The organism is Collinsella sp. WCA1-178-WT-3 (M1) (assembly GCF_009696325.1).
Classification (GTDB): Bacteria; Actinomycetota; Coriobacteriia; order Coriobacteriales; family Coriobacteriaceae; genus Collinsella.
Map to the genome: position 1 here is coordinate 1 of NZ_VUME01000006.1, position 57,671 is coordinate 57,671.

General features: G+C 59.9%; 52 protein-coding genes and 1 riboswitch (1 of these 53 running past the window's edge). Of the genes, 22 read left to right on the forward strand and 30 right to left on the reverse strand.

Annotation, left to right across the window (positions count from 1 at the left end):
• Positions 1-722 (reverse strand): arginine deiminase family protein (locus FYJ40_RS05000; protein WP_229770675.1); only part of this gene is annotated, 722 nt, incomplete at its 3' end.
• Positions 723-1,273: 551 nt separating this feature from the next.
• Between FYJ40_RS05000 and ppk1 the strand changes: the two genes are divergently transcribed.
• The 5 genes from ppk1 to FYJ40_RS05025 all read left to right on the forward strand — a co-directional run bounded on the left by ppk1 (position 1,274) and on the right by FYJ40_RS05025 (position 7,495).
• On the forward strand, positions 1,274-3,682 hold the full coding sequence (gene ppk1 / locus FYJ40_RS05005; RefSeq protein ID WP_154517247.1) for a polyphosphate kinase 1: 2,409 nt from the start codon (positions 1,274-1,276) through the stop codon (positions 3,680-3,682).
• 86 nt (positions 3,683-3,768) lie between these two features.
• A complete protein-coding gene (gene rlmD / locus FYJ40_RS05010) occupies positions 3,769-5,097 on the forward strand; it encodes a 23S rRNA (uracil(1939)-C(5))-methyltransferase RlmD (protein WP_154517250.1) in 1,329 nt (442 codons plus the stop codon).
• 175 nt (positions 5,098-5,272) lie between these two features.
• Entirely contained in the window at positions 5,273-5,815 is a 543-nt protein-coding gene (locus FYJ40_RS05015; protein WP_154517253.1) for a DJ-1 family glyoxalase III, read from the forward strand.
• On the forward strand, positions 5,812-6,393 hold the full coding sequence (locus tag FYJ40_RS05020) for a nucleoside triphosphate pyrophosphatase (RefSeq protein WP_154517256.1): 582 nt from the start codon (positions 5,812-5,814) through the stop codon (positions 6,391-6,393). The genes FYJ40_RS05015 and FYJ40_RS05020 overlap by 4 nt, the downstream gene beginning before the upstream one ends.
• 100 nt (positions 6,394-6,493) lie before the next feature.
• Positions 6,494-7,495, forward strand: coding sequence for a P1 family peptidase (locus FYJ40_RS05025; RefSeq protein ID WP_154517259.1), 1,002 nt, complete (start codon positions 6,494-6,496; stop codon positions 7,493-7,495).
• Positions 7,496-7,859: 364 nt separating this feature from the next.
• Here FYJ40_RS05025 and FYJ40_RS05030 read toward each other — a convergent pair whose 3' ends face one another.
• Both FYJ40_RS05030 and glf read right to left on the reverse strand, forming a co-directional pair.
• Positions 7,860-8,891: a glycosyltransferase family A protein gene (locus FYJ40_RS05030; protein ID WP_154517262.1), complete on the reverse strand. Its 1,032-nt coding sequence runs from the start codon at positions 8,889-8,891 to the stop codon at positions 7,860-7,862.
• On the reverse strand, positions 8,884-10,086 hold the full coding sequence (gene glf / locus FYJ40_RS05035) for a UDP-galactopyranose mutase (protein WP_154517265.1): 1,203 nt from the start codon (positions 10,084-10,086) through the stop codon (positions 8,884-8,886). The genes FYJ40_RS05030 and glf overlap by 8 nt, the downstream gene beginning before the upstream one ends.
• Before the next feature lie 231 nt (positions 10,087-10,317).
• Here glf and pta point away from each other — a divergent pair, with 231 nt between their 5' ends.
• Entirely contained in the window at positions 10,318-11,298 is a 981-nt protein-coding gene (gene pta / locus FYJ40_RS05040; protein ID WP_154517268.1) for a phosphate acetyltransferase, read from the forward strand.
• A gap of 554 nt (positions 11,299-11,852) precedes the next feature.
• On the opposite strand, the gene FYJ40_RS05045 is transcribed toward pta, so the two are convergent.
• The 7 genes from FYJ40_RS05045 to rnd form a co-directional block, all read right to left on the reverse strand.
• Positions 11,853-13,031 carry an acetate/propionate family kinase gene (locus tag FYJ40_RS05045; protein ID WP_154517271.1) on the reverse strand — a complete coding sequence of 393 codons (1,179 nt, stop codon included), beginning with the start codon at positions 13,029-13,031 and terminating at the stop codon, positions 11,853-11,855.
• Between the two features lie 164 nt (positions 13,032-13,195).
• Positions 13,196-14,374 carry an acetate/propionate family kinase gene (locus tag FYJ40_RS05050; protein ID WP_154517274.1) on the reverse strand — a complete coding sequence of 393 codons (1,179 nt, stop codon included), beginning with the start codon at positions 14,372-14,374 and terminating at the stop codon, positions 13,196-13,198.
• Between the two features lie 147 nt (positions 14,375-14,521).
• The gene (locus FYJ40_RS05055; RefSeq protein WP_035137921.1) at positions 14,522-14,857 is read right to left on the reverse strand and encodes a histidine triad nucleotide-binding protein; all 336 of its coding nucleotides are present in this window, start codon (positions 14,855-14,857) and stop codon (positions 14,522-14,524) included.
• A 155-nt stretch (positions 14,858-15,012) separates the two neighbouring features.
• Positions 15,013-15,279 (reverse strand): exodeoxyribonuclease VII small subunit, encoded by a 267-nt coding sequence (xseB, locus tag FYJ40_RS05060; RefSeq protein WP_006234311.1) that lies wholly within the window; start codon positions 15,277-15,279, stop codon positions 15,013-15,015.
• 42 nt (positions 15,280-15,321) lie between these two features.
• Positions 15,322-16,773, reverse strand: coding sequence for an exodeoxyribonuclease VII large subunit (gene xseA, locus FYJ40_RS05065; protein ID WP_370450632.1), 1,452 nt, complete (start codon positions 16,771-16,773; stop codon positions 15,322-15,324).
• 115 nt (positions 16,774-16,888) lie between these two features.
• Positions 16,889-17,593 (reverse strand): zinc metallopeptidase, encoded by a 705-nt coding sequence (locus FYJ40_RS05070; protein ID WP_154517280.1) that lies wholly within the window; start codon positions 17,591-17,593, stop codon positions 16,889-16,891.
• Between the two features lie 238 nt (positions 17,594-17,831).
• A complete protein-coding gene (gene rnd, locus FYJ40_RS05075; protein WP_154517283.1) occupies positions 17,832-18,965 on the reverse strand; it encodes a ribonuclease D in 1,134 nt (377 codons plus the stop codon).
• Positions 18,966-19,063: 98 nt separating this feature from the next.
• On the opposite strand from rnd, the gene FYJ40_RS05080 reads away from it, so the two are divergent.
• From FYJ40_RS05080 to FYJ40_RS05100, 5 genes are all read left to right on the forward strand, one after another.
• A complete protein-coding gene (locus FYJ40_RS05080) occupies positions 19,064-19,981 on the forward strand; it encodes a diacylglycerol kinase family protein (RefSeq protein ID WP_154517286.1) in 918 nt (305 codons plus the stop codon).
• A gap of 261 nt (positions 19,982-20,242) precedes the next feature.
• Complete coding sequence (locus tag FYJ40_RS05085) at positions 20,243-20,473, forward strand: hypothetical protein (RefSeq protein ID WP_154517289.1); 231 nt, start codon at positions 20,243-20,245, stop codon at positions 20,471-20,473.
• 145 nt (positions 20,474-20,618) lie between these two features.
• A complete protein-coding gene (locus FYJ40_RS05090; RefSeq protein ID WP_154517292.1) occupies positions 20,619-21,188 on the forward strand; it encodes a tryptophan transporter in 570 nt (189 codons plus the stop codon).
• A 162-nt stretch (positions 21,189-21,350) separates the two neighbouring features.
• Positions 21,351-23,117 carry an ABC transporter ATP-binding protein gene (locus FYJ40_RS05095; RefSeq protein WP_154517295.1) on the forward strand — a complete coding sequence of 589 codons (1,767 nt, stop codon included), beginning with the start codon at positions 21,351-21,353 and terminating at the stop codon, positions 23,115-23,117.
• The gene (locus tag FYJ40_RS05100) at positions 23,110-23,856 is read left to right on the forward strand and encodes an energy-coupling factor transporter transmembrane protein EcfT (RefSeq protein ID WP_154517298.1); all 747 of its coding nucleotides are present in this window, start codon (positions 23,110-23,112) and stop codon (positions 23,854-23,856) included. Before FYJ40_RS05095 ends, FYJ40_RS05100 begins: the two co-directional genes overlap by 8 nt.
• 194 nt (positions 23,857-24,050) lie before the next feature.
• On the opposite strand, the gene FYJ40_RS05105 is transcribed toward FYJ40_RS05100, so the two are convergent.
• Together FYJ40_RS05105 and FYJ40_RS05110 are read right to left on the reverse strand one after the other, a co-directional pair.
• Positions 24,051-24,797, reverse strand: coding sequence for an aspartate/glutamate racemase family protein (locus FYJ40_RS05105; protein ID WP_229770678.1), 747 nt, complete (start codon positions 24,795-24,797; stop codon positions 24,051-24,053).
• 85 nt (positions 24,798-24,882) lie between these two features.
• On the reverse strand, positions 24,883-26,139 hold the full coding sequence (locus FYJ40_RS05110; RefSeq protein WP_154517304.1) for an ATP-grasp domain-containing protein: 1,257 nt from the start codon (positions 26,137-26,139) through the stop codon (positions 24,883-24,885).
• Between the two features lie 220 nt (positions 26,140-26,359).
• Between FYJ40_RS05110 and FYJ40_RS05115 the strand changes: the two genes are divergently transcribed.
• Both FYJ40_RS05115 and FYJ40_RS05120 read left to right on the forward strand, forming a co-directional pair.
• Entirely contained in the window at positions 26,360-26,695 is a 336-nt protein-coding gene (locus FYJ40_RS05115; RefSeq protein WP_370450634.1) for a hypothetical protein, read from the forward strand.
• A gap of 234 nt (positions 26,696-26,929) precedes the next feature.
• Positions 26,930-28,063 (forward strand): glucosaminidase domain-containing protein, encoded by a 1,134-nt coding sequence (locus FYJ40_RS05120; protein WP_154517307.1) that lies wholly within the window; start codon positions 26,930-26,932, stop codon positions 28,061-28,063.
• A gap of 37 nt (positions 28,064-28,100) precedes the next feature.
• On the opposite strand, the gene FYJ40_RS05125 is transcribed toward FYJ40_RS05120, so the two are convergent.
• The 4 genes from FYJ40_RS05125 to FYJ40_RS05140 form a co-directional block, all read right to left on the reverse strand.
• Positions 28,101-29,480, reverse strand: a complete 1,380-nt coding sequence (locus FYJ40_RS05125) for a protein kinase (protein ID WP_195838583.1) — start codon at positions 29,478-29,480, stop codon at positions 28,101-28,103.
• A gap of 98 nt (positions 29,481-29,578) precedes the next feature.
• Complete coding sequence (locus tag FYJ40_RS05130; protein WP_154517313.1) at positions 29,579-30,001, reverse strand: XRE family transcriptional regulator; 423 nt, start codon at positions 29,999-30,001, stop codon at positions 29,579-29,581.
• Positions 30,002-30,040: 39 nt separating this feature from the next.
• Positions 30,041-30,583 (reverse strand): DUF4352 domain-containing protein, encoded by a 543-nt coding sequence (locus tag FYJ40_RS05135; RefSeq protein ID WP_154517316.1) that lies wholly within the window; start codon positions 30,581-30,583, stop codon positions 30,041-30,043.
• Between the two features lie 194 nt (positions 30,584-30,777).
• Positions 30,778-31,965, reverse strand: a complete 1,188-nt coding sequence (locus tag FYJ40_RS05140) for an amidohydrolase (protein ID WP_229770679.1) — start codon at positions 31,963-31,965, stop codon at positions 30,778-30,780.
• Between the two features lie 144 nt (positions 31,966-32,109).
• Positions 32,110-32,278, forward strand: a riboswitch (Lysine riboswitch).
• A 65-nt stretch (positions 32,279-32,343) separates the two neighbouring features.
• Here FYJ40_RS05140 and dapA point away from each other — a divergent pair.
• Genes dapA through dapD form a run of 3 tightly spaced genes read left to right on the forward strand, consistent with a single transcriptional unit; the run spans position 32,344 to position 36,145 of the window.
• Positions 32,344-34,653, forward strand: a complete 2,310-nt coding sequence (gene dapA, locus FYJ40_RS05145) for a 4-hydroxy-tetrahydrodipicolinate synthase (RefSeq protein ID WP_154517321.1) — start codon at positions 32,344-32,346, stop codon at positions 34,651-34,653.
• On the forward strand, positions 34,646-35,386 hold the full coding sequence (gene dapB, locus FYJ40_RS05150) for a 4-hydroxy-tetrahydrodipicolinate reductase (protein ID WP_229770680.1): 741 nt from the start codon (positions 34,646-34,648) through the stop codon (positions 35,384-35,386). Before dapA ends, dapB begins: the two co-directional genes overlap by 8 nt.
• 39 nt (positions 35,387-35,425) lie before the next feature.
• Positions 35,426-36,145, forward strand: coding sequence for a 2,3,4,5-tetrahydropyridine-2,6-dicarboxylate N-acetyltransferase (gene dapD, locus FYJ40_RS05155; protein WP_154517324.1), 720 nt, complete (start codon positions 35,426-35,428; stop codon positions 36,143-36,145).
• 277 nt (positions 36,146-36,422) lie between these two features.
• Here dapD and FYJ40_RS05160 read toward each other — a convergent pair whose 3' ends face one another.
• The 6 genes from FYJ40_RS05160 to FYJ40_RS05185 all read right to left on the reverse strand — a co-directional run bounded on the left by FYJ40_RS05160 (position 36,423) and on the right by FYJ40_RS05185 (position 42,790).
• Positions 36,423-36,767: a type II toxin-antitoxin system RelE/ParE family toxin gene (locus FYJ40_RS05160; protein ID WP_154517327.1), complete on the reverse strand. Its 345-nt coding sequence runs from the start codon at positions 36,765-36,767 to the stop codon at positions 36,423-36,425.
• Positions 36,764-37,186: a hypothetical protein gene (locus tag FYJ40_RS05165; protein WP_154517330.1), complete on the reverse strand. Its 423-nt coding sequence runs from the start codon at positions 37,184-37,186 to the stop codon at positions 36,764-36,766. The genes FYJ40_RS05160 and FYJ40_RS05165 overlap by 4 nt, the downstream gene beginning before the upstream one ends.
• A gap of 12 nt (positions 37,187-37,198) precedes the next feature.
• Positions 37,199-38,203 carry a nucleoid-associated protein gene (locus tag FYJ40_RS05170; protein WP_118377194.1) on the reverse strand — a complete coding sequence of 335 codons (1,005 nt, stop codon included), beginning with the start codon at positions 38,201-38,203 and terminating at the stop codon, positions 37,199-37,201.
• 173 nt (positions 38,204-38,376) lie between these two features.
• Entirely contained in the window at positions 38,377-39,327 is a 951-nt protein-coding gene (locus tag FYJ40_RS05175) for an L-lactate dehydrogenase (RefSeq protein ID WP_154517333.1), read from the reverse strand.
• Positions 39,328-39,528: 201 nt separating this feature from the next.
• Positions 39,529-40,692 (reverse strand): pyridoxal phosphate-dependent aminotransferase, encoded by a 1,164-nt coding sequence (locus FYJ40_RS05180; protein WP_154517336.1) that lies wholly within the window; start codon positions 40,690-40,692, stop codon positions 39,529-39,531.
• Positions 40,693-40,810: 118 nt separating this feature from the next.
• A complete protein-coding gene (locus FYJ40_RS05185) occupies positions 40,811-42,790 on the reverse strand; it encodes an NAD(+) synthase (protein ID WP_229770681.1) in 1,980 nt (659 codons plus the stop codon).
• A 203-nt stretch (positions 42,791-42,993) separates the two neighbouring features.
• Between FYJ40_RS05185 and FYJ40_RS05190 the strand changes: the two genes are divergently transcribed.
• On the forward strand, positions 42,994-43,938 hold the full coding sequence (locus FYJ40_RS05190) for a hypothetical protein (protein WP_154517344.1): 945 nt from the start codon (positions 42,994-42,996) through the stop codon (positions 43,936-43,938).
• A 138-nt stretch (positions 43,939-44,076) separates the two neighbouring features.
• Positions 44,077-45,372, forward strand: coding sequence for a hypothetical protein (locus FYJ40_RS05195; protein ID WP_154517347.1), 1,296 nt, complete (start codon positions 44,077-44,079; stop codon positions 45,370-45,372).
• Between the two features lie 221 nt (positions 45,373-45,593).
• On the opposite strand, the gene ettA is transcribed toward FYJ40_RS05195, so the two are convergent.
• From ettA to FYJ40_RS05210, 3 genes are all read right to left on the reverse strand, one after another.
• A complete protein-coding gene (ettA, locus tag FYJ40_RS05200) occupies positions 45,594-47,273 on the reverse strand; it encodes an energy-dependent translational throttle protein EttA (RefSeq protein WP_055251458.1) in 1,680 nt (559 codons plus the stop codon).
• 184 nt (positions 47,274-47,457) lie between these two features.
• Positions 47,458-48,159, reverse strand: coding sequence for an SdpI family protein (locus FYJ40_RS05205; RefSeq protein WP_154517350.1), 702 nt, complete (start codon positions 48,157-48,159; stop codon positions 47,458-47,460).
• A complete protein-coding gene (locus FYJ40_RS05210; protein ID WP_154517353.1) occupies positions 48,152-48,430 on the reverse strand; it encodes an autorepressor SdpR family transcription factor in 279 nt (92 codons plus the stop codon). Before FYJ40_RS05210 ends, FYJ40_RS05205 begins: the two co-directional genes overlap by 8 nt.
• Positions 48,431-48,730: 300 nt before the next feature.
• Between FYJ40_RS05210 and FYJ40_RS05215 the strand changes: the two genes are divergently transcribed.
• Both FYJ40_RS05215 and FYJ40_RS05220 read left to right on the forward strand, forming a co-directional pair.
• Complete coding sequence (locus FYJ40_RS05215) at positions 48,731-49,528, forward strand: ThiF family adenylyltransferase (protein ID WP_154517356.1); 798 nt, start codon at positions 48,731-48,733, stop codon at positions 49,526-49,528.
• 14 nt (positions 49,529-49,542) lie between these two features.
• Positions 49,543-50,325, forward strand: a complete 783-nt coding sequence (locus FYJ40_RS05220; protein ID WP_154517359.1) for a TatD family hydrolase — start codon at positions 49,543-49,545, stop codon at positions 50,323-50,325.
• Positions 50,326-50,385: 60 nt separating this feature from the next.
• On the opposite strand, the gene FYJ40_RS05225 is transcribed toward FYJ40_RS05220, so the two are convergent.
• The 5 genes from FYJ40_RS05225 to FYJ40_RS05245 all read right to left on the reverse strand — a co-directional run bounded on the left by FYJ40_RS05225 (position 50,386) and on the right by FYJ40_RS05245 (position 55,456).
• Entirely contained in the window at positions 50,386-51,045 is a 660-nt protein-coding gene (locus tag FYJ40_RS05225) for an HAD family hydrolase (RefSeq protein WP_370450635.1), read from the reverse strand.
• Positions 51,046-51,109: 64 nt separating this feature from the next.
• Positions 51,110-51,952 (reverse strand): Cof-type HAD-IIB family hydrolase, encoded by an 843-nt coding sequence (locus FYJ40_RS05230; protein ID WP_154517365.1) that lies wholly within the window; start codon positions 51,950-51,952, stop codon positions 51,110-51,112.
• A 150-nt stretch (positions 51,953-52,102) separates the two neighbouring features.
• Positions 52,103-52,777: a deoxyribose-phosphate aldolase gene (gene deoC, locus FYJ40_RS05235; RefSeq protein WP_154517368.1), complete on the reverse strand. Its 675-nt coding sequence runs from the start codon at positions 52,775-52,777 to the stop codon at positions 52,103-52,105.
• A 281-nt stretch (positions 52,778-53,058) separates the two neighbouring features.
• Complete coding sequence (gene pgi, locus FYJ40_RS05240) at positions 53,059-54,753, reverse strand: glucose-6-phosphate isomerase (protein ID WP_117817172.1); 1,695 nt, start codon at positions 54,751-54,753, stop codon at positions 53,059-53,061.
• A 199-nt stretch (positions 54,754-54,952) separates the two neighbouring features.
• Entirely contained in the window at positions 54,953-55,456 is a 504-nt protein-coding gene (locus FYJ40_RS05245) for an iron-containing alcohol dehydrogenase (protein ID WP_195838584.1), read from the reverse strand.
• A 235-nt stretch (positions 55,457-55,691) separates the two neighbouring features.
• Here FYJ40_RS05245 and FYJ40_RS05250 point away from each other — a divergent pair, with 235 nt between their 5' ends.
• Positions 55,692-57,263: a DNA repair protein gene (locus tag FYJ40_RS05250; protein ID WP_154517374.1), complete on the forward strand. Its 1,572-nt coding sequence runs from the start codon at positions 55,692-55,694 to the stop codon at positions 57,261-57,263.
• Positions 57,256-57,671, forward strand: partial view of a hypothetical protein gene (locus FYJ40_RS05255; protein ID WP_370450636.1) — the 5' portion only. Its footprint extends 10 nt past the window's final position; only the first 416 of its 426 coding nucleotides appear in the window; its start codon is at positions 57,256-57,258; its stop codon lies beyond the right edge, outside the window. The genes FYJ40_RS05250 and FYJ40_RS05255 overlap by 8 nt, the downstream gene beginning before the upstream one ends.

Genomic DNA, 57,671 nt, shown 5'->3' on the forward strand with positions numbered 1-57,671 from the left:
GCCTGGGTGCGCTGGGAGATGCCGACGGCGAGGGTCTTCTCGTTGATGTTCAGCACGTCGCCGCCCTCGGTGTGGAACTGGCAGTCGCGGCGGAAGTACAGGGAGACGTCCTTGTAGTCGGGGTGGTACTTGAAGACGTACTTGCCGTACAGGGTCTCGCGGTTGCGGGTGACCGAGTACATGCGGTTGAGGTTGACGCCCTCGCCGACGACCGCGAACGGGTCGCGGGTGAAGTAGAGGTTGGGCATCGGGTCGATGATCAGGTCGGACTCGGACTCGGAGTTGACCAGGGAGTCGAGGGTCGTGGAGGCCGTGAGGGGCATCTCGATCTCGGCCTTGGTCATGCCGGCCATGGTCTTCTTGACGAACTCGAGGTTGTCCTCGATGGAGTCCAGCTTCTCGCGGACGATCTGCGGCATGTGCTTCCCGCGGATGCCGGCCTCGGCGATGTACTGGTCGGTGAACTCGTCGCGGGCGCCGGGGACCTGGTCGAACACCTCGGCGACGAGGTTCTCGAGGTAGAGCACCTCGACGCCCTGGTCCCTCAGGATCTGGGCGAAGGTGTCGTGCTCCTGCTGCGCGACCTCCAGGAACGGGACGTCGTCGAACAGGAGCCGCTCGAGCTCGTCGGGCGGCAGGTTGAGGAGCTCGTCGCCGGGACGGTGCAGGCAGACCTTCCTGAGCTTGCCGATCTCGGAAGGCACGTGCAGACCTTTCGTCATGGCCTCCTACCTTTCTTTCGGGCCCTTGTCAGGGCCAAATGTATCAGCGCCCCTCCGTATGGAGCGCTGCTTGCTGACAGCTCTAGTTATATCCAAATTTCAACCGCAATTCCACCTCGCCCCCGAACGGTCAACAAAGTACGATGAACGGTATATCGCATATGATTTCCCATGATGCACTTCAGTTTCGTAAAGCAGATTTTCCTAGGTAAACGTTATTTTTCTAGGAAATCAAGATTGAACACTCAAAGTTATCCATGATTCAAAATTGCATAGCGAAAACGGTTTTCTGCATATAAATGACGCTTGTCCTCGATTCGACCTAAATTCGATTATATTCAGCTTGCTATCATTCTTATTCATACATTCTCACCAGTTGAGTGAGGATATAGATCGCTTGCTCAAAGCACCGGACGTTAGTGCTTCGGATCGTCAGCGTAATAAGTAGGTAAAGATACCGTTCGCGCGATACGTCCGCGCCATAGGTCGACTAAATTGAGACAATAGCAAACAGTGTTAGGCTACCGTCCCTTTGGGGACTGAACGGACAGATGCATATGCCGAGCAAAATCGAAAAGAAGCAGAATGCCGCCAAGCTGCGCAAGAAACCGCGCGATTTCTCGTATACGCAAAATCGAGAGCTTAGCTGGCTGCGCTTTGATAACCGCGTACTCGACGAAGCCTTCGATGAGTCTGTGCCACTGTTCGAGCGCCTTAAGTTCGTCTCGATCTTCGAGTCAAACCTCGACGAGTTTCTCATGGTGCGCGTGGGCGGCTTGTCCGATCTGGCAGAGCTCAAAAAACAGCCCGTCGACAACAAGAGCAATATGACCGCCTCCGAACAGGTCGATGCTGTCATGGCAGAGCTGCCCGGGCTCCTTACCCGCTGGGAGTCGATCTTTAAGAGCATCGAAGACAAGCTCGACACTCTGGGCGTTCACCGCGCCCGCATCGATTCGCTTACGCCCGAGGAACATACCTTTGTAACCCGCTACTTCCAGGCCTACGTATCACCGGTCATCTCGCCGCTGGTCATCGATCCGCGCCATCCCTTCCCCAACCTGCGCAACGGCGCGCTCTATCTGGCTTGTGGCCTGGACGGCATCACCGACGAGGAGAGCCTGCTGGGCCTTATCGAGATTCCCGCCTCGATGAACCGCGTGGTCGAAATCCCCTCGCCCACCGGCACCAACTCCTACATTCTGCTCGAGGACGTCATCCTCGCCTGCCTGGACAGCTGCTTCGGCTCCTATAAGCCGCTCGACCGCGCGCTCATCCGCGTCACCCGCAACGCCGACATCGATCCGGACGGCGAGGGCGTCGAGGAGGAAGAGGATTACCGCCAGCACATGAAGCGCATCCTCAAGAAGCGCCTGCGCCTGCAGCCGGTGGTGCTCGCCGTATCGGGCTCGCTCGAAAAGCCGACGCTCAAGACCATCCGCAAAGCGCTCGAGCTTTCACGCCGCTCGGTTTTTACCTGCGATATCCCGCTCAACCTGGGCTATGTCTTTGGCATCGAGGGCAAAATACCCGAGCATCTACGCAACGAGTTGCTCTTTACGCCGTTTAGGCCACAGCCCAACCCCACCATCGATATGACCCGCTCCATCCGCGATCAGGTGCTGCAGCACGACAAGCTGCTCTTTTACCCGTACGAGACCATGAATCCGTTCTTGGACCTGGTGCACGAAGCAGCCTACGACCCCGAGTGCATCTCGCTTCGCATCACGCTCTACCGCGTGGCCAAACAAAGCCGCCTGTGCGAGTCGCTCATCGATGCTGCCGAAAACGGCAAAGAGGTTACCGTGCTCATGGAGCTCCGCGCCCGCTTTGACGAGCAAAACAACATCGAATGGGCCGAGCGGCTGGAAGAGGCCGGCTGCACCGTTATCTACGGCTCCGAGGGCTTTAAATGCCATTCCAAGATCTGCCAGCTCACCTATCGCGAGGGCATGGCGCTTACCCGTCTGACGCTTTTGGGTACCGGCAACTTTAACGAGAAGACGGCCAAGCTCTACAGCGACTTTATGCTCATGACCGCGCATCCCGGCATCGGCGAGGACGCTAACCTGTTCTTCCGCAACCTGTCGCTGGGCAACCTGCGCGGCGACTACCGCTTCCTGGGCGTGGCGCCCGTGGGCCTCAAGCCGCTCATCATGCGCGGCCTGGACCGCGAGATTCAGCGTGCCCTTGTCGGCGAGCCCGCCCGCGTGTTCTTTAAGCTCAACTCGCTTACCGACCGCGAGGTCATCGACAAGATCGCCGAGGCATCGTGTGCCGGTGTGCGCGTGGACATGATCATCCGCGGTATCTCGTGCCTCAAGCCCGGTGTTCCGGGCAAGACCGAGAACGTGCACGTGCGCTCCATCGTCGGACGCTTTTTGGAGCATGCGCGCGTCTATGCCTTTGGCGTGGACTCGGATATGATCTACCTGAGCTCGGCAGACATGATGACGCGCAACACCGAGCACCGCGTGGAGATCGCCTTCCCCGTGCTCGACCCCACCTGCCGCGCCCAGGTGCACGAGTACATGGGCATGCAGCTGCGCGACAACGTGAAGGCACGCAGTCTGACGAGTGACGGCACCTGGATTCCCGTGGAGCGCAAAGAAGGCGAGAAGCCCTTCAACTCGCAGGAAGCTCTGCTGGAGCGTGCCTATCGCAACGCCGAGGCCGTCGCCAAGGCAGAACCTACGCTCGCATCCAAGCCTGAGCCCGAACCGCAGCCGGCCGCACCCGAGGTCCAGAAGGTTCAGGCAACCGTCATAGAGCCTGAGTCCGAGCCTGCTCCTCGGCCCCAACCGCAGACGGCCAACCCCGCGTCCGAGAAGGGCGCCCGCCGCGAGAAGCCCGCTGGCAAGGCCAAGACCATCGAGCGTCATCGCCCCGGTCGCGTGCGCATGGGACTGGGCCTGATCGGCCTAGGCCTTAAGACGCTCATTACCGGCAAGACGAAATAGACGTTTGTAGAAGCGCCCCGTATTTGAGGAATACCCCAGATACGGGGCGCTTTTCCCTGCTACCATGGTTGCGAACAATACCGCGAATGACAGGCAGGAACATGAAGCTCACCATAGAATCGATGACCTACGGCGCCGACGGACTGGCGCACGCCGACAACGGCAAGGCCGTCTTTGTGCAGGGCGCCGTGGCAGGCGACACCGTCGAGGCCGAGATCGTGCAGGACGGCAAGTCGTTTATGCGCGCCCGCACGACCGAGATTCTGGAGCCGGGCCCCGATCGCATTCAGCCCCCCTGCCCCTTCGTGGGCGTCTGCGGCGGTTGTTCGTGGGGCAATCTCTCGCGCACCGCGCAGCTTGCCGCCAAAGAGCAAAACCTGCGCTCCACGCTCGAGCGCATTGGCAAGTTCGCCCCCGAGCAGGTCAACGATCTTGTCCAGCCCATCCGCCACACCAAGGACGACTGGGGCTACCGCAACAAGATTGAGCTGGAGCCCACCCTCGTTAACGGCCGCGTTCGCCTTGGCATGCACGGCGTCGATCCCAGCAAGATCGTCACCGTAGATTCGTGCCCGCTGTTCGATAAGCGTTTTCCCAAGGCGCTCAAATCGGTCGTCGGCGCGCTCAACTATCTGAGCGGCAGTCACGATCTGGGTCTGGAGCGCGTGGGCATTCGCGCTTCGCGTCGCACCAAGGCACTCGAGGTCGCACTTTGGACGCCCACGGGCTCCTTCCCGCGCTCGCAGGTCTCGCGCGTGTTGGCAGACGCCGCTCGCCCCACGAGCGTAGTGCGCGTCATGAGCAAGGGAGAGAAGAAGGCCCGCCGCATCTCCAAGGTGGAGATGCTCGCCGGCGAGGGCTCTTGGACCGAGAACATCGCCGACGGCCAGATGCGCCTTTCGGCCCCATCGTTTTTCCAGGTCAACACCAAGGGCGCCGAGATTTTGATCGAGCTTGTCATGGAGGCGCTCGACCCGCAAGAAGATGAGCTTGCCATGGACCTGTACTGCGGCGCCGGCACCTTTACCCTACCGCTCGCCCGCCGCTGTGATTTTGTTGCCGCCGTCGAGGCCTACGGCCCGGCCGTGCGCGACCTGCGCCGCAACCTCGAGATCAACAAGCTCGATAACGTCGATGTCATCGGCGGCGATGCCGTGCGCGAGTTCCCCGACCAGGATGCCGATGTCCTGGTGGTCGACCCGCCGCGTGCAGGTCTGGCACCCGAGGCAATCGACCTCATCGCCAGCACGAGCGCCCGCGACGTGGCCTACGTGAGCTGTGATCCGGCGACTTTGGCACGCGATCTTAAGTGCTTTGTCGAGGAAGGCACCTTCTCCCCCGTCAAGATCACGCCGGTCGACCTGTTCCCGCAAACCTTCCACTGCGAAACCGTCGTCCATCTCAAGCGCAACTAGGCTGTTTGCCCAAGACCACACCCGATGATTTTTCTGGGACGGGGATAAAAAAATTTGTTCCGAATGATTATTTAATCCCCGCCCCCTTTTAAACATTGGGAAATCGAGCGTGGCAAGCATAGGTCTTCGGGGTATAAGACGGCTAATTGTATGCCGCCTTACGAAAGGAACTCTCATGCCCAGCGTTGCCGTTCTCGCCGCCGATGGTTTTGAAACTATTGAATGCCTGACCATGGTCGACGTCATGCGTCGCGGCGGCGTGCGCGCCACGCTCGTCTCGATCATGCCCACACGCGAGGTCGTGAGCTCACTGCAGATTCCCGTGACCTGCGATGCGCTCTTTGACGAAATCAACTTTGAGGAGTACGACTGCGTTGTGCTGCCTGGCGGCCTGCCCGGAGCCACCAACTTGCGCGCCGACCAGCGTGTCTGCGATGTAGTCTGCGAGTTCGCCGCAACCAAGCACGTTGCCGCCATCTGCGCCGCCCCGTTTATCCTGGGCGAGCTTGGTCTGCTCGAGGGACGCCGAGCCACGTGCTTCCCCGGCTTTGAGAAGAGCTTCCCCGAGGGTGCTTATACCGGCGAGAAGGTCACGCAAGACGGCAACATCATCACTGCCAGCGGCATGGCACAGTCACTTCCCTTTGCCTTGGAGCTGCTGCGCACACTCGCCGGCGACAAGGCCGTCGAGAAGGTTGCCGAGGGCATCCAGCTATGATTTTGGCTTCGCAATCGCCGCGCCGCATAGAGCTGATGCGCGAGGCGGGCTATGACGTTCGCGTAATTCCCGCAGATATCGACGAAACACCTTTTGATGGCGAAGCTCCGCTTACGCTTGTCGAACGTTTGGCACGCGCCAAAGCCGCTGCCGTTGCCTCCGAGCACGCCGAACCCAACGAACTGACTGTCGCAGCCGATACCATTGTCACCTTTGACGGGCAAATTTTGGGCAAGCCGGCAGACGAAGACGAGGCACGCACCATGCTCCGCGAGCTTTCGGGCCGCACGCACCAGGTGGCAACCGGCGTCTGTATCGTTAAAGCCGGCGACGCTGCAGCTCCGCATGCCGCCGAAAGTCTGTCGTTTGTCGATGTGACCGACGTGACGTTCTATGAGCTTACCGAGGAGCAGATCGGGCACTATGTTGCCTCCGGCGAACCCATGGACAAGGCCGGAGCCTACGGTATCCAGGGCACAGGCGGCCGCATGCTCGTGCATGACATTTCGGGCGACTTCTACAACGTGGTGGGCTTACCCATCGCTCGCGTCGCACGCGCGATTCAAAAACTCTCGTAATTGCATCTGGCGCTGGGTATCCCCCGGCGCCTACAATTTTGCCGTACCGCACGGATCCCGACCGAGCATAAGGCCCGGCGGAAAACCGATAGGAGAAAACATGGACACCCTGCTCGAAGCCATTGACGTTTGCGATGTCGATGGCTTTTGCTTTGGCAACTATACAGACGAGGAGGCCGGCACCGGTTGCACCGTAATCGTGGCGCCCGAGGGTGCCACCGGCGGCGTTGACGTGCGTGGTGGCGCTCCCGCTTCGCGCGAGACCGATCTGCTGCGTCCCGAGAACACCGTCGATAAGGTCCACGCCGTCTGCCTTTCGGGCGGTTCAGCCTTTGGTCTCGAAGCGGCAAGCGGCGTGGCCCGCGAACTCGAGAGCCGCGGCATCGGCCTGCCCGTCGGCCCCACGCAGGTGCCCATCGTGTGTTCCAGCTGCATCTTCGACCTCGCCTTTGGCGATCCCACCGTGCGTCCCGACATTGAGGCCGGTATCGCCGCCGTGCGCGAGGCGCTCGACCATACCCCCACCACACTCGATCAGGGCAATGTAGGTGCCGGCACCGGCGCCACCGTAGGCAAGCTCATGGGGCCCGCCACCTGCATGAAGGCTGGCCTTGGAGCTGCTGCCGTGGCACTCGGCACCGTCAAGGTGGGCGCCGTGGTCTCGGTCAACGCCTGTGGCAACGTGGTCGACCCGACCACCGGCGAGTGGGTGGCCGGCATGCGCGCCGCAGCCGATAGCGACCAGATCGTCGACATGGAGCTCGCCGCCCTTGCCGCCGCCGGCTCTATGAAAATGCCACTCGACCGCACCAACACCACCATCAGCTGCATCGTCACCAACGTGGAGCTCACTAAGGCACAGGCCACCAAGGTCTCCCAGATGGCCGCAGACGCCTATGCACACGCCATCCGCCCCACACACACCACCAACGACGGCGACACCATCTACACCCTTGCCAGCGGCAAGCTGGGCAGCCAGGCAAGCGCCGCCGTTCCCCTAGACCTGCTGGGCATGCTCGCCGTAAGGGCCCTGGAAACCGCCATCGTAAACGGAGCCAAAACCGCCAAAACATCCCACGGCATCCCCGGCGTTGCGAAGTAATCCACTCGACCGTCGGTCGGAGACGGGCGGGCGTTACGTTTGCTGCTCTACAGTCCTATGCAAGACGAAGGCCACATTAAGTGGCCTTCTTTGCATGCGGAACTCGCGACAAACGTAACGCCCGCCCGTCTCCGACCGACTACCAACTAAGACCTTTTCAGCCCAGGCCCCTGTGTACCGCGCGTCGAAGATCTTCAAATTCAGCTTGCTGACATAAAGCGAGACATAGCAGAGGGCCCCTGGTCCTTAACTTGATACGAGTTCCGCACGCAAAGGAGGCGCCAGTGGCGCCTCCGTCTTGCGCAGGACTGTTCGAAGTAGCAAGTTAAGGACCAGGGGCCCCCGTTACCCGAGCGTTTATGCACTAGTTGAATTTGAAGATCTTTGAGGCAAGACGGTATAGGCCGAGTGTGGTTTTGTCTCCAGCCCGCCCGTGCAGGTTGGTAAAGAAGCCGACCACACCGTAGCGTGCACGACGATACATACGCTCGTCGTAGGCCTTCAAATCACTCCACAATGTCGTCAGGCGCTCGTCGGCGCAATCCTCATCGGAAAGTTTGGTAAGCACCGAACAAATTGCCATCATCATGGTGAAATAGCCCATCATGTACGCGCGCAGACGCGACGACTCGACATCGCTATACAGATGGAACGACTCCATCATAATGCGCGTCACGCGAAACTGCTGGTCCAGACGTTTGACCATCGTGGCCTCGTTGACGCTCTGGCCCTCGCGACCGATAAAGTAACGATAGAGGTCGATGTCGGCGTAGTACATGGTCTTGCAGCGCGGCAGCGGCACATAGGCGTAGATATTGTCGACATAGAACGTGTGCGGCGGCATAGGCAGATTGGACGCGCGCAGCACATCCGTGCGATAACACAGGCTGTGCATGAGCAAATTCTGGTCCAGACGGAAATGGCCAATCTGGTCCCAGGTAAAGATCTTTTTGCGCGGCAGGGCAAACTTGTAACCAATAGCGGTATGCGTACCTTCGTAAACCTTCTCGTACACATAGTTCGAGATAAACAGGTCGACGCGCTGGTCGCGCTCCTCAAAGCCACGCAGAATCGAAAGCATGGTCGAAAGCGCCGTACCGTCGAGCCAGTCGTCCGAGTCGACGACCTTGTAGTAGGTGCCCTGTGCCTCGCGCAGGCCCGAGAGGACGGCCATGCCGTGACCGCCGTTCTCCTGATGCACCGCGCGGATGATACCGGGGTAACGCGCCTCCCACTCATCGGCCTTAGCTGCCGTCTCGTCCTTGGAACCGTCATCGACGATGATGATCTCGATATCGGTGGCGTAATCGCTCCCCTCCAGAATGGAGGTGATGCAATGGTCCATGTCCTTGGCGGCGTTATACGAGGGAATACCGAATGATATGACTTTATGCATGGCAGGCGATAATCTCATCCGAAAGATCGAGGGCAGAGTTGGTCACGGCATCCATATCGTAGTAACGATACTCGGCCAGGCGACCCACCGGGTGGAAGTTCGTCAGGTTCTGGACGCGCTCAAGATAGCGCTCATAGAGCTCGCGGTTCTTGGGCTCCAGAATGGCGTAATAGGGCGTCTCGCCCGAGCCGGGCGTATAGGACTTGGAATACTCCTTCATGATGGTGGTCTTGCCGGGCAGGACCTGACCAGTCATGTTCTTGAACTCGGTGATGCGCGTGTAATCCTCGCTCGTGGTGTAGTTGACGGTGCCCACGGGCTGGAACTGGTCCATATCGAGCGTCTCGAACTTCATGTCGAGCGTACGGTACGGCAGAGCGCCCAAGTCGAGGTTGAACAGCTCGTCGAGCGGACCGGTGTAGACGATCTCGCCGCCATAGACCTTGCCGTCGATCTTAACGGTGGTCTCGTCAATCTCAAAGAGGTCGCGGGCGTCCACGTCGCAGAACACATCAATCAGATCGTGGTCGAGCATATGCTCGAACAACGCGGTATAGCCGTCCTGCGGCATGCCCTGGAAGGGAGCCTGCGGGAAATAGCGGTCATCGTCGCCCACAAAGACGGGAACGCGGCCGGTGATCGAGGGATCGATCTGGTCGGGCGTCTGGCCCCACTGCTTCATGGTGTAATGCAAAAAGACGTTCTCGTAGACGTAATCGGCGACCTCGGCAAGATCCGGGTCGTTCTTCTTGCGCAGCTCCATGATGGGCACCTTGACGTCCTTGCCAAAGGTCTCCACGAGCTTCTGATACAGCTCCTCGCCGCGCTCATCGCCAAAGGCGAGCTTGAGGCTCGCGTGATTAAAGGGCACGGGCATAAGGGTGCCGTTGATGTTGGCGAGCACCTTGTGCTGGTAGTCCGTCCACTTGGTAAAGCGCGACAGAAAATTGTGGACGCGCTCGTTAAAGGTATGGTAAATGTGCGGACCATACTCGTGGACCAGGATCCCGGCCTCATCAGAGCAGTCGTAAGCATTGCCCGCAATGTGGCCACGGCGCTCCAAAACGGCAACGCGATAGCCGATGGTCTCGGCAAGACGGCGGGCACAAACGGCACCGGCATACCCGGCACCGACGACAATCATGTCGTATGCGCCGGCGTTAAAGCCTTCAGGCAGGCCTGAGGTAATCTGCATCGATACTCCTTGTCAAAAGCCACGGGCTCGTTAGCTGGGCTTTTCTCGAACATTCTTCGAGACATATTTATCAGAGCGATTATAGCGCTAATGCGTCCTATAATGAGCTTGCCACACAAGGAAAGCTCAAGCACCCCGGCGTACATATTTGAAAGGTAAACCCGCTAGCAGCGGGTTTATTCGTGGACAGCCCGGTGCCTGGAGCTTAGCGAAACGCTTGTAAGGAGTAACATGAGCGATTTCCTAAACCGTATGAAGTCTGCCGCCAAGGCCGACCTTAAGACGATCGTCCTGCCCGAGGGCGAAGATCCGCGCACCATCATCGCAGCTACCAAGATCATCGAGGAGGGCTTGGCAAAGATCGTCATCTTGGGCAACCCCGACGAGATCAACGTTCCCGGCGCTACCGTCATCGACCCGCGCAATGCCGAGAAGCACGAGGAGTACGCGCAGAAGTTTGCCGAGCTCCGCGCCAAGAAGGGCGTCACCATCGAGCAGGCTCGCGCCCAGTTGATGGACGCCACCTACTTTGGCACCATGATGGTCAAGATGGGCGATGCCGATGGCCTGGTCTCCGGCGCCTGCCACTCCACCGCCGACACCCTGCGTCCCGCGCTGCAGATCCTCAAGACCGCCCCGGGCACCAAGCTGGTCTCGGCCTTCTTTGTGATGTGCACCGACACCCCGCAGTTCGGCACCGACGGCACGCTGATCTTCGCCGACTGCGGCCTCAACATCAACCCGTCCTCCGATGAGCTCTCCGAGATCGCCATCGCCTCCGCTCACTCCTGGTCCACCTTCATGGGCAACGTTGAGCCGCACGTGGCCATGCTCTCCTACTCCACCATGGGTTCCGCCGGCGGCGAGGTCGCCAAGAAGGTCCAGGAGGCTGTGAAGTTCTGCAGGGAGAAGGCTCCCGAGCTCGCCATCGATGGCGACCTGCAGCTCGACGCCGCCATCGTCCCCACCGTCGCCCAGCTCAAGGCTCCCGGCTCCTCCGTTGCCGGCAAGGCCAACGTGCTCGTGTTTCCCGACCTCGAGGCCGGCAACATCGGCTACAAGCTGGTCCAGCGCTTCGCCGGCGCCGACGCCTACGGCCCCATCCTGCAGGGCATCGCCAAGCCGGTTAACGACCTTTCGCGCGGCTGCTCTGCCGACGACATCGTGGGTGTCGTGGCCATCACCGCCGTCCAGGCTCAGATGGCCGAGTAGCGGACGCACTCGCCCGAAGGCCGTACGGGCTAACCCCTGAAAACGTCCTCGACCAATGAAACGCCCCCGTTCTGCTCCTCCGGAGCTACGAACGGGGGCGTTTCTGGTCTGCGGAATGTTTTCAGGGGTTAGCCCGTACGGCCTTCTACCGCAACGCAGCAATCAGGGCATCTGGAGTGGACGGCGGCTTGGCTACGAGCTGGGGCTAAGAATCCTGAACGGATGGGTGCCGTTGCTGGGGGGCAAACGATGCGGATATGGTCACTTTGGATTTGAAAGGCTGATAGGGCCTCGGCGGCCATTCTGCCGGAAAGCGTGTCCCGGTTTGAAGGCGGATTGTGGGATGTAGCTTCCACTTGGGGCTTGTTTGGGAAACTGTGGGACGGAATTTTGCTTTATTGTGGGTCGCACTTTCCGCAACGTGCCTCAACCGGAAAGCGTGTCCCAGAATTTGTGCTCGAAACGGGATGGAGTTTCCGCTGTCCTTCTGCTAGTAAAAAAGGCCTCCGGAGCTGTTGCTTCGGAGGCCTTTCGTTTAAATACAAATGCGCGCGTTAGTTGTTCTTGGTCAGACGCTCGACGTCGTGGGCGATCATGTATTCCTCGTCGGTGGGGATGACCATGACGGTGACGGCGGAACCGGCGGAGCTGATGACCTGCGGGCCGTTGCCCACGGCCTCGCGGTTCTTGTTGTTGTCGATGCGCACGCCCAGCCACTCAAAGCAGTCGCAGAAGGCCTTGCGGATCGACCAGTCGTTCTCGCCGATGCCGGCGGTAAAGGTGATGGTGTCCACGCCCGCCATGGATGCGATCATGGAACCGGCCTGCTGCATGGCCTTGTAGGCGAACATGTCGAAGGCGAGCAGGCAGCGCTCATCGCCCTCGGAGGCGCGCGTGCGGATGTCGCGGGCGTCGTTGGAGATACCCGAGATGGCAAGCAGACCAGACTGCTTGTTCATCATGTCATCGACTTCCTGATAGCTGTAGCCGCCCTCGCGCTGCAAGTAGCACACGGTAGCCGGGTCGATGGAGCCGCAGCGGGTTCCCATCATCAGGCCATCGAGCGGCGTGAGGCCCATCGTGGTGTCGCGGCACACGCCGTCCTCGATGGCGGCGAGCGAAGCGCCGTTGCCCAGATGGCACGAAAGCAGGCGGTGGCAGCGCGAGCCCAGGATCTCCTTGGCCATCATCCACTCGTAGCGGTGGCTCGTACCGTGGGCGCCGTACTTGCGCACGTGGTACTTGTCGCACACGTCCTTGGGCAGCGCGTAGGTGTAGGCGACCTCGGGCATGGTCATGTGGAACGAAGTGTCGAAGACGGCCACGTTGGGCAGCTCCGGATACTTCTCGCGGCAATATTCGATTGCCGCGGCCTCGCCGTAGTTGTGCAGCGGAGCAAGCGGTGCCACCTCAAGGATCTTGGCCATAACCTCGTCGTCGACGACTGCGGAATCATCGAAGTGCCAGCCGCCCTGAACGATACGATGCCCAATGCCATCAATCGTAAAGTCGGTCTTCTCGAGCTCCTCGAGCACACGAGCGATAGCAGAGCGATGATCGGGGAAAGGGACCTCCTCGGTCTGCTTGGCGCCACCGTTCTCGGAGTGGCCAAAGATGCCCATGTCCGATCCGATACGCTCGCAGTTGCCCTTGGCGAAAACCTTGCGGGTATCGGTATCCAAAAGCTGATATTTAAGGCTTGAACTGCCGGCGTTGACAACAAGTACGTTCATGAGACTCCTTTGCAGTGCAATACGGTCGACGCAGACCTCTTAAGGCGACCGCATTTTAATAAGAAGTTATCACATCTTGATAAATAGCTATCAGACATATCGCCCAACGAGCGCAAAAGAGGGGCTGAACGGCACTTGGTCGTCCAGCCCCTCCCCTCTTGCAATTACTTGCTGTTGACGATGCGCTCGACGTCGGAAGCGATCATGAACTCCTCATCCGTGGGGATGACGAAGATCTTGACCTTGGAATCCTTGGCGGACAGGCACCAAGCGCCGTCGCCGCGCAGGGCGTTGCGGGCATGGTCCATCTTGACGCCCATAAAGGCCAGACGATCGGCCACTCCGGCGCGGACAGCCGGAGCGTGCTCGCCGATGCCGGCGGTAAAGACCAGGGTGTCCATACCGCACATAGAAGTGGCCATCTCGGCGGCCTTGGCGGCAATCTTGTAGACGAACATATCGAAGGCGAGCTGGGCCTCGGGGTCGCCGGCAGCGGCGAGCTCCTCAACGTTGCGGCAGTCGTTGGTCTTGCCGCCGGTCACAGCCAAAAGGCCGGACTTCTTGTTCATCATCTCGTCGACCTCGTCGAAGGTGTAGCCGCCCTCGCGCTGCAGGTAGCACACGGTAGCAGGGTCGATGGAGCCGCAGCGGGTGCCCATCATGACACCGTCGAGCGGCGTCAAGCCCATGGTGGTGTCCATGCACTTGCCGTCCTCGATGGCGCACAGGGAAGCGCCGGAGCCGATATGGCACACGACGACCTTGCGAGCCTCGCCGTTGGTCATCTCGGCAACCTTCTTGGAGATGTAGCGGTAGCTGGTGCCGTGGGCGCCGTACTTACGGATGTGCAGCTTGTCGCAGACGTCCTTGGGCAGGGCGTAGGTCTTGGCGACCTCGGGCATATTGAAGTGGAAAGCAGTGTCGTAGACCGTGACGTTGGGCAGGTCGGGATACTGCTCGAGGCAGTACTCGATAACGTTGGCCTCGGGGTTGTTGTGCAGCGGGGCGAGCGGAGCGACCTCGCGGATCTTGGCGAGGACGTCCTCGTCGACGAGGGAGGAATCGCCGAAGTACCAACCGCCCTGAACGATACGGTGGCCGATGCCCTCGATCTTGACGCCGTTGGCCTCGAGGTCCTTCAGGACGACCTCGATGGCGACCTTGTGGTCGGGGAACTCGATGTTCTCGGTCACCTTCTTGGAACCGTTGGCAGCGTGGGTGAAGGTACCGCCGGTAAAGCAGACGCGCTCGCAGGAGCCCTTTGCGGACACCTTGTGGGACTTGGTATCGATGACCTGATACTTAAGGGTCGAAGATCCTGCGTTGACGACCAGAACGTTCATGTGTCTCCCTACTAACAGGCGGTGTGGCGCCGCCAGGTTACATACGCTTCAATAATAAACCCAAACGCCCTCGCGCTCGGGTTTATTGCGTTGATATATAAGTTATCGGTGCCTAAGCTTTCGCCTCATCCCACGGAAGAAGCGTCCTCAGATGAGGTTCTCGCCCAGGTTCTTGCCGCCGAGGACGTGCATGTGGAAGTGCATGACGGTCTGGCCGGCGTTGACGCCCTTGTTGGAAATGACGCGGAAACCGTCCTCCAGGCCCTTGGCCTTAGCGACCTCCTGGATAGCGTGAGCCATGGCGCCCATGGTCTCGGCCGGTACGTTGTCGGCGATGTCGCTGTAGTGCTTCTTGGGGATCACGAGCGTGTGGACCGGCGCCTGGGGATTGAGGTCGTCGAAGGCGATGACCTGATCGTCCTCGTAAACGACGGTCGAGGGGATCTCGTGGTTGGCAATTTTGCAGAAGATGCAATCACACATGGTTGGTTCCTTTCTCACAGACCAAGGTAGTCTTTTTGGGACGGGGCTTTTTTGACTACTTTTTCGCAAGCGCAGGCACCTGGCGAGCCGTCGCGCAAGGGTAGTCAAAAAAGCCCCGTCCCAAAAAGACTACCCCAAAGTAGGCTGCGAGGTGGTTAGAACGAGAGGTTATCGTCGGTGTTGGCGGCTTCGCCGTCGGCGAGCACGTCGTTGCCGTCGACGTCCTTAAGGAGCACCGAGACCTTCTGCTCGGCATCGGACAGGCGGGTGCGTAGGCTCTTGAGGAGCTCGACGCCGCGGGTATAGCTCTCGAGCGACTCCTCGAGCTCCATGTCGCCCGACTCCAGGCTGCGGATGATGAGCTCCAGCTCCTGCGAGGCCTGCTTGTACGTAAGCTGCTCGACCGGGGTCTTCTCTGCCATATCTGTTTCCTTTCCTAAAGGTTTATCGCTATGAAAGGCGGCCTACTCGACCGCGTTGACGGTTGCTGCCACGTTGCCGTCCGCCATGCGCACGCGAATAGCGTCGCCCGGCTTAAAGGTCTTGGCGCTCGTAGCCACACCGTCCTCGCTGTACGCGATGGAGTAACCGCGGGCAAGCACCTTGAGCGGCGACAAGGCATCGAGCGACGCAGCAGCTCGGCCCAGGTCGGACGCGGGCTTGCTGAGCATCGTGCGCCCCTGATGCTCCAGACGGGAGCTCGCAAGCGTGAGCGCATGGCGCTTGCCATCGAGCCCCGAGGTGCTTGCGATCAAGCGCTCGGGCAGGCGCTCAAAGTCGGAGCGGAAGGCCCCAACCGAACGCGTTACAGCGCCGGACAGGCGATCAGCCGTCAGGGCAAGCTCAGACTCGCGACGCTCGACCATAAATGTGGGGTCGTTGAGGCACGGACGGCGTGCGGCGGCATCGAGCGCATCGCCCAGACGGGCCGTATAGGTGTCCCAAGCGCGGCGACCACGCTGATCGAGCATTTCCAGATCGACCTGATCTGACCCGATCATCGATGCCATCGCGGCGCCCAGACGCTGATGGCGCGCCTCGAGCACATCTGCCAGCTCCGTCATAGCCGGCGCAACCGATTCGGCCGCCGCCGTGGGCGTGGAGGCGCGCCGGTCGCTCACCATGTCGCAGATCGAGGTATCGGGCTCATGGCCAATGCCGGTCACCACGGGCACAGGACAAGCCGCCACCGCGCGGGCAAGCTCCTCGTCATTAAAGGTCATGAGGTCCTCGAAGGAGCCGCCGCCGCGCACGAGCAATATGCAATCGGGCGCCGGCGTAATGGAAGCGGCGCGACGCAAACCCTCAATGAGCTCTGCCGGCGCTCCCTCGCCTTGAACTTTGGCACCCACGCAAACGAGCTCGACGAGCGGGTTGCGACGACGCAATGTGCGCTTGACGTCATCGATTACGGCACCCGAAAGTGAGGTGACGACCGCCACGCGTGAACAGAACACCGGGATGCGGCGCTTGCGCGCTTCGTCCATCAGGCCCTCGCGGCTCAGCTTTTCGGCCAGTTGCGCCACTTGTTGACGCAGCAGACCCTCCCCCGCCAGCGAAAACGAGCGGGCGACAAAACTCATGCGGCCCGTGGGCTTATAGAGATTGAAGCTACCCTTAAAGCTCACCTGCATGCCGTCGCGCAGATCGAACGTGCGCTTGAGATAGGCGCCCTTCCAAATGATGCAGTCAACGGCGGCCGAATCGTCCTTAATCTGGAAGTAGCAGTGGCCGCTTCGGGCATTGGGGCCACGGAAACCCGTGACCTCGCCCAAGACACTCAGCTGCGGAATAGCATCGAGTGCACCGGCGGCGATCTCCACCGCCTGGCTCACGCTGAGTTCCTTGCGCTCCTGATCGTCCGAGCCGTCAAACTCGGCGGAAACGGCATTGCCGGTTAGATTCCAGCCTGCCACGCAGCCTCCTTTCGTTATCGTGCACAAAGGCTCCAGCCCTGCGCAAATTCAAGTCCAACACATAGTACAGCGCCGCGGGGACACAAATCCCCGCGGCGCCTGTCAAGCCAATTTGTTATCGGTTGGAGTTTCTGTTGTAGCGAGCCATCAGGTAGAGCAGCTGAATGATCGAGGTGAGCGCTGCGGCAACATAGGTAAGCGCGGCTGCCGTCAGGACCTTCTTGGCACCGTTGACCTGCTTGGAACTCATGCCCGACCGCTCGATGTACGCCACGGCGCGGCGGCTGGCATCAATCTCGACCGGCAGCGTAACCAGCTGGAACAACACACTAAACGAGAAGAAGATCAGCGCGAGGGTCGTGAGTCCCGCGATGTTCATAAACAGGCCCATGAGTAGCACGATGGTCCAGGTGTTCTGGGTAAAGTTGACGACCGGGACCAGGGCAGTGCGCACCTTCATCATGGCATAGCCGCTTTGGCGCTGGGCGGCGTGGCCCGCCTCGTGGCAGGCGACGGCAACGCTTGCGACCGATCCACCCGAACGGTTGGCATCCGAGAGATACAGGTTGTTATCCTGCGGGTTGTAATGGTCGGTGAGCTCACCGGCGACGCCCTTGATACCCACGGCATTGCAACCGCTGGCGTCGAGCATGCGGCGCGCGACCGCAGCGCCCGTGTCGCCGTCCGAGCGAACCTTGGACCAGGTTTTATACGTCGAGTTGATATAGCTCTGCGCGGCAAGACCGAGCACCGTACAAACAAGGACGACCAGCAGGTACAGCGGGTCGATGCCAAAGCCATAACCATAGTAATAGGGCATGCGAATTCCTCCGAATCGAGTTACACGTTGGAGGCATTCTACCCACTCGCCCAGCCAACGAGACAGTATCGATGTTTTGGCAATGTCAGCGAAAACGGCCGAGAGCGAGCAAGGTGACGTGAAAGAGAAGCGACGCGTACTTTGGTACGCGAGCGACGATTGAACGTCAGATTGCCGCTCTCGACCGTTTGCAGCGTCGAGCTGTTACGCGGTTTGGTAAAACCGCGTAACCATATACCTACAGGAGCTCGATTTTGCCGTCCTTCACCGTCAATCCCATGTTGCCCGAGAGCAGATCGTCCAGGCGCGAGCCCACAAGCTCAAAGCGCCAACCTTCGCGCAGAGGGCTCTGCTCGGGATGCTCGATATAGTCGGCCAGGTCATCGCGCGAGGCAATGACCGAGGTCGCCACGCCCGAACGCTCGGCAACCAGGCGAATGAGCGCGTACATGAGATCCGTCACGCTCTCCAGCTCCGGAGAGATCTGGCGATGTCCGCGCACCATGAGCGGCAGGCGATCGTGCGGGCAGCTCGCGCCGCGCTTGATGGCCATGAGCGCGCCGTCCACATCGCGCTCCCCCAGTTGATCGGTGCCGCGGATGCTGCGGAACTCCTCAACGCGCACGGGATTGCGCTTGACGAGCGCCAGCAGCGTATCGTCGGACATGACCCACTTGCGCGGGATGTTGCGGCGCTCGGCGCGGTCCTCGCGCCAGGCGGCAAGCTCGCGCGCAATGCCCAGCTGATGGCGGCTACACGAGTTGATGCGCTTGACCTTGCGGAATGCCTCATGCCGGTCGGCGCGGTAGTGCGACTCGTCTGCCAGCGGGCGCAACTCGTCGAGCACCCAGTCCACGCGGCCAAGCTCGCGCAGGCGGCTCATCATCTCGGTATAGGCGACGATCAGATACTTGACGTCATCGATCGCGTACTCAATCTGCTTATCGCTCAGCGGGCGGCGCGACCAATCGGTCAGCGACTCGGTCTTGGGCAGCGATACGCCGCAGAACGTCTGAACGAGCGCGCCGTAGGAAATCTGCTGGCGCTCGCCCAAAAAGGCGGCGGCGACCTGTGTGTCAAAAATCGGTCGCGGCAGCGCGCCCACGGTGTGGAGCATGACCTCCATATCCTGCGAGCAGGCGTGGAAGACCTTGACCACGCTCTCGTCGGCCATAAGCTCGGCCAGCGGCGACAGGTCGTCGATCACCAAAGGATCGACCGCGACGCTCTCGGCAGGGGTGGCAATCTGGACCAGGCACAGGCGCGGATGAAACGTGCGCTCGCGCAAAAACTCGGTATCGACGGCAATCGCGTCGAACTCACGAGCGCGCTGACAAAAGTCGAGTAGAGCCTGATGTGTGGAAATGTACATATCAACCCATCGAATAAGGTTAGGCCCGAAAAACACGGGTAGGATATCGGCATTGCCCTACAACTATACTCGGTTAGTCACAGAACGGGAACGTAAGTATGCGCTGCCTTATCATCCACAACCCGGCATCGGGTCCCAGCTCCGATGAAATCTACGCATTCACGCACGCTCTTGCACAGGGCGGCGACGAGGTCGTAATGCGCTTTATCGGCGATGGCATGGAGCCCGAGGACGCGGTAGCGGACGTTCGTGAGTTCGACCGCGTAGTCGTTTCGGGCGGCGACGGCACCGTCTCCAACGTGCTCGACCAGATGCGCGGGTGCGGTGTCCCTACGCTCATCTTCCCCTCCGGCACGGCCTGCCTGTTCTTTAACAACATCGGTAATGCCCCCGAGGCGGCGGCGCTTGCCAAGGCTTGCCGCGCCGGCCGCACGGTGAAGGTGGACATGGGTGAGCTCTTTTGGATCGACGAGAACGGTAACGAGAAGCGCCACGGCTTTATCATCATCGCCGGCTCGGGCTTCGACGCCGAGATCATGATGAAGGCCGCTCCCACCAAAAACGACATTGGCGAGATCGCCTACTTCCTCTCCGCGCTCGCCACGCCCAACCCCACGGTGGCGCACTTTACCATTGAACACGACGGCATGGTCGAGGAGCTCGACGGCATCTGCTGCATGGCGGGCAATACCTCAGTCATCCAAAACGACATCAACCTGTTCCCCAACTGCCGCATGAACGACGGCATGGTCGACATCGCAGTCATCGAGCCCGTAAAAACCGTGCAACTGCTCCCAACCGTGATCACCGCCGCGCTCGACCCCGCCGGCAAGGTGCTCGGCCGCCCGCAGTTTAAGATTATCCAGACCAAGGAAGCCAAGATTACCTGCACGCCGTCGCTGGGTATGCAGTTCGATGGCGAGATCATCTCCAGCAACTCCGGTGTCTTTGGCGCCCGCGCGCTTCCGCAATGCCTCGACCTCATCGTCGACGAATTCTCACCACTCGGAAAATAGGAGAACCCCGTGAACGACAACCCTATCCGTGGCTTTATCGTCATCGTTCTGGCCCTGCTCGTGGGCTACGCCATCAACGTGATTCACCGCCGAAAGAAGTAAATCCACATTGGTATGATATTCATCCAATCACCGAGGAGAAGTCCAAGGGCAACAACATGGCCGCCATGGGTGTTGGCGCCATCATCGTCGGTGTCTGTGGCTTCGTGATCTATCGTCGCAAGAAGGCCTAAGAACCCCACACCTTAAGGCGCGGGCGGGATGGCCAAGGTCGCCCCCCGCTCAGCCCGCCCCTTCGACCGGCGGGAAACGTCGCTGAAATCTTTCAAAAAAGATTCCCCGCAAACACTTTGCTGTGCTATAGTGCAACGCAACAGAAACAAGGTGCGACCGCGCCATGGCATCACGAAAGGAGCCACCAAGATGAAGAACGCGATGAAGTCCCTCAACAACTGGTGGTGGCGTGATGCGAATACGATCGGTCGACAGTGAGTCCCTCACGCCTGTTTTTGCGCTCTAGGTGATTGGAAGGCCTCCGGTTTCGACCGGGGGCCTTTTTCTATCTCGAGCCCGATCGCATTCGCATCACGCGCCTCCGCTTTTCCCTTACACTCCCCTTTCTGAAAGGATTTTCAACATGTCTCAGAACACCACCGCCCAGCCCCGCACCGTCCAGACCACTGACCGCGGCAAACTCGACCTCAAGGCACTCACTCTCTATGCCATCCTCCTCGCCGCCGGTTTCGTCCTCAACATGACCGTCTCCAAGTTCTTTAGCGGCCTCACCGGAGGCTTCCTCTCGCCCGAGTTCATCATCGCGGCTTTCTGCCTCGAGATTCTCATCGTCAAGCCCAACATCGGCCAATCCTCGATTATCGGCCTCCTCGCCGGCGTGGTAATCCAAATCACCGCCTCCGTCAAGGGCCCCGACCTGATCGCCGAGCCCGTCGCCGCCATGGTCATGGCTCTGCTCGTCTCCGTGCTCGCCGACTCCAAGGTCAAGGGCCTGCTCCCGCTCGTCAGCACCTTTGTTGTCACCTTCATCTCCGGCATGATCTACGCGGCGATCTTCTCCTTTGGCGTCATGAACAACCCGGCTTTCATGGGCGTCATGGCTCCTGTCGTCGTCGCCACCGGTGTTGCCAACGCCATCATCGTGACCGCCCTCTACATCCCCATTAAGAAGGCCCTCAAGCTTAACGACTAAGTAGCCGACAAGCCACACGCAGGCACCGCCGTCTTCAACGCCATCCTGGTCCAGGCCCTCAGCATTCCGCTCAAGAAGGTCTTCGCCAAGCAGTAATACTTGCTACCATGTAGACCGCCGGTCGTTTTGCGACCGGTGCTCTTTTACGATAGAAAGGCCCCCATGAGCTCCAGCAATACCATCATCAAGCTCGATGACGTCTCATTTGCCTATGGCCACGAGGCGCAGAATGCCCTCGATCACGTCTCACTCACTATCGAAAAGGGTGAGTTTGTGGGCGTCATCGGTCCCTCAGGCGCCGGCAAATCGACGCTTGCCGCCGTTATGAGCGGAGCCATCCCCCACCATTACACCGGCCAGCTCTTTGGAACCACGCTCGTCGATGACCGCGACACCTGCGAGATCACCCTCACGGATATCTCGCGCGTGGTGGGAAGCGTGCTGCAGGACATCGATGCCCAGATGGTTGCGCCCATCGTTGAAGACGAGATGCTCTTTGGCCTCGAGAACTTTGGCATACCGCACGATCAAATCGAGGAGCGCATCAGCCAGACGCTGACGACCGTCGGCATTAGCGACCTGCGCCACCGCGAGATTGCCACGCTTTCGGGCGGGCAGAAGCAGAAAGTCGCAATCGCCGCGATCATCGCCATGGCGCCCAACGTGCTCGTGCTCGACGAGCCCACGGCAGCGCTCGACCCGGCAAGCTCCACGCTCGTTTTTGACACGCTGCGCCAGATCAACCGCGAACACGGCATCACCGTGGTTGTTATCGAGCAGAAGGTCGCGCTGTTGTCGAAATACTGCAGCCGCGTCCTCGTCATGGCAGACGGCAAGCTCGCGTTTGACGGCGAACCCCACCAGGTCTTTGCCCACGCAAGCGAGCTGCGCCAGATGGGCGTCGACAGTCCCCGCGTCGCGCGCATCGCGAACAGCCTGGCAGAAGTGGGTCTGTTGCCGAGCGATCAGGCGCCCTGCCTCAATGTTTCCGAAGCGCACCAGCTTATCTCGTCCTTACTTGCGGATGCAACGAGCAAAGACGCGCCCGCCGATGTGCCCGAGACCTCTCCCCATATCCCGGCGGTCCCCCGCGGCGTCAATCAGGAGCCAGTAGTCGAACTCACCGATGTGACCTTTGCCTACCCCCATGGCGGTGCCTCGGTCAGCAACCTCAACATGTGCGTCTATCCCGGCGAGCTCGTAGGCATCATCGGCCAGAACGGTGCTGGCAAGACCACGCTCACCAAGCTGTTGAACGGCCTTCTGCATCCAGCGTCGGGAACCGTGCGTATGGCGGGGATGAACACCGCCGACGTCCCCACCAGCGCGATCGCTGCAAAATGCGCGACGCTGTTCCAGAACCCCGACCGCCAGCTCTGCCGCGACACCGTACTCGACGAGGTTGCCTTTGGTCTTGAACTGCACGGTGTCGGCACCGACGAGGCCCGCCAGCGTGCACGGGTGGCGGCGGAGCGCTTTGGGCTCCCCTTGGACGAATCGCCGTTCTCGCTTTCGCGCGGACAGCGACAGATGGTCGCCCTAGCGTCCGTGGTTGTGCTCGACCCACAGGTGGTTCTGCTCGATGAGCCCACGAGCGGCCTCGATTACCGCGAGTGCATGACCGTGATGGAGACGGTGAGCGAGATGGCCGAGCGCGGCTGCGCCGTGATCATGGTGTGCCACGACATGGAGGTCGTCTCGGACTTTGCCCAGCGCCTGGTAGTCATGGCAGACGGACGCATCCTCGAGCGCGGCGACGCGAACCGGATCTTCGACGACGATGCCCTCATGCGCGCCGCCTACGTGGAGCCACCGCAGGTTGTGGCCCTGTCCAAAGAACTCGCGCGCGACGTTTCGCCCCGATTCGCCGGAATCAGTCAGGTCTCCGATCTGGTCGACCTGGTAAAGGAGATGCTCAAGCATGACTAACGTGATCGACTACGTGCCCGGAGACTCACTGCTGCACCGGCTGAACCCCGTGACCAAGCTAGCCCTGGCCGCGGCTATTATCTTGGCGACCTTCCTCGGCGACACTTATGTGCTCCTGATCGCCCTGCTTGTGCTGACTTTTATCTTGGGCATCTACGCCAAATCGACCGCAGGCCTCGTCTCGCTCGTCAAGCTCATGGTGCCGCTCTCACTAATCATGCTGGTCCTACAGACCGCCTTTATCCGCACCGGAGCCCCCATCTTTGCCTGGATTACCACAGATGGTCTTATCACCGGCACCAAGGCGGCGCTTCGCCTGCTCGGCGTGGCGCTGCCACTCATCCTCATGCTCACCATCACGCAGCTCGGCGATCTCGCTAACGCTTGCGTGGAGGTGCTGCACGTGCCGTACCGCTATGCGTTCACATTTACCACGGCACTGCGCTTTGTACCGGTCTTTAGCCAGGAGATGAACGCCATCATGGAGGCGCAGACCGCGCGCGGCGTTGAGTACGACACCAAGAACCCCCTCAAGAAGATCCAGCTCATGCTACCGCTCTGCGTGCCGCTGCTGGTGAGCTCCGTGGGCAAGACCGATGCCACTGCCCTGGCGGCCGAGCAACGTGGCTTTTATCTGCGTACGCGCGCGAGCTCGTACAAGCGCTATCCCATTAAGGGCATGGACATTGCCATACTTATTGCCAGCATTACCCTCATCGTCCTCGGATTCTTGTTCTAACCTGCCAAAAAGGGACAGGTTTATTTTGGTCGGTTTTATATGGGCAAATGTCAGTCTCGTCCTTTAAGCTCCAGCACCAAGCAGCAACCGACAAATGCAAAAGGCCTCGGCTCGCACAAACGAGCCGAGGCCTTTACTGTTTTCCCAGATAAAACCTACCAAAATAAACCTGTCCCTTTTTGGCAGGTCGAGAGCTACAGGCGGTAGGGGGCGCCGCTGCGGATGATGGACTCGCGTACCAAAACGTCCATGGCGTCGAGGGTGATCTCGGGCATCTCGCGATACTTTTGCAGCACCGAAAGCTCCGTGCAGGCCAGAATGACGCGGTCGCAGCCGCTGCGGGCAAACTCCCACATCACACGATCAAACTTATCCATATCGGGCTCGCGTCCTGCCTTCACGTCATCGTAAATAAGCGACATCACATCGGCCTGGCGCTTCTCGCTGGGATAGACGACTTCGACGCCCGCCGCCTCGCACTCGCGACCGTAGACGCCGGCACCCACGGTGCCATCGGTACCCATGATGCCGATCTTGCGCACCGGCTCGGCCGGCATGCTCAAGTTGGGGTCGAACTCACACTCCCCCATCACCACGCCGGCAAGCGCATAGCGCACCGACTCGCGCGGCATATGGATGATGGGGACCGAGGTAAACGACTGAATCTGATCGTAGAAGTAGTGCGACGTGTTGCAGGGAATGGCAATGTGCGCGCAGCCCAGCGTCTCGAGCGCCTGCGCACATTCCTTCATGGTCGCCAGCAACTCGGTGTGGTCGCCGGTCTTAATGGCCAGCGTGCGGTCGGGCATGGTCGACTTAGAGAGCACCACCATGTCGATATGTTCCTGATCGCGGGCGGCCGCCGTGTGACGCACCACCTGGTCGTAGTAATACGACGTGGCCTCGGCGCCCATACCGCCGATAACTCCCAGCTTTTCCATCGCCGCCTCCTTGGTGACGCTCGCACCATTGCGCGTATCATACCCGCGCCCGTCCGATACAAACCGGGCGGGCGCGACGTTCATCCTATTTGTAATACGTCTTAAACAGCTTAAAGTGACGCAGCTTGGTGTGCCACATGCGCAGCCAGCGGTTAAAGACAAAGTCGCCCTTCATAAACGAGGGGTCGGCGGCCTTACCCTCCTTGACCAGGCGATGCGCCTTAGCGCGCAGCTCGGGATCCTTGACGTATTTATCGACCACGCCCATGGGGACAACCATCCACAGCGCCTCGTTCTGCGCCGTCACAAACTCGGGCTCAAACGGGCGGTTGTACACATACTCGTCCACTACGTACTTGGCAACGTTAAAGCCACTGTTGGTGACGTAGTAGTTACTGCGGCCCTGGCGAGTGTTGAAGTCGAAGAACTTAAACGAACCGTCGCGCTCGTCGTATTTGACGTCAAAGTTGGAGAAGCCCGTAAACTTGAGGTCCTCGAGCAACTTGCGCACGCCGCCCATGAGCTCGTCATTGGGCTCGGTGATGATGCAGGCGTGGTTACCAACGCCGTGAGGCTGGTGCTCCTCGAGCAGCACGTGGCCCAGGCACATCATGCGCACCTTGCCGTTGCGGTCGGAATAGCTGGTAAGCACGCGCATGTACTCGTCGTTGCCGGGCACGCGATCCTGCAGGATCAGATCATCGGTGTAGCCACTCGCGTATACATCGCGAATGACCTGCTCCAGCTCGGCGCGATCGGCGATCTCGTAGGCCTTCTTCTGGCCCTCGAACTCGTGCTCCCACCACATGATGCCGTCGGAAGGCTTCAGGATCATCGGGAAGGGAAAATCGATCTGGTCGAGCACCTCGGCGGGAGCCTCGCCCTGGGCGTTGAGCATGGCCATGGTAAAGGTAAACGTATGCGGATAGGGAACACCGTGCTTCTCGCACAGCTCGTAGAAGATTTCCTTCTTCTGGCACTGTTCGAGCATGCTGTAGGGCGCATAGGGCGCGATGACGTTTGAGGCAAGCTGGCCGGCGTCCTGAGCCTGTGCGGCAAGCGCGACATAGTTGTCGCCGCAGCCCATGAGAATAATCTTCTTATCGGGATTGGCCTGAGCGACACCGTTAATGGTCTCGATCATGACCGGCATGGTGTCGATATCCACATTGGGCGTGTAGTCGATAATCTGGCTGCGGTACGCAGGACCGGTCTGGTACTTGCCAAAGACCAGGCTCTTGACCTGATACTCCTCGTAAAAGGCGCGCGCCACCGAATAGGCGTTGATGTCGCCACCGAGCAGCACGGGGATAAACTCGCGCTCTGTAAACTGCAATGCCATGGAAACTTCCTATCTAGAACTGCCCACGACGGGCGGTCTTTATGCAACCTGTTTATTTTAGCGTGCCGGATCGTTTCCTCCTAAAGCTCCACTGTATCTATGACAATCAACGCAATTATCCAGCATGAAGGCCGCGCTCACTGCCGTATGACAAACGGCAATGAACCCACCGTTGTTGTAGGGTTCAGCATATTGATACCCCCGAGTGAAAGGCGCACGCGTGCTCCAGGACCTTCCAACCGATAACCCCATCCTCGATGCCGCAAAACGCGAGTTGGCGCCGCGCGCGCAAGCGACTGCTCCTCTGCGCACCGCAAACGACGCTTACGACGGTGCCGCCTACATCACCTCCATCGATACATCGGCGCACAAAGGCACGCGCAAGACGCCCGTCGCCGGCGGACACGATACCGCCATCGAGCAGTTTGGCCTCGTCTCCGATGCCCACGCCAGGGACAACATCAGGGTAATCAAACTCGGCGACGGCACCTGTTCGTTCACCCCCGCCCAGGCGCTCAACGAAGTAGGGCAAGCTCGCCGCAATGGGACCTTATAGCCACAAACCCCAACGTTGAGATAGCTTTCACAGTCCAAAGCCCGTCCCAAACACGCCCCCGTAACGTTAAAGTTGAACTCTATGGTTTCTCAACAATTCGATATAACTGCAGGTCAAAGCCAAAGTCTCAAGTTCAACTTGACCCTTTAAAACCTTTAAGGTTCAAGTTGAGGTCGAAAGCAGTAGTAGAATACCTGAGGAACAATAACCTACGATTGATTGCAGAGGGACTGGATGCAGCATTCGAATCATCGCACCGCAGCGCTCATCGCGTCGAAGCCGGCTCGTATCATCACGAGCGCCGCGCTCGCCGTTGCGTTGACGGCCACGCCGATGCTCTCCCCCGTCGCGGCGTATGCCGCCTCGCAGGCAACGCAGGATCAGCTTGCCGCCGCCCAGCAGAAGATCGAAGCCGCCACGAGCGCCTACAACGATGCCCGCACCAAGCTCGGCGATCTGCAGAAGCAGATTGACGCCAACGAGGCAAGTATCGAAAAGATCGAGGCGAAGCTTCCCGATCAGCAGGAAAAGGCATGCACCGCCATGCGCGATCTGTACAAGTACCAGAAGGGCACCAACCCCATCGTGAGCTTCCTGGTCAACGCGCAGAGCCTGGGTGAGTTCATCACGACCTGCAAATACACCAACCAGATCACAAGCTCGAGCGTCGACGAGATCGAAGAGCTCAATAACATGCAAACCGAACTCGAGCAGAACAAGGCCGAGCTCCAGCAGGCCAAGTCTCAGCTTGAGGCAGAGCAGAAAAACGCCGAGGATGCGCTGGCGCAGGCCCAGCAGCTCCGCAGCGAGGCACAGGCAAAAGCCGAGCAGGAAAATGCCGCCGAGCTTGCCAAGCTTGAGGCCGATAAGGCCGCTGCCGCCGAGAAGCTCTCGGGCGAGGGCGTGAGCGGCAGCAATTCCAGCAGCCAGGCCACCAACGCCAACACCACCATCGACACCACGGTGAACAACGCCAACACCGGTAGTTCCGATTACGATTCGTTCATTAATGAGTGGACGAGCCGCATCGACAATTACCTCGCCGGCTCCCCTATGGCAGGCCAGGGCTATAACTTTGCCGTCGCCGCTTGGAATACCGGTGTCGACCCCCGTTGGTCCCCCGCCATCGCCTGCATCGAGAGCACCAAGGGTACTTATTGCGCCAATTCTTACAACGCCTGGGGCTGGAGTGCACGTGGCGGCGGTTGGCGCAGCTTTGGCAGCTGGAGCGAGGGCATCTTCGCTCACGTTGCCTATCTGGGCGCCAACTACGGCTCCACCCTTACCCCGGCTGCGGCCAAAAAGTACTGCCCACCCACGTGGCAGGACTGGTACAACAAAGTCGCCGCTCAGATGAACCGCATCTAAGTGCAACTGCAAAGGGCCCCAATGGGGCCCTTTTCTTTTAGGTAGCGGAGGTATCGACGACGCCGGTCGCATTGGCAACCGCGACTATGACGATCATGCATAGGAGCAGCACACCCAATGCCTTGAGCCAGAGTTTCGCGAGTTTCTTGCCGCGATAGCTGTCGAGCAGTGCGAATCGCCGACGTAGACGGCGCTTATCGAGCACCGCAAAATGCATAAGCGCCATAAGGCCATCGACAAAGAAAAAATACTCGATTATGAGAAGCCACGTCGGGTAGCTTTGGTTTGCTCCCGTGGGTTGAAAGACGGCAAAGTGACTTCCGGCAAAGAACACAAGCAGCGAGAAGCAGACGAGCGTATTCCAAATGCGCCCCAGGGACTCCGGAACGCGAGAGAGCAGACCGCATGCAGCGGAGGTGGCAGGCCTAGGAAGCCTTGCGGGGTTCTGGAGCCCTTGGGGCGTCAACAACGTCTCCGAGGCCGGAGTACGGACAGGCGCAGGCGCAGGAGGCCGCACGGGGCGACTCAGATCGTATGCCGCGCGCGTCGCCCGTCCCAACGCTTCCGCACTCGCAAAACGCTTGGCCGGGTCGAGCGCCATCGCCATGCAAACGACATCGGCAAGTGGAGTGGGAATGCCGCGCACCTCGCATTGCTCGCGCATGTCGAGCCCTGGTTTAGGGTCGACTCCCGTCAAACAAAAGAACAGCAGGGCACCGAGCGCGTAGACGTCGCTTCGCACGCTCGTCTGCCCAAACCCATACTGCTCGGGCGGCGCATAGGGCCGTGTCCCAAACTTGACAGTATCGGCATCGGCGCCATCGCGCCACACGCGCGCGATCCCCAAGTCGATAATCACCAGCGATGAAAACGTCAGGCCGTCATCAGGCGTATAGTTGGCACCTGCCACGATGATATTCGACGGCTTGAGGTCGCGATGGATCACCGGCGCCGAAGCCTCCCCCGCCATTGCAAAACCGGCATGGAGCTCGCCCACGGCGTCGCAAAGGACAGGATACAATTCACGCGCATAATCGGGAGCGGCTCCCAGACGGTCCACCAGTGCCCCGAGTGTCTCCCCTTCTATGTATTCCATAACCACGTTGAGCTCGTCGCCCGCACGACGACAATCGACGATTCTGGGCAGGTGCTCAAAACGCCTGCCTGCCCGCTGAGCGGCAAACAGACGCTCGTATGCCCCGCCGATTTGAGCCGAAGCATCGATACGTTTACGGACAAAGGGACCGAGCGAACCACCCCCGGTTCCTTCAAAGTACACGAGCTCGGTTGTTTCAACAGACGAGCGCTTAAGTACACGCTCCACGCGATAGCTGTCGTCGCGATCGAGCGACGCCAGGTGCTCGGCAAGCGCTGCGGTCAGCTCGTCATTGGAATATGTTGGGGTCTGAGTATCCATAGCCTCCATCATAGCGCAGGGCGCAGACACCCCATGGCATCCGCGCCCCGTTCGTTTGCATCGATGTTCGACAGCTCCGCCGGCTCAGATATCAGCGGCTAATTCACCGTCTCCTCGCCAAAGCGATACAGCTCCTCGTTGACCTTTTGGAGGCTGCACCCGCGATCGATGCAAAAGATGATAATCGCATCGCGGCGGTCCTTGCAGTTAAGGACGCTTACCCCGGCAGCCGTCAGCGCACGGTTGGTCTCTTTGAGCGTCAGCGCCATCGCAAAGGCAATCTGCAGCACCTTATTGCGACTCGGATGACGCGCACCGGTAAAGATCTGATAGCCAAAGGTCTCATTGAGATCGGCCATACGAACCACGCGCGAGCGCTCCAAGCCCTTTTCCTGCAGTAGCTGCTTCAGGTAATCCGAAAGCGACGGGGCGGCAAAGTCGTGCTCCCTGATATAGCCATCGATGTTCGGCGCATCGAGAAGCTCATTGAGCAACTCCTCGGTCAGTTTTTTGTCGGGCATGCGACTTCACCTCCCATCCGGCGCAACGGTAGCGACATGCTAGGCCAGCACCCAGCTTGCAGTAGCAGACTTATCAAACATGTTGGCAAAATACAGTGCCTTCTTGATATCGCCATCAAAGTAGATATTGCCCGCCACGGAGCCACCGGCGGAAAGGGTACCAGACTGCAGCTCATCGGAGCCCTCGCTGTAGTAACCCTGATTCTGTTGGGCGCCGTTGGCGTCCTCGCCCTTCCAGTCGTAGATATTGTAATCTGCGCCCTCATCGCCATTGTTGACGTACGTGACGTGAATGCCCGTCATGGTCGAACCGTCATAATTTGTAAGGCCGGGCTGGACGGAATCGACAACGACGGAAAGACCGGCAGCTGTGGTCACCGTCGTGCCAACCGCCAGGTCAGTCGTAGGCTGCTCTTCCTTCTTCGCCTCTTCCTTCTTGTCGCCATCGCCAGCGTCCTCGGTGACGGTCGCCTTATCGCTACCACAACCGGCAAGAAGACCGGCAGTCCCCAAGGCGACGGTGGCGAATGCGCCAAGTGCAGCGCGACGGCTCAGCAGCACTTCGTTTTCGAGCTTTTTCATTATGCATCCTTCCTACGATCCGGCTACCGCGCCGGCACACAGCACATCGTAGGAAGGATTAAACTTGAATTCATTAGCTAAGAGCTAAGGTTGCGGTAAACGGCCAATGCTCACAGCAATAACCGGGAGCAGCAGCAAGCCGCACCCGCACCCACCAGGACTATATATGGCAGACTGTCGGCGTCGTTCCATCGTCACTCCAAGCCAAGCAATCGTTTGTAGACATCGAGGCCCTTGAGCAAAACTTCCTCGTCAAAGAGCATGGTATCGGTGTGAAGGGCGCTCATCGCATAAGCTGGGCAGCCGTCTGCGTCGATCGGGTTTTCTTGACCCTCCGGCACACCCGTGCCCAGCAAGAAGAACACGCCCGGCAGATGGCGCTGATAGAACGCAAAGTCCTCGGCAATTAACAGCGGCTCCTCCACAAGCTGCAGGTCGGGCAAGGCAGGCGCGACGCTGGCAAACAACTCGGGGTCGTTGTCGACCGGCGGATAGCCCTCGGAAAAGTCGAGATCGTACGTGCAGCCCGTTGCAGCGCATGCCTCATCAAGCACGCGGCGCACGCCTTCGCGCGCCCGGTCGAACATGCCGTCCGTAAACACACGCAGGCTTCCGGCCACATGGGCCTCCCCCGCCACCGCGTTGCAAACCGTACCGGCCTGCAGCAGACCAAACTTGCCGATACAGGGCTCGTCGCCGCCCAGCTCGTCCATCAGCTCGCGCTCGGCAACCAAAAACTTCGCTGCCGCCAACGCGGCATCGTGCGACTCCTCGACCGGCACGCCATAGGTCTTAGCAATATGGATGCTCGTACCGTGAATATAGATATGCGTCTCGCTCGAACGCGCCAGCAGCGGACCGGAACAGCTCGCCAACGTGTCGGCAGGCAGATCGGGCCACACATGGAAGCCATAAATGCGGTCGACCCCATAGCGCTCGAACACGCCGCTCTCGCATACCGTCTTGGCACCACCGGTCGTTTCCTCGGCCGGCTGGAACACAAAGAGCACGTTGCGCCTCATGGCGCCCGGCTGCTCGCGAATCGTACGGTCGACATACGTCGCGGCGGCAAGTGCCATGGCCATGTGACCGTCATGTCCGCAAGCGTGCATCTTGCCGGGATGGGTCGAGGCAAAGGCCGCCCCTGTCGCCTCCTCAATGGGCAGCGCATCCATATCGGCGCGAATCGCCGTGGCATGCGCGGCATCAACGCCGGCGTCGAAGAAAGCGCAGACGCAGCTGGGGCACGGATGGATCACTTCGCAGGTGAGCGGTGCCAGCACGCCCTCGATATAGGCAATGGTTTGCGGAAGATCGAAATCGAGCTCCGGAATGCGATGGAGATCGCGGCGATAGCGACGGAGTTCTTGGAGCTCGGTCATAGAGGATCCCTTCGTGAGGCACATCTGTTGCAACTTATTGTGATACAGGATTGTGGCGCACATGTTTCCAGCATATCCCTGCATTTTTTAAACGTTATATACGAATACTCTTGTTTGGTAAAGTGCAACGTGATAGGGTCTTTACCACTTGATAGAGGCGCGGGCACGAAGAGCCGCGGGCGAGTCGGCAGGCTTTGACCCCGCGGGGAGGCGAAACCCGCCGAACTGGGTTTTTCGGGCACGAACAACCTGGTGGGCCTGTGGGAAACACCCACAGGACTGTCTGCAGCAATGCGGGAGCGCTATCCGGACATTGGGTCCACGCTATGCGGATTCGATGCGCAGATGGCGCCGTCTGGATAGCGAGGTTTACGGGACATGGCATTGACCCCCAACGAGGCATATGCGGCCAAGCAGCCGTTTGTGGACAAGGAGACGCTCGAGCATATCGTCGAGCAGTTCCCCACGCCGTTTCATCTATACGACGAGGCGGGCATCCGCCGCAACATGCAAGAGGTGCGCGACGCCTTTGCGTGGAACCCGGGCTTTAAGGAATACTTTGCCGTCAAGGCCAACCCCAACCCGGCACTCATCTCCATTCTCAACGAATACGGCTGCGGCTGCGATTGCTCGAGCTATACCGAGCTCATGATCGCCCGCTCGCTGGGTATCACGGGACACGACATCATGTTCTCGTCCAACGACACGCCGGCTGCGGACTTTGAGCTCGCCGACAAGCTGGGTGCCATCGTCAACTTTGACGACATCAGCCACATCGAGTTCTTTGAGCGCGTTGCGGGACCCATCCCCAAGACGGTCAGCTGCCGCTTTAATCCGGGCGGCCTGTTCCAGCTCTCCAACGGCATCATGGACAACCCCGGCGACTCCAAATACGGCATGACCACCGAGCAACTCTTCGAGGCCTTCCGTATGCTCAAGACCAAGGGTGCCGAGGACTTTGGCATCCACGCCTTCCTTGCCAGCAACACCGTCACCAACGACTACTACCCCAAGCTCGCGCGCATCCTCTTTGAGCTTGCCATGCGCCTGGAGCGCGAGACCGGCGCACACGTCGCCTTCATCAATCTATCCGGCGGCGTCGGCATCCCCTACCTACCCGAGCAGCAGGCCAACGACATTCACGCCATCGGCGAGGGAGTGCACGCGGCATACGACGAGATCCTGGTCCCCGCAGGCATGGGCGATGTGGCAATCTACACCGAGATGGGCCGCTTTATGATGGGCCCCTACGGCTGCCTGGTCACCAAGGCCATCCACGAGAAGCAGATCTACAAGGACTATATCGGTGTCGATGCAAGCGCCGTCGATTTGATCCGCCCCGCCATGTATGGTGCCTACCACCACATTACGGTGATGGGTCAGCCGGGCGGCGCCGACAAGGGCACAACGCCCGTCACGAACACCTATGACATCACGGGCAATCTGTGCGAGAACAACGACAAGTTCGCCATCGATCGCGAGCTACCGCATATCGACATGGGCGACCTGCTTGTAATCCACGATACCGGTGCGCATGGCTACTCCATGGGCTACAACTACAACGGACGGCTGCGCTCCGCCGAGGTCCTGCTGCGCCCCGATGGCGCGGCCGACCTCATCCGCCGCGCCGAGCGCCCGGGCGATTACTTTGCCACGCTCGACGTGCTGCCGTGCGGCCGAGAACTGTTGGCCAAGTCGCGCGCCGAAAGTGCCCGCCGCCGCGCCCAAGACGGGCGCCTGGCAGTCGCCGCCCAATGGAACAAGCGCATCCAGATCGCCGAAGCGAAGGAGAAGAACATGGACATCCGCAATCTCGAGGGCTCAATCGTCGCCCTGGTTACGCCGTTTAAAAAGGACGGCAGTGTCGACTTTGATGCGCTCGAGCGCCTTATCGATTTCCACCTGCAAAATGGCACCGATGCCATCCTCGCCCTGGGCACCACCGGCGAGAGTGCCACGATGACCGACGACGAGGACAACTCCGTTGTCGCCGCGGTGGTCAAGCAAGTTGCAGGACGCGTCCCCGTCATCGCCGGCTCGGGCTCCAACTCCACGCAGACCATGCTCACCAAGTCGCTCACTTACCAGGGCTTGGGAGCCGACGGTCTACTGCTCATTACCCCCTACTACAACAAATCCAACGAAGAGGGTATCTACCAGCACTTTAAGACCGTCGCCGATGCCGTAGACATCCCCTGCATCCTGTACAACATCCCCGGCCGCTGTGGCTGCGGCATCAGCGAGCGCAACGTGGAGCGCTTGGCCGCGCACCCCAACATCATGGGTATTAAGGAAGCCTCGGGCAACGTCGCCTACGCTGCCAAGATCGCCCACCTGCTGTCCGACGACTTCCGCATGTACTCGGGCGAGGACGCGCTCACCGTGCCGCTCATGAGTCTGGGTGCTTCGGGCACCATTAGCGTGTGGGCCGACGTGCAGCCGCAGCTCGTACATGACATGTGCCGCGCCTATCTGGACGGTGACGTGGCACGTGCCCGCGATATCCAGATTGCCGGCCAGCCGCTCATCAATGCCCTCTTTAGCGAGGTCAACCCCATCCCCGTCAAGGAAGCGCTCGCCCAGATGGGTATGATCGAGGCAAACTACCGCATGCCGCTGTGTCCCATGGCAGACGACACGCGATCCGCACTTACCGATGCTCTGAAGGGAGCTGGTCTGCTTGATTAAGACCGTCATTATGGGAACGGGCCGCATGGGCTCGCTCATCCGCACTACCGCCGAGGGTATTGTCGACGCTGACGGAGAGCCCGTTTTTGACATCGTCGCCCAGATCGGCTTCGACTTGTCCGAGCTCGAGAACGCTCCGGCAGCCGACGTCATCATCGACTTCTCGAACGTTGCGACCTTCGACACCGTCGTCGCCTATGTCGAGCGCACGGGTGCGGCGTTGGTCTCGGGCACCACAGGCTATACGCCCGAGCAGATGGATCGCCTGCGCGAGCTGGGTCGGTGCACCCGCGTCATGCACTCCGGCAATTACTCCATCGGTATCGCAGCCCTGCGTCATCTGGTGGCACAGGCCACGCGAGAGCTGCCCGGCTTTGACTGCGAAATCGTCGAGACGCACCACAACCAAAAGGTCGACGCCCCCAGCGGCACTGCCAAGTTGCTGCTCGACGCCGTCGTCGAAGCCGAGCCCGAGGCAGGCTACCACCCCGTCTATGGCCGCGAGGGCATGTGCGGAGCGCGCGACCCCAAGGAGATCGGCGTGCACTCGCTGCGCGGTGGCACTGTCGCCGGCGTGCACGAAGTGAGTTTCTTTGGCCAGGACGAGGAGGTCACGCTCGCGCATCGCGCCACGAGTCGTCAGATCTTTGTCAACGGCGCCTTGGCAGCCGCGCAGAAGCTCGTCACCCGCGAACCCGGCTTCTATACGTTCGACCAGGTCATGTTTGCCTAACCAGGTATCAACCGGATCCACCCAAAGGAGAGACCGCAAATGAGCAACGCAGCCGAAATGGATGCACAGGAGATTATCAACTATATCGCCACCGCGCCCAAGAAGACGCCCGTCAAGCTGTACGTGCGCGAAAAGCCGGGCATGAAGGTCCAGTGGGGCAATGCGCATGTCTATGGCGGCCGCCGTGGAAAGACTGTATTTGGCGACTGGGATGAGCTCAAGGCAATCCTCGACGCCAACGTCGATTCCATCGACTACTACGATGTGGAGAACGACTGCCGCAACTCCGCCGTGCCCATGCTCGACCTCAAGGGCATCAACGCCCGCATCGAGCCGGGTGCGATCATCCGCGACCGCGTCGAGATCGGCGACCGTGCCGTCATCATGATGGGCGCCATCATCAACATCGGCTCCGTCATTGGCGAAGGCTCCATGATCGATATGGGCGCCGTGCTGGGCGGTCGCGCCACCGTTGGCAAGAACTGCCACATCGGCGCCGGCACCGTGCTGGCAGGCGTCGTGGAGCCCGCCAGCGCCACCCCCGTCATCATCGAGGACGACGTTATGATCGGTGCCAATGCTGTGGTCCTGGAAGGCGTGCGCGTGGGCAAGGGTGCTGTCGTTGCCGCCGGCGCCGTGTGCGTCGAGGACGTCCCCGCCGGCGCCGTCGTGGCCGGTGTCCCTGCCCGCGTTATCAAGATGCGCGACGAGAAGACCGACAGCAAGACCGGCCTCGAGGAAGGTCTGCGCCAGCTCTAATAGTTACGCGGTTTTGACAAACCGCGTAACGGCTCGACGCTCCACCTTTGGTTCCGTCGTTCTAACGAACGACGGACCGGTCGACGCTGCAAACGCCCCTAAGCGGCAATCTGACGTTCAATCGTCGGTCGCGTACCGAAGTACGCTTCCCTCCTCTTTCACGTCACCTTGCTCGCCTAGGGGCGTTTTCGCTGACGTGTGCTCAACCTGCGGGGTAATGTCAGCAACCAAGCCGAAAACAACAAAGGCCGAAGCACCATCGGAGCTTCGGCCTTCCCTATCTCAGGGTTCCGTCGTATTCAACCATGGCGGGTTGCTTTGACAGGCGCCCTACGGCCGTCTTATAGACCTCGGAACGATCGCGCCGCCCTATTGCCACGATCTCGGCAATCTCAACCATTCCGTCCTCTCGGATTCGGAAAACCATTTTGAGTCCCGCATTCCGCCATTTAATCTTTTTGCAGCCGGCGAGCTCGCCGTGAAGCGGCGTTCCGATTTCATCAGCGCGCGTCTTTAATTTTGCGACGGCAATACGGACGAGCCTGCGCTGGGATCCATCTAGTTTTTGATATTCCTTCTCGACGTCTCGATTCAAAAAGCCGACAACAAAATGCCCGCTCATTCGAAAAGGTCCTCGTCGGGAATCGCGTCCGGATCCATCGACTCAAGCTCCGCGAGCTCCTCGGCAGTTAAGGCGTCCTCAAACGGAACAAACTCATGCGGACCATGCTTGACTCGATTCGCAGCGATGCGATTTATCTCAAGTTCACGCAGATACTGCAGCGCGCCGTACATTTCCTCATAGGCAGCATAGTCGATAATCACGGTATCGATATCATTATGATCAGCAATGAACTGAGGCGCGCGTTTTGCGCGTTTACGAATGGTGGATAAGGACTTGCTTGCTTCGGTAGCAGAAACAACCTGGTCTTTTGTAAACACCGGTTTTTCCAGAACAAGTGGGGACATTTTGACCTCCAAAAAATAATCTGGATTATATTTCAAAGTATACTTCAAAATATAATCCAGACTTTTATTCAAAAGTTAAAAGCCTTATCGATTCTCGATGCTACCGATGTTTTTGAGCTCGATGGAGATGAGGCCGTTGGGCTCGTTGACAAACTCGATGTACTCGGAGTTCGAACCCATCTCGGCCGGGAAGCTAATCTCGATACCCGTGTCGGTACGAATCTTATGATTGCGCACCGCCGCGCGTTCGACCTGCTTGCGCTCCACGGGCACGCGCTCGGGCACCTTCTCCTCGGTCAGCGCCGCACGCACGCTCTCCTTGATGACCGGCTCGTCCTCAAAGACCTCATCGACGATATCCCAAGGCGGCAGCTCCTCGTCGTCTTCAACCTTCTCGGCAACGGCGGCTTTGACCTTGGCGAGCGCTACGGCCGTGTTGGCGCCGTGCTCCTCGGCGACTTCCTCGACCACGCGCGTCACCGTGTCGATGACCTCCTTACCCGAAACCCCCGTGTCGCACTGCAGCAGGCCGTCGGGAATGAGCATGCGGTCCTCGCCGGCAATCTTGCGCTTCTTGTCCACATAGCCGATCTCCATGGTGCTTGCACGCACGATGGCATAGCTCGGCACCTTTTGCGAGGGGTTTGGCAAAATGGCGTAGTGGCGCGCGATGTCGTTACGAACCTCGCCCTCTTCGCGACCCACCTCGTGCATGAATGCCTGCTTGGAGCCCAGCAGCATCACGGCAAACCAGCGGGCATCTTCATCATCGTCAAAGTCCGCCACAAGCACGTCAGTGGACTCGGCTTTCTCGGCTTTGGTGAGCTCGGAGGAAATAAACTCCGCAATCTGCTGAGACAAGTCCACGAACTCACGCTCACCAAAGAAATAGCCCTTGAGCTCGCCGCCAAACGCAGAGTTCTCCGCAAACGTGGCGCGCTTATTGTCGGCCGAGGTACGTGCGCGGCGCAGATGCGTGGTCACAAAGCTGCGCACGGTACGGCTTTCGATATCCAGCTCGCGCTGGCTCATGACGTTGACGGCAGAGTCAAAGTCCAGGATATGCAGAATCGCGTGATTGATTTTCATATACGGCATTCCGTTCTAGATCGCTTTTGGCACGAACCAGTATAGCGGTCGAGTCCACCCCAGGCGCATCGAAGATTGGTGCAGACAAGCCTGTCCCCTTTGCATAAAAAAGCGCCCGGGTCACATGGGCCCGGACGCCTTCGTTGTAGACCTGTTGCTTAAACGAGCCGAATTTAGCAGGAAAAGTCGACGCTGTCGATAATGTCCTTGAGGGCCTCTGCGGAGGCGGTGAGCTCATGCTGCTCGTCATCGTTCAGCGGCACGGGAACGCGGCAGACGACACCGTCGCGACCAACGACCGTCGGCATGGAGATGGCCAGATCGGACAGGCCGTACTCGCCCACCATGAGCGAGGAGACGGGCAGAACAGTCTGCTCGTCACGCATGACGGCAGTGCAGATGCGCTTTACCGCCATAGCGACACCGTAGTAGGTGGCGTGCTTCTTCTCGATGATGGTGTAGGCGGAGTTCTTGACGTCCTCGGCGATGCGCTTCTCGGCAGCCTCATGCTCCAGGTGGCCGTGAAGCTCGCAGAAGGTGTTCAGCGGCACGCCGGCAACCTGAGCGCTGGACCAGGCGACAAACTCGGAGTCGCCGTGCTCGCCCATGACATAGGCCTGAACGTCGCGCGGGTCAACCTCGACGTGGGCACCGAGCATCTGCTGCAGACGGCCGGTGTCGAGCACGGTGCCGGAGCCGATGACATGGCCCTCGGGCAGGCCGGACATCTTGATGGCGGCGTAGGTCAGAACGTCGACCGGGTTGGAGACGATGAGCAGAATGCCGTCGAAGCCAGACTTCTTAATCTCGGGAATAATGGACTTAAAGATGCTGACGTTCTTGTTGACCAGGTCCAGGCGGGTCTCACCGGGCTTCTGAGCAGCGCCAGCGGTGACGACGATCATGGCGGCGTCGGCGACATCAGAATAATCGCCGGCGTAAATCTTCATCGGCTCGGCAAACGTCATGCCGTGCGCAATATCCAAGGCCTCGCCCTCGGCGCGGTTCTTGTCCACGTCGATGAGAACCATCTCGGAGAACAGACCACTCTGCATCAGCGCGAACGCCGAAGACGAACCGACGAAACCGCAGCCGACAATAGCGACCTTCTTCTCGTTAACCATTAGAAACTCCCATCTCTCTCCACAAACAAGCCGCCCGGGAACGACCCGAGCGGCTTGCCGTAATCCCAATACATCCAATCGGGACTTTGATTATGCTCCTATACGCAGCCAAAAATCGACCGTTTACCGAAATTGTTTGCAGGATTCGTAAAATAACTGCACGAAATCGGTTTCGAGCTATTGACGAGCCCAAATAGTCTTCTAATACAGGCCCGCCTCGCGGATGGCCTCGACAGCCAAAGCGATCTGATCGGGCGGCAGGACCAGCGCCATGCGCACGTGCCCCTCGCCCGAAGGGCCAAAGCTCGCGCCCGGCGTCACCACAACGCCGGCCTTCTCCATAAGCTCCTCGCAAAACGCCATGGAATCGGTGCGGCCACCGGGAAGCTTGGCCCACACAAACATAGAGCCATGCGCGTTGGGACGCTCCCAGCCCAGGTCCTCAAGACCGTCGCACAGGGCATCGCGGCGCTCCTGGTACTTCAGACGTTGCGCCTCGACCTCATCGCGCGGACCATTGAGGCAGGCGATGGCGGCCTTCTGAATCGGGAAGAACATGCCAAAGTCGATCTGGCTGCGCAGCTTGGCAAAGGCAGAGACCACATCCTCACGGCCGACCAAAAAGCCGATGCGCGCACCGGTGACGTTAAACGACTTGGAAAGCGAGAAGAATTCCACGCCCACCTCGAGCGCACCGGGATACTGCAAGAAGCTGCCGCCGGGCTCGCCGTCAAACACGATGTCGGAGTACGCGTTGTCATGGACGATCAGCAGGTCGTGCTCGCGGGCGAAGGCGATGATCTCCTCGTAGACCTCGGGCGTGCCCACCGAGCCCACCGGGTTGGCGGGCAACGACACGATCATGTACTTGGCACGATCGGCCACCTCGGGATCGATGCCCGCCACATAGGGCAGGTAATTGTGCTCCGCCACCAGCGGATAGTACTCGAGCTTGGCATCGGCGATCTTGGCGCCCGCCTCAAAGACCGGATAGCACGGATCGGGAACCAGAATGGTGTCACCCGGATCGAGCAGGGCCAGGCCCAAATGACCCACGCCCTCCTGCGTGCCGTTGCACGACTGCACCATGGACGGCGTAATGCCCGAAACGCCAAAGCGACGCTCATAGTAATCGCACACGGCCTGCTTAAGCTCGGGCAGGTCGCGCAGGGAATACTTCCACATCTCGGGATTTTGGGCGGCCTGCGTGAGCGCCTCGACCACGTGGTCGTACGGCTTAAAGTCGGGCGTGCCCACGCTCATGTTGTAAATGGTCTTGCCCTGAGCCTTCAGCGCAAGAAGTTTGTTGTTGAGCGAGGCGAAGACCTCCGCGCCAAAGCGGTCGAGACGCTGCGATGCCTGCATGGTGCCACCTTTCGATATAAAAAATACGGCGCTCCGACAAGAGCGCCGCGCGATACGGGCCATCAGATTGCAAAAGTGTAACGCTTGCAACCCCCGTATTGGTTCAATTTAGCCAACCTTAGTCAATTGGATTGAGCGCGTCGATCCGCGCAAGCCACAGACGCGAGCTGGCGTCACTCGGCATACGCCAATCGCCGCGCGGGCTGAGCGTCACCGAGCCCACCTTGGGACCATCGGGCAGACAGCTGCGCTTAAACTGCTGGGCAAAGAAGCGACGATAGAACGTACGCAACCACGTGTGGACGGTCTTGGCGTCATAGACACCCTCAAAGCTCTTGAGCGCCATACGGTAGATCTTGCCCGGCTCAAAGCCAAAACGCAGCAGGTAATAGAGGAAGTAATCGTGCAGCTCGTACGGGCCCACCAAATCCTCGGTCTTCTGCGCAATCTCACCGTCGCCCGTAGGCGGCAGAAGCTCGGGGGACACCGGCGTATCGAGGATATCGAGCAGGACCTCGGCAATACGCCCGCCAAAGACTTCAGCGGCATAACGTACCAGATGGCGCACAAGCGTCTTGGGCACGCTCGCGTTGACGGCGTACATGCTCATGTGGTCGCCGTTATAGGTAGCCCAGCCGAGCGTCAGCTCTGACAGGTCGCCCGTGCCGATAACAAAACCGCCAGCCTGGTTGGCCAGATCCATCAGAATCTGCGTACGCTCGCGGGCCTGGCTGTTCTCGTAGGTCACGTCTTGGACGGCCGGATCGTGCCCAATGTCCTTGAAGTGCTGCTCCACGGCCGTGTGGATCGAAACCTCGCGGAAGCTCACACCCAGGTCGCGAGCGAGCGACTCGGCATTCGACTTGGTGCGATGTGTCGTGCCAAAGCCGGGCATGGAAACCGCCGTGATACCCGTGCGCGGCAGCCCCAGTGCATCGAAGGCACGCACGGTCACAAGCAGTGCCAGCGTGGAATCCAGGCCGCCCGAAAGACCGATGACTGCAGCCTTGGTACCCGTATGGGCAAGGCGAGTCTTGAGGCCGGCAGTCTGCAGATTGAGGATCGTCTCGCAGCGCCCGGCCAGGTCACCATGGTCGGCCGGCACAAAGGGCGCGCGGGGGAAGACACGGTCAATGTCGAGTGCATCGCGCAGGACAGGTTCTTCGGCCAGCACGCCCTCAAACGAAAACTCAACGGTCGTGGCCTCCGGCGCATCGTCCGCGCGCGTCCACGTGGTCGAACGACGGCGCTCGGCAACCAGACGGTCGAGGTCAACGTCGGCCACCGCCATATCGCAGGTGAGGAGCTTCGTGGCGGCGAGCTTCGAACCGTTTTCGTAGACGAGGTTCTCGCCTGCAAAGACCATGTCGGTCGTGGACTCGCCCTCGCTCGCGTCTGCATAGGCATAGGCACAGTACAGGCGCGCGCTCTGATTGGAGATGAGGCTGCGGCGATAGTCTGCCTTACCGATAATCTCGTCCGAGGCCGACGGATTGAGGATCACCGTCGCACCGGCAAGCGCCATCTCGGTCGAAGGGGGCGCCGGCACCCACAGGTCCTCGCAGACCTCAATACCGAGTACCAAATCCTCGGCGCCCTCATCACAGCAGCGGTAGACAAGCCCCGAACCCAGCGGAACCGGACCCTGACCGGCAAATTCAACCCACACGGGATCGGCGGGCGCCGGAGCAAACCAACGGCGCTCATAGAACTCGCCATAGTTGGGCAGATACTTCTTAGCCGTGAGGCCCAAAAGCTCGCCCGCGCAGCACACGGCGGCACAGTTGTAGATATTCTCGGCCACCGCAACGGGAAGACCGATGGTAAAGACAATCGGCAGCTCGCGGGTTTCATCGAGAATATGTGCCAGTGCGGTCTCGCAGGTATGCAGTAATGTGCGGTTATGAAACAGATCAGCCGCGGTATAGCCGCACAAGTTGAGCTCGGGCAGCACCAGAGCACGGACACCGCGCTCGACCGCCTCGCGAACAGCCGCCAGCGCAACCTCGGCATTGCCCTCGACATCGGCCACGCGAATTCGCGGCGAGGCCGCCGCCACACGCAAAAAGCCATCAGACTGAGAAAGGTGAAGATTCATAAGAATGCTCCCGTGCGTAGACGCCATTCACAACAATTAGCAAGCCCTATTGTAGTTCAACCGCCGGGTGTAACCGCATCCCACCAATTTGGTGAGCTATTGATGAGTTGATGGTATCTGTTAAATGTCACGTACGATTCACATCTGGTGGGTACCCTGATGGCTACACGAAACGAAGCAGATTTACACCGGGAGGGCCCCGTATGACAACCAAGTACACCGACGCGCCGCGCACGCGCGTCATGACACCGGCCGCACTCAACAACGGCGTTCACGAAAACCATTCCATCGGACAGACCATGGCCATCGCGCCCAAAAAGGGCCTGTTCGACGACATTTCCATTCCCCAAATCATCGCCGGCGCCGCAGCTGCCGCCACGAGCGTCGCACTTGCTTCCAAGATCGGCATCGCCGGATCGGTGATCGGTGCCGCCGTGAGCTCGGTCATCACCGTTGTGTCCTCGCAGGTCTACCGCCACTTTATCTCTGCCAGCGCCGAAGCCCTCAAAGGTACGCACGCCGCCGTCGACTACCCTGCCGGCGCCTATGAGCCCGTTGACCTTAATGCCGAGGAGCACCTGGGCGGCGCCGCGACTACGCAGGAGATGCGCCAGGTTGCGGGGCGCGCGACCACGGCGCGCGTCGCCCCCAACAGTCTGCGTGCCAAGGCGGCGGCAGAGCGCAGCCAGACGCAAAAGAAGGTCATCGTCTTCTCGATCGCAATCGCCATCGTCGCGGTCATCGCCTGCGCTGGCGCCATCCTTATCACCACCGCCGGTGAGGGTCTGGGCGAGCGCCCCGAGCCAATCCTTTCGTCGCGCACGACCGAGCACGACACGGATAGCACTGGTCAATCGCAAAGCCAGCAGGACGACTCGCAGGGCAACTCCGCATCCACCGATTCGTCCTCGAACGCCCCCGATCAATCGCAGGGCGCCGATTCCTCTGTGAACAACAGCGGCACGCAATCCGGCACGACTGACTCAAGCCAAACGACCGACGGCTCTCAACCGAGCACGGGCGACCAGACGAGCGGCAATACATCGGGAACGGACACAACCGACAGCGGCAACAATAGCAGCTCGAGCGGCACCGCATCTGGCACGCCATCTGACAGCTCGAGCCAAGGCACGGCATCGGGCAACTAGGCACGTTTGCCTCTCATAGATAACCGACCTGCATAACGGGCGCGAACCGGCAACGGTCGCGCCCGTTTGCCATGGGCGACGAGATGGCAAGCCCCATGCGATGGTAAGATGCTTTGGTGTGTATAGAGGAGATTTGCCATGAGCAAGACAATAGTTAAGCCCGCACTATCGCTGGGCAACCACATCTATCTGTATCGCCTGCTGCGCGACGCGATTGGATGCGGCAAGCAAACGTTTATGACGCAGGTCGAGGAGGCGCTCGCCGCTGGTGACATGGCCGCTTATGACCTGGGCTTCGAGTCCACGCGCGAGCTGCTCGAGGAGCTCGACGACTGCATTAAGCTGACCGTCTTTAAGGGCGGTCGCCTGTATGCCACCGTCATCGCCAACGAAGCCTGGGATGCCGCCCTTGCCAAAGGCGAGGACAAGCCCAAGGCTGCCAAGGGAGCCAAGCAGTCCTACAAAAAGAAAAAGCGCGGCGAGAAGGACCTCAAGGCCGTGCGCCCCAAGCATGTTAAGCGTCCCGAGCCAGAAGCCATGGTTGAAGCCGTACCGGAACCCGAGCCCGAGACAGAGATCGAAGTCGCTATTGAGGTAACAGCAGAAACCGAAATCGCCGCCACGACCGATCCCGAAGTCATATCAGAGCAGGAAGCCACTGCGGAGCTCGACGAGGCTCCCAAGTCGACAACCGAAGAAGCCGCCAACCAACCCGAGACGCCTGCGTTCCAAAACAGCGATGTCTTTGGCGACGAGCCCGAGGACGATCAGTCCGACGAGCCCGCGGATCAAGACGCTACCGAGGCGGCATCGGAGCCCGAGGCGCCGCAGCCCGCCATCTCGCTCACGGTCGTCTATGACCCCGAGAACGCAAACGCCGGCATCACCACCATGGCCTCCACGCCAGCCGAGGCAAAGCCATCTGTCGAGGCAGAGGATGCCCCGCGAGCCGATACCAAAACCGAGACCGCAGACACGTCCGTCTCTGTGGAACCGACGGATTTCGCAGTTAAGCCGGAAACAGCGCCTGAGCCTGCCATCGAGTCCGCATCCGCATCTGCCTGTGACCAAATTCCCGCACCGGCACCGGCTTCGGTACCCGCAGCGGCCCCAACCCCCTCGCCCGCAGCACCGACCATCCCCGAGGACTTCCCCGTCGATTTCACAACCGAGGTCTTCTGCCCCGGTCCGTTGCTGCACCAGCTGTCGACCTATCTCCCCTATGGCGCCGACACGCTCGGCATCGTCGGCGAGTACTACTGGATCGCCCGCGAGCGCGGTACCATCGAGGCCGCGCGAAACCGCGCAAGCTTCCCCCTGCGCTACACGCAGGCCGGCGAGCGCCACGAGGTCACCGTGCGCATCCGCCGCAACACCACCGTCGGTCTCGGAGCCACCTGGACCATCGACAAAGTCGAAGAACCCGAGCAGTAACGACAAACGGCTCAAATCCAAACCCGGATTTGAGCCGTTTTTATTAGCATTCATCGATGTTCCGTGACCAACAGCGAGCGGGCCGCAAGTGCCCCAGGTTGCCGTGAAAGAGGAGCGACGCGTACTTCGGTACGCGAGCGACGGTTTGAACGGCAAGATGGGGTGCTTGCGGCCCGCGCAGCGTCGAGCAGTTACGCGGTTTGGTAAAACCGCGTAACAAATTAGTCACGCGTCAGCTTGCGGTGAATACGATGCGGCTGGGCTGCGTCCTCGCCCAGGCGCTCGATGCGGTTGGCCTGATAGGCCTCGAAGTTGCCCTCAAACCAATACCAGTTGCCCGGATTCTCGTCGGTGCCCTCCCACGCCAGAATGTGCGTGGCGACGCGGTCCAGGAACATACGGTCGTGGCTAATGACCACCGAGCAGCCCGGGAACTCGAGCAGCGCCGCTTCGAGCGAGGACAGCGTCTCGACGTCGAGGTCGTTCGTGGGCTCGTCGAGGAGCAGCAGGTTGCCGCCCTGCTTGAGCGTAAGCGCCAGATTCAGACGGTTGCGCTCGCCACCGGAAAGTACGCCAGCGCGCTTCTGCTGGTCCTGGCCCTTAAAGCCAAAGCTCGCCACGTACGCGCGGCTGGGGACCTCGGTCTCGCCGACCATCATGTGGTCCAGGCCGTCCGAGACGACCTCCCACAGGTTCTTATCGGGGTCGATGCCGGAGCGGTTCTGATCGACATAGGAGATCTTGACGGTCTCGCCCACCTCGAGCTCGCCCGAAGTCAGCGGCTCCAGGCCCACGATGGTCTTGAACAGCGTGGTCTTGCCCACACCGTTGGGGCCGATGACGCCCACGATGCCGTTGCGCGGCAGAGTGAATGATAGGTCGTCGATGAGCACGCGACCGTCGAACTCCTTGTGCAGGTGATGGGCCTCGAGCACCTTGTTGCCCAAACGCGGGCCCACAGGGATGCGGATGTCGGTCCAGTCGAGCTTCTGGCTTGCGCGGGCCTCGGCCTCCATCTCCTCATAGCGAGCCAGACGGGCCTTGTTCTTGGCCTGACGGGCCTTGGGGCTGGAGCGCACCCACTCGAGCTCGGCCTCCATGCGCTTGGCGAGCTTGGCGTCGCGGTTGCCCTGAGCCTCGATACGCGCGGCCTTGGTCTCCAGATACGTGGAGTAGTTGCCCTTGTAGGGATAAAGGTGGCCGCGGTCGACCTCGCAGATCCACTCGGCAACGTTATCCAGGAAGTAGCGATCGTGTGTGACGGCTAGCACCGCGCCCTGGTAGTTGTGCAGGAAGTGCTCGAGCCACAGGATCGACTCGGCGTCCAGGTGGTTGGTGGGCTCATCGAGCAGCAGCAGGTCGGGAGCTTCGAGCAGCAGCTTGCACAGGGCCACGCGACGGCGCTCGCCGCCGGAAAGCACGTTGACCGGCATGTCGGAATCGGGCAGCTGCAGGGCATCCATAGCCTGGCCGAGTTTGGAATCGATATCCCAGCCATCGGCGGCGTCGATCTCGTCCTGGAGCTTGCCCATCTCGGCCATGAGGGCATCCATGTCGCAGTCCGGGTCGCACATCTCCTCGCCGATCTTATTGAAGCGATCGACCTTGGCGATCATGTCGCCAAATGCCATGCGCACGTTCTCGATGACGGTCTTGTCGTCGTCGAGCGGCGGCTCCTGCTGCAGGATACCCACGGTGTAGCCGGGGGTAAGTCTGGCATCGCCGTTGGAGACTTCCTCGATGCCGGCCATGATCTTGAGCAGGGTCGACTTGCCCATACCGTTAGGGCCCACGACGCCGATCTTGGCACCGGGATAGAAGCTCAGGGTCACGTCGTCAAGGATCACCTTGTCGCCATGAGCCTTGCGAGCCTGATACATCTGGTAGATAAACTCTGCCATTTGCCTGTTTTATCCTTTCTACCTGCTGTTTCCCTATTCTTGTTTCGCTTTAGTGGAAACGAGATGAGAAAACCAGCTCTAAAACGTAACGAAAAAGGGGCACGGTTGCCCACACCCCCTAATACTACCTGGGAAAAGTCCCCCGGAACATACTATGAACTGCGTACGCTAGTTTTCCGCAACCTTAACGAGCAGCTCGCTGCGATTTGCGCCACAGCAGATACGAGTAGACGTAGACGACTCCGACAGAACCAAACGCCAGAACCGCAATCACCGCGGCGACAACTTCACTTGAAAGCACGCTACCCGCAACGCCCATCACAATCAGACCAACACCCAGCACCATAAAGCAGGCACCGCCAAAACGCTGCGTACGGCGCCAGTTCTCGGGATCGGCAAGCGCCCAGGGCGTCTTGATACCGAGCGTATAGTTCTGCTTCACACGCGGCAAGTAGTTGCCTACGCCAATGAACAGCAAACCGACAGCACCGGAAATCAGCACGTTGACCGAACCGACCGCCGGCACCACGCCCCAGACCGTAAGCTCTCCCAGCCAGCTTATGGCGCACATGAACAAGGTGAAGGCGATTACGAAGCCCTGATAGAACTTGCCCGAGGTTCGATATGCCTCACCTTTGGGATCGATGCGCGGCACCACGTAGAACATTGCGAGAAGCACCAGGGGCAGCACGCCGTGCGCGGAGGCCATCCAGCTGGGACCCCAACCGTCAACGCCGTTCGCGCCCCAGTGCGTGGGAATCTGCGCAGGCAAGCTCGGCATCACCATAAGGTGCGCTACGATATTGGCGACGCACAGAGCGACCAGCGCGATCCACACGCGTGGCGATACCCCCGTGGCGTGAATGCCCTTGTTTTCGTTATTCATCCTTATCACCTTCAGTGTTTGTAAAGCCCATAAACCAACCGATCAAGTCCTGCATGACGGTGGTGTTTAAGCTGTAAACGATGTTTTGGCCATGACGTTCATCGGTCACCAACCCGGCGTTTTTGAGCGTCGCCAAATGATGGCTCAACGACGGCTTGCTGATGTCAAAATGCTCGGCAAGCTCCCCAGCCGTGCGGTCGCCCTCGCGTAGTAGCTCCAAAATGCGCCGCCGCGTAGGATCGGCCAGCGCTTTAAAACCCTCTCCCGGCATAGGACCTCCTCTCAGTATTTCGTTCGACGCGCACACTATACTCGATATTTAGATATTTGTCTAACTATCTAATCTTGTACTCAAAAAAAATAGCCGCCCCGCGTAATGCGAAGACGGCCACTTCTCACGCCATAAACGTGTTTCGGAGTTGGCTAACCCGCGGCAACGGGCGCCATCTGCTTCAATCTTATGCGAATCCCAATCCCATTTCAACAAACCCCAAGGGTTCAAATGGAATCGTGATAATACCTATAATGGCGATAGCTAAAACACGATTCGCTTCCCCATCGGAGGATATTTATGACCGAAACCGTTGCCGCAGCCGCCATCGAGACACGCGACACCAAGCTCGAGATCATCATGGGCCGCGAGGCACTCGATAAGCTCGCCGATGCTACGGTGCTGGTGCTCGGCTGCGGAGGCGTGGGCTCCAATTGCTGCGAGGCACTCGCCCGCGGCGGCATCGGTCATTTCGTCATTCTGGACAAGGACATCATCGCGCCCAGCAATATCAATCGCCAGGCCATCGCCTTCCACAGCACCGTCGGCAAGCGCAAGGTAGACGTGATGGAAGCCATGATTCGCGATATTAATCCCGCCGCCACCGTTATCAAGCGTACCGAATACCTGTTGAGCGATAACATCGACGAATTCTTTGCGAGCGTTTTTGAGCAGACGGACGGCAAGCTCGACTACGTCGTCGACGCCATCGACACCATCTCGGCCAAGCTCACTATTGCCAAATATGCTCAGGACCACGACATTCGTTTGGTTAGCTCCATGGGCGGGGCTAACAAGCTCCATCCCGAGTGCCTCCGCTTTGCCGACATCTTCGATACGGTACGTGACCCCATGAGCCGCATTATGCGCAAAGAATGTAAGAAGCGCGGAATCAAGAGCCTACATGTATTGTTTAGCTGCGAGGAATCGGTTAAGACACAGCCCCGCGACCCTTCCAACATCCACGAGCGTACCGAGCTCGGAACCGCCAGCTTTATGCCGCCCATTATGGGTCAGATGATTGCCGGCGAGGTTATCCGCCAGATCAGTGGGCGCGGCACCGAGCGCGTGCGCGCCGATGGCCAGCGCCTGGACTAGCGGAGTGCGCCGAGATGGAGCCCCGGTTATTTGATGCACACTGCCATCTTGATTTGATGGCTTACCCGAATGCTGTTGCCGACGAAACTGCGGCTATAGGGTTGGGGGTCTTTGATTGCGGGGTCGACCCACGCGACTTCGCGGCAGCAAAAAAGCGGGCCAGCCGTTACCCAAACATTATCGCGGGCGTCGGGCTCCATCCCTGGTGGCTCGCCGACGGCCGCTGCGGTCCTGCCGAAGTCAATCTGCTTTGCAAAGTTGCTGCCCAAGAGCGCTACATCGGCGAGGTGGGACTCGACTTTTCCGCGCGCTTTGCCGGAAGCGAACCGCTGCAAATACAGGCACTTGACCGGCTCTGCGATGCGCTCGTGCAGTGTCCTCTTGCCGGGCGCGTGATATCGATTCACGCCGTTCGTTCGGCAGGAGCCGTACTGGACGTCCTCGAATCGCATGGTCTACTCATCCCAAACCCCGACTCCCCCGCTATCATCTTCCACTGGTTTAGCGGTACTTCGGACGAACTCGTCCGCGCGCGTAATGCGAGCTGCTATTTTTCTGTCAACGAACGCATGCTCGCGTCTAAACGAGGATGCGAATACGCACGACAGATTCCACTCGATCGTTTACTGCTCGAGACCGATGCGCCGGCAGAGGCAAACACAGAAACAAGCGCGCAGTCGCTCATCAAATCGCTCACAAGGACCTCGATGCGCATCGCCTCGCTCAAAAATTGTGACGCAAAGCGCATCGAATCGGCAGTTTTAACAAATGCGCACTCTGTTTTTGGCCTTCGCTAACCCCTCTGGGCAAAAAGACGACAACGATACCATTATGACGGCAGACGTGCCGTCCAAGTCCTACGCAAGCTCCAGCAGCTCCGGCAGCTGGTCGATAATCTTGTCCGCGGCATCTTGGCTAAAGCCGAAGCGTTCCTCGCGCTTGGCAATGACCGTCAGGCCGGCTCGCTTGCCGGCAGTGATACCAGGTACCGAATCCTCAACGCAGCAGCAGCGATTCGCGGGCAGTCCCAGCAGGTCCAGCGCATGCAGGTAGATGTCGGGCTCGGGCTTGCTCTCCTTAAACTGCTCGCCGCTCACCACATACTCAAAGGCATCCGACAGCCCGCACGCATTGAGCACTTCCTCGATGCTATCCATGGGAGACGAGCTGGCAAGCGCCACGCGAACGCCGCGGCGCGGCAGCTCTCGAATCGTATCCACGGCGCCTGGGTTAATCAAAGCCTGATAGTCGCGCGGACGCTTATGCGCCCACTCGTCCCAACGGGCCAACGCTTCCTCGCCAGTGAAATGCCCCTTACCGGCGCGCTCAAACCAATCGACCAGCATATGCAGGAAGAACTGATGTGAGGTACCGATCTGCCCGTTCAACTCCTCTTGAGTCAGGTTAAGCCCAAGCTCCTTGGCAAACGCGGCAGTCTCGCTCAGGTAGTAATACTCGGTATCGACAATGACGCCGTCCATGTCAAAGATAACGGCGTCGAACGGAAATGCGGACACGGCACCCTCCCTAACAAAAGGGCGCCTGTAAGCAGGCGCCCGAACCATGCATTAATCGGCGATTCTAACCCAGCAGCTTATCCAGCGCCACCGCAATGCCGTCTTCGTTGTTATTGGCAGTCACCATCTGGGCCACGGCCTTAACCTCGTCAACCGCGTTGCCCATGGCAACACCGGTGCCGGCCCACTCAATCATGGACTTGTCGTTCTGGCCGTCGCCAAACGAGACGACCTCGCTGGCATCGATGCCGAGCTTGGGCAGGGCACCCTCGAGCGCGCGGGCCTTGTCGATACCGGGAGCCGTAAACTCAAAGTACCAGTCGGCCGTAAACATACCCGAAAGCGTCTGAGTAAAGGGCGCATACATCTCCTCGTGATGCGCTTGCAGATAGGCCGGGTCGCCAGCAGTGAGCAGCTTGTCCACGGGATAAGTTTCCACGACCTCATGCAGGCTCTCCACCTCGCGGATCTTAAGGTCGCAGGCATCGCGCTCGTATTTGACGATGTTTTTCTGCGAGCCATCCGGCAGCGTAATCATGCAGCGGTACGAATCCTCGACATGCAGATCGCGACCGAGCGAAATCATAGGGATCACGTCAAAATTACGCAGATGATCAATCAGACGGTGCAGTACGTCAGCCGGCATGGCCTGGTCAAAAAGGACCTCATCGGTCTGAGCGTCGACGACGTGAGCGCCATTAAAGGCCACCAGCAGACCGTCATGGTTTTGAAGGTCGAGCTCCTGCGCCAAGGCGTGCAGCCCCCATGCGGGACGGCCCGAAGCCAAAATGAGCTTAATGCCCGACTCCTGCGCCGCGAGCAGCTTCTCGCGCGTACGCGGGCTGATGACCTTTTGGTCGTTGGTGAGCGTACCGTCGATATCCATTGCGATGGCTTTGATTGCCATATAAGCCTCCCTGTCATTGAACAACCTTGCCTGAGTCATCATACAGAACACCTACTGCGGCTCTGTCTGCAACGGGGTAAAAGGTCATATTGTCCCGAACATGAACGGCGTGTGGTCGTGAAGCTTTATCGCTCAGGTCAAATACGTCTGCTAGCGACGCTCATCCGTCGGTGCGCCCTCGACGATCGCGATGCCCGCCGATGCACCTAACGCGCTGGCGCCGGCCTCGATGAATGCGCAAGCCTCTTCGTAATTATGGATACCGCCCGCCGCCTTGATTGCCACGGAATCGCCGAGCACCTCGTGCATCAGCCGCACGTCCTCGAGCTTAGCACCGCCAAAGCTTCTGCCGGTCGATGTCTTAAGGAATCCCGGCTTGGCCTCCAGCGCGATCTCGCATACACGGCGCTTGGCGGCGTCGTCGCCGTCCAGCTTGCACATCTCAACGATTACCTTGTCAGTGATGCCATGCGCGCGACAAAAATCAGCAACGGCAGTCATCTCGCGCTCGATGGCATCAAAATCGCGGTTCTCGATCGACCCCTGATTCAAAACGTAGTCAATCTCGGTAAAGCCACACGCAGCGTATTCCTCAAACCTCGCAAGCTTCTCCTCAAGCGTCATAGTGCCCTGGGGAAAGTCGATAGCGCCGGCAAGGATGATGTCAGAGCCCTCGAGCATGGCGCGGCCCGTCTCGTACTCCTGCAGGTTCGCAAATACGCAGCGAAAGTTGTACTTTAGCGCCTTCTCGACATACTGCTCAAACGTGTCCTCGGGGGCATCGATATAGTCGATGTATTTATTGATGGGTTTGGCAAGCGTCATGCTGAGCCTCCTTGTTCAGGGCTGACAACAGATTCGTGGTTTCACGCGAAAAACCACGTTCAATATACGCCCGACATGCAAGGACAGCGTCCGCATTCCGGCAAGTGGTATGAAATTAGCTGTAGACGTATATTTACGGACAGCGAATGGGACCGTACGCGGATGCCGACTGCAAGACATCCCCCCCTCAATACGCCCTCATGCCCACTCAAATAGCAAAGGGGCCCGCATCCCAACGGATACGGGCCCCTTTCAGTCATAAGCCAACTCGGCCGTAAAGACTACTTGCGGTGAGCGCGGTAGAACTCGATGAGTGCCTGGGTCGAAGCGTCCTGCTCGGCCTTGGCGGCGTCGTCGTGGAAGGCCGGGGTAATCTGCTTGGCAAGCTGCTTGCCCAGCTCGACGCCCCACTGGTCGTAGGAGTCGATGCCCCAGACCGTGCCCTCGACAAACGTGATGTGCTCGTACAGGGCGATGAGCTCGCCGAGTGCGAACGGGGTCAACGTATCGCCGAAGATCGAGGTCGTCGGACGGTTGCCCTCAAAGCAGCGGGCCGGGACGATCTGCTCGGGCGTGCCCTCGGCGCGCACCTCATCGGCCGTCTTACCAAAGGCGAGTGCCTTGGTCTGGGCCAGGAAGTTGCCCAGGAACAGCTCGTGAACATCCTGGCCGCTGTCGGTTGCGGGGTTGGCAGTGTTGGCGAAGGCGATGAAATCGGCCGGGACCACCACGGTGCCCTGGTGCAGCAGCTGGTAGAAGGCGTGCTGACCGTTGGTGCCGGGCTCGCCCCAGAAGATCTCACCGGTGTCGGAGGTCACGGCGCTGCCGTCCCAGCGGACGTGCTTGCCGTTGGACTCCATGGTGAGCTGCTGCAGATAGGCCGGGAAGCGGTGCAGGTACTGGCAGTACGGCAGCACGGCGTGGCTCTTGGAACCGAAGAAGTTGACGTACCAGACGTTGAGCAGGCCCATCAGCGCGACGGCGTTGTTCTCGAGCGGGGTATTGCAGAAGTACTCGTCGATGGCGTGGAAACCCTCGAGGAACTGCTGGAAGCGCTCGGGACCGAGCACGACGATCAGCGACAGGCCCACGGCGGAGTCGACGGAATAGCGGCCGCCGACCCAGTTCCAGAAACCAAAGGCGTTAGCGGGGTCGATGCCAAAGGCCTCGACCTTGTCGAGTGCGGTGGAAACGGCAACGAAGTGCTTGGCCACGGCCTCGGCGTTCTGCTCATCGGAGCCGTCGATGGCACCCTGAGCCTTGAGCTGCTCGAGCATCCAGGTCTTGACCTCGCGAGCGTTGGTGAGGGTCTCGAGCGTGGTGAAGGTCTTGGAGACGATAATCACGAGCGTGGTCTCGGGATCCAGGCCCTTGAGCTTCTCGGCTTGGTCGTTGGGGTCGATGTTGGAGATATAGCGGCAGTCGATACCGGCGTCGGCGTAGGGACGCAGGGCCTCGTAGGCCATGACCGGGCCCAGATCGGAGCCACCGATGCCGATGGACACCAGATGCTCGATCTTCTTGCCGGTAACGCCCTTCCACTCACCGGAGCGCACGCGCTCGGCAAAGGCGTACATGCGGTCGAGGACCTCGTGCACGTCGGCGACGACGTCCTGGCCGTCAACGATGAGCTGGCCCTTCTCGCTTGCCGGACGGCGCAGCGCGGTGTGCAGGACGGCGCGGTCCTCGGTGGTGTTGATGTGCTCGCCGGAGAACATGGCGTCGCGGCGCTCCTCGAGCTTCACCTCGCGGGCAAGATCGCACAGCAGCTTGACGGTCTCATCGGTCACCAGGTTCTTGGACAGGTCGAAGTGCAGGTCACCGGCGTCAAAGCTCAGCTTGTTCACGCGCTCTGCATCGGCAGCGAACCAGGCCTTGAGGTCGATACCTTCGGCCTCGAGCTTCTCCTGATGAGCCTCGAGCGCCTTCCAAGCGGCGGTCGACGTAGCGTCGATAGGTGCGGCAACAGTTGCCATAAAGTCCTCCTCAACATACGGGCGCAAACCTCCATGCGCCCGGATAATCAGATGCCCCTATTCTAGCGCAGGTCAAGACCGTAATCAGCCAGCGTTGCCAATCCGCCCCCAAACGGCGACCGACCAAAAAGGGACAGGTTTATTTTGGCAGGTCAAACGCTTTACCTACCAAAAATAGCCCATCTCTTTATGGCAGACATTAGGCCGCGGCGCACACGCTGCCGAGCAACTCACGCAGAGGAGACCCAATGCCCTCAAGCAGTTCGGGCGCGATGATGGCAAAAACGGGAACCTCACCGGCCCCCACGACGGCAGGCACTTTGCCCTCCGAGACAATACATCCATAAGGGACAAAACCGTCTTCGCCGGCATCGAGCTCCGCCATGCGACGCGCGAGTTCGCGCGCAAAGCCAGCAGTATCGGCATCGCCGATCGCCAGGACAAAGTCCACGCCTTCGTCGGTCGCCAGGGCCACAGCTTCGTCGATCAGCTCGTCTCCCCCGTCGCCCTCAACCGAGCCGCAACGAAAAAGCACGCGCTCGAGCAGAGCTCGGTCAAGCGAGCCGAGCGCCGCCGAGACAAGCTCATCGCGCGTATGTTTGTCGCCACCCAGCACCACCAGCGCCTTGGTGCCGCCGTAGTGAGCGACCAATCGCCCACACCAACGAGCCACGTCTCCATCCGCAACAAGGCGCGTCGGCATACCAAACCCATAGTTGACCATTATCCCCACAACCCTTCCGTGCTTTATGGTGGTATCGATCGTTAGGCTCATGCTACGAAGCGAGGTTTTCCGGGCTGTTTCGCGCTCTTTAGAGCTGCGTTAAAACCCGATGCAACCGCCCGACCATACCTGCCAAAAAGGGACAGGTTTGTTTTGGTCGGTCAAGCGTTTTACCTACCAAAATAAACCTGTCCCTTTTTGGCAGGTTTTGACGATGTCCGAACGAGCGGGTATTATCGAACATGCATTCGATAAGAACATGTGTTTGATGGGAGGACGCGTGGGGCACGGGCGTCACACCTATATCTGCATCGACCTCAAGACGTTTTACGCCAGCGTCGAGTGCGTCGACCGCGGGCTCGATCCGCTCACCACCCACCTGGTCGTTGCCGACGAATCACGCGGGCGTACGACCATCTGCCTCGCCATTACCCAGGCCATGAAAGACCTCGGGATACACAACCGCTGTCGCCTGTTTGAGATTCCCGACGGCATCGACTACATCAAGGCCGTACCGCGCATGCAGCACTACATGGAGGTGTCGGCGCAGATCTACGGTATCTACCTGGAATACGTCAGTCCGCAAGACGTTCACGTCTACTCAATTGACGAGTGTTTTATCGACGTAACACCCTATCTAGAGCTCTACCATACCAATGCCAAAAGCTTTGCCTGCATGCTGCGCGATGAGGTCCTCGCGCGCACCGGCATCACGGCGACAGTCGGCATCGGCCCCAACCTATTCCAGGCCAAGGTGGCGCTCGACATTACCGCTAAGCACGTACCCAGTCGCATCGGCATACTCGACGACGAGACCTTTCGCAAGGAGATCTGGCCCCATCGCCCCATCACCGATATCTGGGGCATCGGCCCCGGCGTGGCAGCCCGCCTCGAAAAGTACGGGGTATACGATCTGATGGGCGTCGCCGCGCTCGACGAAAACCTGCTTTACGACGAACTCGGCGTCAATGCCGAGTATCTCATCGACCACGCCTTTGGGCGCGAGCCGACAACTATCGCCGATATTCAGGCCTATCGCCCGCAGGCAACTTCAACCACCACAGGACAAGTGCTCTCGAAGGGTTATGCCTACGAGCAGGCCTACACCGTCTTGCGCGAGATGGTCGATGCCGCCGTACTGGACTTGGTCGATAAGCACGTGGTCTGCGACAGCATCTCGCTCTTTGTGGGCTACGCGAGCGAGCGCGCCGACATACGCCGCCTCGACGCCAGCGGCACAGCGCAATATGTAGACGGATGCGGGCATTTGCGTTCGAGCACGTCGAGCATCGAACCCGCCGCAACCGCAGGCCCCGAGCTCGCACCCCGTGCACCCAAGCCCGTCCAGCGCGATGACGAACGACGCCGTCTGGTGCGCGAGGCACAGGCAATCGACGGCATCTTTGTGGGAGAGCATGGCGGCAAACCGCGTGGCGGCTATGCCGCGCTCTTTGCGCACTCTAACGCTTCGCGCAAGCTGCCCGAGCGCACCAATTCGTTTAAGAAGATCATGGGCTATTTCGATGAGCTCTGGGCGCAGACCGTCGATCCCAAACGACCGGTCAAGCGCATCAATTTGGGCTTTGGCAACCTCATGCCCGAGGAATTTGCCACCATCGATCTGTTCAGCGATGTTAAGGCCGATGAACGCGAGCGTGACCTGGCCCGCGCCGTTCTGGCCGTGAAGGGCAAGTACGGCAAGAACGCCCTGGTCAAGGGATTAAGCTTTACCGCCGGCGCCACCGCACGCGAACGCAACGATCAGGTAGGAGGACACCGTGCCTAAGGCCCAACAACAGCCGATGCGGCCGCCGAAACCTTTTGAACGCCTGGCGGACCCCGAGGGAAGACGTCGCGCCGCCGACCCCAGGCTCACCGCCAACGGTGCCGTTCGCGCCAACCGCGCCGCGCAGTTTATGCCCTTTGCCGCCCTCACGGGATACTATGAGCTCGTGCGCAAACAAGAGATCTCTGTTGAGCCCAAATGCGAACTCACGGAAGAAAAAGCCCTCGAGCTTTCGGAAAAGCTCGAGGGCCTCAAACGTGGCGACTTGGTGCGCGTCACTTATTACGATACATACGGCTATCGTAGCCGCACCGGCATTCTCGACGAAGTGCTCCCCGCGTTCAAGCTGCTCAAACTCCGAGACATCGCCATCGGCTTCGACGATATCCAAGACATCGAGCTGCGCGG

Bases quoted from the DNA above. Each gene is read 5' to 3' on its own strand.
- ppk1 (WP_154517247.1), top strand. From the start codon at position 1,274: ATGCATATGCCGAGCAAAATCGAAAAGAAGCAGAATGCCGCCAAGCTG.
- rlmD (WP_154517250.1), top strand. From the start codon at position 3,769: ATGACAGGCAGGAACATGAAGCTCACCATAGAATCGATGACCTACGGC.
- FYJ40_RS05015 (WP_154517253.1), top strand. From the start codon at position 5,273: ATGCCCAGCGTTGCCGTTCTCGCCGCCGATGGTTTTGAAACTATTGAA.
- FYJ40_RS05020 (WP_154517256.1), top strand. From the start codon at position 5,812: ATGATTTTGGCTTCGCAATCGCCGCGCCGCATAGAGCTGATGCGCGAG.
- FYJ40_RS05025 (WP_154517259.1), top strand. From the start codon at position 6,494: ATGGACACCCTGCTCGAAGCCATTGACGTTTGCGATGTCGATGGCTTT.
- FYJ40_RS05030 (WP_154517262.1), bottom strand. From the start codon at position 8,891: ATGCATAAAGTCATATCATTCGGTATTCCCTCGTATAACGCCGCCAAG.
- glf (WP_154517265.1), bottom strand. From the start codon at position 10,086: ATGCAGATTACCTCAGGCCTGCCTGAAGGCTTTAACGCCGGCGCATAC.
- pta (WP_154517268.1), top strand. From the start codon at position 10,318: ATGAGCGATTTCCTAAACCGTATGAAGTCTGCCGCCAAGGCCGACCTT.
- FYJ40_RS05045 (WP_154517271.1), bottom strand. From the start codon at position 13,031: ATGAACGTACTTGTTGTCAACGCCGGCAGTTCAAGCCTTAAATATCAG.
- FYJ40_RS05050 (WP_154517274.1), bottom strand. From the start codon at position 14,374: ATGAACGTTCTGGTCGTCAACGCAGGATCTTCGACCCTTAAGTATCAG.
- FYJ40_RS05055 (WP_035137921.1), bottom strand. From the start codon at position 14,857: ATGTGTGATTGCATCTTCTGCAAAATTGCCAACCACGAGATCCCCTCG.
- xseB (WP_006234311.1), bottom strand. From the start codon at position 15,279: ATGGCAGAGAAGACCCCGGTCGAGCAGCTTACGTACAAGCAGGCCTCG.
- FYJ40_RS05070 (WP_154517280.1), bottom strand. From the start codon at position 17,593: ATGCCCTATTACTATGGTTATGGCTTTGGCATCGACCCGCTGTACCTG.
- rnd (WP_154517283.1), bottom strand. From the start codon at position 18,965: ATGTACATTTCCACACATCAGGCTCTACTCGACTTTTGTCAGCGCGCT.
- FYJ40_RS05080 (WP_154517286.1), top strand. From the start codon at position 19,064: ATGCGCTGCCTTATCATCCACAACCCGGCATCGGGTCCCAGCTCCGAT.
- FYJ40_RS05085 (WP_154517289.1), top strand. From the start codon at position 20,243: ATGGCCAAGGTCGCCCCCCGCTCAGCCCGCCCCTTCGACCGGCGGGAA.
- FYJ40_RS05090 (WP_154517292.1), top strand. From the start codon at position 20,619: ATGTCTCAGAACACCACCGCCCAGCCCCGCACCGTCCAGACCACTGAC.
- FYJ40_RS05095 (WP_154517295.1), top strand. From the start codon at position 21,351: ATGAGCTCCAGCAATACCATCATCAAGCTCGATGACGTCTCATTTGCC.
- FYJ40_RS05100 (WP_154517298.1), top strand. From the start codon at position 23,110: ATGACTAACGTGATCGACTACGTGCCCGGAGACTCACTGCTGCACCGG.
- FYJ40_RS05105 (WP_229770678.1), bottom strand. From the start codon at position 24,797: ATGGAAAAGCTGGGAGTTATCGGCGGTATGGGCGCCGAGGCCACGTCG.
- FYJ40_RS05110 (WP_154517304.1), bottom strand. From the start codon at position 26,139: ATGGCATTGCAGTTTACAGAGCGCGAGTTTATCCCCGTGCTGCTCGGT.
- FYJ40_RS05120 (WP_154517307.1), top strand. From the start codon at position 26,930: ATGCAGCATTCGAATCATCGCACCGCAGCGCTCATCGCGTCGAAGCCG.
- FYJ40_RS05125 (WP_195838583.1), bottom strand. From the start codon at position 29,480: ATGGATACTCAGACCCCAACATATTCCAATGACGAGCTGACCGCAGCG.
- FYJ40_RS05130 (WP_154517313.1), bottom strand. From the start codon at position 30,001: ATGCCCGACAAAAAACTGACCGAGGAGTTGCTCAATGAGCTTCTCGAT.
- FYJ40_RS05135 (WP_154517316.1), bottom strand. From the start codon at position 30,583: ATGAAAAAGCTCGAAAACGAAGTGCTGCTGAGCCGTCGCGCTGCACTT.
- FYJ40_RS05140 (WP_229770679.1), bottom strand. From the start codon at position 31,965: ATGACCGAGCTCCAAGAACTCCGTCGCTATCGCCGCGATCTCCATCGC.
- dapA (WP_154517321.1), top strand. From the start codon at position 32,344: ATGGCATTGACCCCCAACGAGGCATATGCGGCCAAGCAGCCGTTTGTG.
- dapD (WP_154517324.1), top strand. From the start codon at position 35,426: ATGAGCAACGCAGCCGAAATGGATGCACAGGAGATTATCAACTATATC.
- FYJ40_RS05160 (WP_154517327.1), bottom strand. From the start codon at position 36,767: ATGAGCGGGCATTTTGTTGTCGGCTTTTTGAATCGAGACGTCGAGAAG.
- FYJ40_RS05170 (WP_118377194.1), bottom strand. From the start codon at position 38,203: ATGAAAATCAATCACGCGATTCTGCATATCCTGGACTTTGACTCTGCC.
- FYJ40_RS05175 (WP_154517333.1), bottom strand. From the start codon at position 39,327: ATGGTTAACGAGAAGAAGGTCGCTATTGTCGGCTGCGGTTTCGTCGGT.
- FYJ40_RS05180 (WP_154517336.1), bottom strand. From the start codon at position 40,692: ATGCAGGCATCGCAGCGTCTCGACCGCTTTGGCGCGGAGGTCTTCGCC.
- FYJ40_RS05185 (WP_229770681.1), bottom strand. From the start codon at position 42,790: ATGAATCTTCACCTTTCTCAGTCTGATGGCTTTTTGCGTGTGGCGGCG.
- FYJ40_RS05190 (WP_154517344.1), top strand. From the start codon at position 42,994: ATGACAACCAAGTACACCGACGCGCCGCGCACGCGCGTCATGACACCG.
- FYJ40_RS05195 (WP_154517347.1), top strand. From the start codon at position 44,077: ATGAGCAAGACAATAGTTAAGCCCGCACTATCGCTGGGCAACCACATC.
- ettA (WP_055251458.1), bottom strand. From the start codon at position 47,273: ATGGCAGAGTTTATCTACCAGATGTATCAGGCTCGCAAGGCTCATGGC.
- FYJ40_RS05205 (WP_154517350.1), bottom strand. From the start codon at position 48,159: ATGAATAACGAAAACAAGGGCATTCACGCCACGGGGGTATCGCCACGC.
- FYJ40_RS05210 (WP_154517353.1), bottom strand. From the start codon at position 48,430: ATGCCGGGAGAGGGTTTTAAAGCGCTGGCCGATCCTACGCGGCGGCGC.
- FYJ40_RS05215 (WP_154517356.1), top strand. From the start codon at position 48,731: ATGACCGAAACCGTTGCCGCAGCCGCCATCGAGACACGCGACACCAAG.
- FYJ40_RS05220 (WP_154517359.1), top strand. From the start codon at position 49,543: ATGGAGCCCCGGTTATTTGATGCACACTGCCATCTTGATTTGATGGCT.
- FYJ40_RS05230 (WP_154517365.1), bottom strand. From the start codon at position 51,952: ATGGCAATCAAAGCCATCGCAATGGATATCGACGGTACGCTCACCAAC.
- deoC (WP_154517368.1), bottom strand. From the start codon at position 52,777: ATGACGCTTGCCAAACCCATCAATAAATACATCGACTATATCGATGCC.
- pgi (WP_117817172.1), bottom strand. From the start codon at position 54,753: ATGGCAACTGTTGCCGCACCTATCGACGCTACGTCGACCGCCGCTTGG.
- FYJ40_RS05245 (WP_195838584.1), bottom strand. From the start codon at position 55,456: ATGCCGACGCGCCTTGTTGCGGATGGAGACGTGGCTCGTTGGTGTGGG.
- FYJ40_RS05250 (WP_154517374.1), top strand. From the start codon at position 55,692: ATGTCCGAACGAGCGGGTATTATCGAACATGCATTCGATAAGAACATG.